Annotated in this window: 57 protein-coding genes and 3 pseudogenes (2 of these 60 running past the window's edge); 38 read left to right on the top strand and 22 right to left on the bottom strand. The window is 64.9% G+C overall.

The window, feature by feature from the left end:
• Positions 1-50, bottom strand: the beginning of a protein-coding gene (locus NY08_RS23665; RefSeq protein ID WP_442970766.1) for an ROK family protein. It extends 1,141 nt beyond the left edge of the window; 50 of the gene's 1,191 nt are visible here — the first part of the coding sequence; it begins with the start codon at positions 48-50; the stop codon falls past the left edge of the window.
• Between the two features lie 133 nt (positions 51-183).
• Here NY08_RS23665 and edd point away from each other — a divergent pair, with 133 nt between their 5' ends.
• The gene (gene edd, locus NY08_RS23670) at positions 184-2,007 is read left to right on the top strand and encodes a phosphogluconate dehydratase (protein ID WP_045199138.1); all 1,824 of its coding nucleotides are present in this window, start codon (positions 184-186) and stop codon (positions 2,005-2,007) included.
• Positions 2,008-2,039: 32 nt separating this feature from the next.
• Positions 2,040-2,669: a bifunctional 4-hydroxy-2-oxoglutarate aldolase/2-dehydro-3-deoxy-phosphogluconate aldolase gene (eda, locus tag NY08_RS23675; protein ID WP_045199140.1), complete on the top strand. Its 630-nt coding sequence runs from the start codon at positions 2,040-2,042 to the stop codon at positions 2,667-2,669.
• 19 nt (positions 2,670-2,688) lie between these two features.
• Here the strand turns inward: eda and NY08_RS23680 are convergent, their stop codons facing one another.
• Positions 2,689-3,459 (bottom strand): SDR family NAD(P)-dependent oxidoreductase, encoded by a 771-nt coding sequence (locus tag NY08_RS23680; protein WP_045199142.1) that lies wholly within the window; start codon positions 3,457-3,459, stop codon positions 2,689-2,691.
• Positions 3,460-3,561: 102 nt separating this feature from the next.
• Here NY08_RS23680 and NY08_RS23685 point away from each other — a divergent pair, with 102 nt between their 5' ends.
• The 5 genes from NY08_RS23685 (at position 3,562) to NY08_RS23705 (ending at position 7,769) form a co-directional block, all read left to right on the top strand.
• Positions 3,562-4,398 carry a helix-turn-helix domain-containing protein gene (locus NY08_RS23685; protein ID WP_032394217.1) on the top strand — a complete coding sequence of 279 codons (837 nt, stop codon included), beginning with the start codon at positions 3,562-3,564 and terminating at the stop codon, positions 4,396-4,398.
• 34 nt (positions 4,399-4,432) lie between these two features.
• On the top strand, positions 4,433-5,227 hold the full coding sequence (locus tag NY08_RS23690) for a TIGR03620 family F420-dependent LLM class oxidoreductase (RefSeq protein ID WP_045199144.1): 795 nt from the start codon (positions 4,433-4,435) through the stop codon (positions 5,225-5,227).
• 12 nt (positions 5,228-5,239) lie between these two features.
• The gene (gene ychF, locus NY08_RS23695; protein ID WP_032394046.1) at positions 5,240-6,319 is read left to right on the top strand and encodes a redox-regulated ATPase YchF; all 1,080 of its coding nucleotides are present in this window, start codon (positions 5,240-5,242) and stop codon (positions 6,317-6,319) included.
• 214 nt (positions 6,320-6,533) lie between these two features.
• Complete coding sequence (locus tag NY08_RS23700) at positions 6,534-6,887, top strand: DUF1801 domain-containing protein (protein WP_032394047.1); 354 nt, start codon at positions 6,534-6,536, stop codon at positions 6,885-6,887.
• A gap of 264 nt (positions 6,888-7,151) precedes the next feature.
• Positions 7,152-7,769 carry a class I SAM-dependent methyltransferase gene (locus tag NY08_RS23705; protein WP_045199150.1) on the top strand — a complete coding sequence of 206 codons (618 nt, stop codon included), beginning with the start codon at positions 7,152-7,154 and terminating at the stop codon, positions 7,767-7,769.
• A 28-nt stretch (positions 7,770-7,797) separates the two neighbouring features.
• Here the strand turns inward: NY08_RS23705 and NY08_RS23710 are convergent, their stop codons facing one another.
• The 5 genes and pseudogenes from NY08_RS23710 to NY08_RS26755 all read right to left on the bottom strand — a co-directional run.
• A complete protein-coding gene (locus tag NY08_RS23710) occupies positions 7,798-8,802 on the bottom strand; it encodes a polysaccharide pyruvyl transferase family protein (RefSeq protein ID WP_045199152.1) in 1,005 nt (334 codons plus the stop codon).
• A complete protein-coding gene (locus tag NY08_RS23715; RefSeq protein ID WP_045199154.1) occupies positions 8,799-9,701 on the bottom strand; it encodes a glycosyltransferase in 903 nt (300 codons plus the stop codon). Before NY08_RS23715 ends, NY08_RS23710 begins: the two co-directional genes overlap by 4 nt.
• A gap of 66 nt (positions 9,702-9,767) precedes the next feature.
• A complete protein-coding gene (locus NY08_RS23720) occupies positions 9,768-10,940 on the bottom strand; it encodes a winged helix DNA-binding domain-containing protein (RefSeq protein ID WP_045199156.1) in 1,173 nt (390 codons plus the stop codon).
• 4 nt (positions 10,941-10,944) lie between these two features.
• A pseudogene (locus NY08_RS23725) lies at positions 10,945-11,550 on the bottom strand (metallophosphoesterase family protein); the annotation flags it as partial.
• Positions 11,551-11,561: 11 nt separating this feature from the next.
• Positions 11,562-11,717: pseudogene (locus NY08_RS26755) on the bottom strand (metallophosphoesterase family protein); the annotation flags it as partial.
• A gap of 165 nt (positions 11,718-11,882) precedes the next feature.
• On the opposite strand from NY08_RS26755, the gene NY08_RS23730 reads away from it, so the two are divergent.
• Complete coding sequence (locus tag NY08_RS23730) at positions 11,883-13,226, top strand: MFS transporter (RefSeq protein ID WP_045199158.1); 1,344 nt, start codon at positions 11,883-11,885, stop codon at positions 13,224-13,226.
• A 433-nt stretch (positions 13,227-13,659) separates the two neighbouring features.
• Here NY08_RS23730 and NY08_RS23740 read toward each other — a convergent pair whose 3' ends face one another.
• Together NY08_RS23740 and NY08_RS23745 are read right to left on the bottom strand one after the other, a co-directional pair.
• Positions 13,660-14,220 carry a DUF2716 domain-containing protein gene (locus NY08_RS23740; RefSeq protein ID WP_045199162.1) on the bottom strand — a complete coding sequence of 187 codons (561 nt, stop codon included), beginning with the start codon at positions 14,218-14,220 and terminating at the stop codon, positions 13,660-13,662.
• Between the two features lie 413 nt (positions 14,221-14,633).
• Complete coding sequence (locus NY08_RS23745) at positions 14,634-16,007, bottom strand: FAD-binding oxidoreductase (protein WP_045199163.1); 1,374 nt, start codon at positions 16,005-16,007, stop codon at positions 14,634-14,636.
• A 50-nt stretch (positions 16,008-16,057) separates the two neighbouring features.
• Between NY08_RS23745 and NY08_RS23750 the strand changes: the two genes are divergently transcribed.
• A complete protein-coding gene (locus NY08_RS23750; RefSeq protein ID WP_235387024.1) occupies positions 16,058-17,827 on the top strand; it encodes a helix-turn-helix domain-containing protein in 1,770 nt (589 codons plus the stop codon).
• Here the strand turns inward: NY08_RS23750 and NY08_RS23755 are convergent.
• Positions 17,813-18,802: an SDR family NAD(P)-dependent oxidoreductase gene (locus NY08_RS23755; protein WP_045199167.1), complete on the bottom strand. Its 990-nt coding sequence runs from the start codon at positions 18,800-18,802 to the stop codon at positions 17,813-17,815. The two genes, NY08_RS23750 and NY08_RS23755, sit on opposite strands and share 15 nt — an antisense overlap.
• Before the next feature lie 71 nt (positions 18,803-18,873).
• On the opposite strand from NY08_RS23755, the gene NY08_RS23760 reads away from it, so the two are divergent.
• From NY08_RS23760 to NY08_RS23775, 4 genes are all read left to right on the top strand, one after another.
• Positions 18,874-20,787, top strand: a complete 1,914-nt coding sequence (locus NY08_RS23760) for an alpha-amylase family protein (RefSeq protein ID WP_045199169.1) — start codon at positions 18,874-18,876, stop codon at positions 20,785-20,787.
• Between the two features lie 74 nt (positions 20,788-20,861).
• Positions 20,862-21,818 (top strand): alpha/beta hydrolase, encoded by a 957-nt coding sequence (locus NY08_RS23765; RefSeq protein WP_032394221.1) that lies wholly within the window; start codon positions 20,862-20,864, stop codon positions 21,816-21,818.
• Positions 21,819-21,835: 17 nt separating this feature from the next.
• A complete protein-coding gene (locus NY08_RS23770) occupies positions 21,836-22,195 on the top strand; it encodes a VOC family protein (protein ID WP_045199172.1) in 360 nt (119 codons plus the stop codon).
• A gap of 6 nt (positions 22,196-22,201) precedes the next feature.
• Positions 22,202-22,675 (top strand): SRPBCC family protein, encoded by a 474-nt coding sequence (locus NY08_RS23775; protein ID WP_045199174.1) that lies wholly within the window; start codon positions 22,202-22,204, stop codon positions 22,673-22,675.
• Here the strand turns inward: NY08_RS23775 and NY08_RS23780 are convergent.
• Complete coding sequence (locus NY08_RS23780; RefSeq protein ID WP_045199176.1) at positions 22,641-23,522, bottom strand: PE-PPE domain-containing protein; 882 nt, start codon at positions 23,520-23,522, stop codon at positions 22,641-22,643. The genes NY08_RS23775 and NY08_RS23780 overlap by 35 nt on opposite strands.
• A gap of 75 nt (positions 23,523-23,597) precedes the next feature.
• Positions 23,598-24,965, bottom strand: coding sequence for a WS/DGAT domain-containing protein (locus tag NY08_RS23785; protein ID WP_144407422.1), 1,368 nt, complete (start codon positions 24,963-24,965; stop codon positions 23,598-23,600).
• 193 nt (positions 24,966-25,158) lie between these two features.
• Between NY08_RS23785 and NY08_RS23790 the strand changes: the two genes are divergently transcribed.
• Positions 25,159-26,511, top strand: coding sequence for a sialidase family protein (locus NY08_RS23790; protein ID WP_144407423.1), 1,353 nt, complete (start codon positions 25,159-25,161; stop codon positions 26,509-26,511).
• A gap of 57 nt (positions 26,512-26,568) precedes the next feature.
• Here the strand turns inward: NY08_RS23790 and NY08_RS23795 are convergent, their stop codons facing one another.
• Positions 26,569-27,390, bottom strand: coding sequence for a hypothetical protein (locus NY08_RS23795; RefSeq protein WP_045199181.1), 822 nt, complete (start codon positions 27,388-27,390; stop codon positions 26,569-26,571).
• Positions 27,391-27,522: 132 nt separating this feature from the next.
• Complete coding sequence (locus NY08_RS23800; RefSeq protein ID WP_032394223.1) at positions 27,523-28,101, bottom strand: TerD family protein; 579 nt, start codon at positions 28,099-28,101, stop codon at positions 27,523-27,525.
• A 226-nt stretch (positions 28,102-28,327) separates the two neighbouring features.
• Here NY08_RS23800 and NY08_RS23805 point away from each other — a divergent pair, with 226 nt between their 5' ends.
• Positions 28,328-29,077 (top strand): DUF1906 domain-containing protein, encoded by a 750-nt coding sequence (locus NY08_RS23805; protein ID WP_032394061.1) that lies wholly within the window; start codon positions 28,328-28,330, stop codon positions 29,075-29,077.
• Between the two features lie 136 nt (positions 29,078-29,213).
• Here the strand turns inward: NY08_RS23805 and NY08_RS23810 are convergent, their stop codons facing one another.
• The gene (locus tag NY08_RS23810) at positions 29,214-30,074 is read right to left on the bottom strand and encodes an Rv1157c family protein (RefSeq protein WP_045201056.1); all 861 of its coding nucleotides are present in this window, start codon (positions 30,072-30,074) and stop codon (positions 29,214-29,216) included.
• Between the two features lie 303 nt (positions 30,075-30,377).
• Here NY08_RS23810 and NY08_RS23815 point away from each other — a divergent pair, with 303 nt between their 5' ends.
• Complete coding sequence (locus NY08_RS23815; protein ID WP_045199183.1) at positions 30,378-31,598, top strand: mannosyltransferase; 1,221 nt, start codon at positions 30,378-30,380, stop codon at positions 31,596-31,598.
• Here the strand turns inward: NY08_RS23815 and NY08_RS23820 are convergent.
• Positions 31,540-31,824 (bottom strand): 4a-hydroxytetrahydrobiopterin dehydratase, encoded by a 285-nt coding sequence (locus NY08_RS23820; RefSeq protein WP_032394064.1) that lies wholly within the window; start codon positions 31,822-31,824, stop codon positions 31,540-31,542. The genes NY08_RS23815 and NY08_RS23820 overlap by 59 nt on opposite strands.
• 14 nt (positions 31,825-31,838) lie before the next feature.
• On the opposite strand from NY08_RS23820, the gene NY08_RS23825 reads away from it, so the two are divergent.
• Complete coding sequence (locus NY08_RS23825) at positions 31,839-32,252, top strand: (deoxy)nucleoside triphosphate pyrophosphohydrolase (protein WP_045199185.1); 414 nt, start codon at positions 31,839-31,841, stop codon at positions 32,250-32,252.
• On the opposite strand, the gene NY08_RS26325 is transcribed toward NY08_RS23825, so the two are convergent.
• Positions 32,230-32,406 carry a hypothetical protein gene (locus NY08_RS26325; RefSeq protein WP_094609726.1) on the bottom strand — a complete coding sequence of 59 codons (177 nt, stop codon included), beginning with the start codon at positions 32,404-32,406 and terminating at the stop codon, positions 32,230-32,232. The two genes, NY08_RS23825 and NY08_RS26325, sit on opposite strands and share 23 nt — an antisense overlap.
• Positions 32,407-32,581: 175 nt before the next feature.
• Between NY08_RS26325 and typA the strand changes: the two genes are divergently transcribed.
• The 5 genes from typA to NY08_RS23845 all read left to right on the top strand — a co-directional run bounded on the left by typA (position 32,582) and on the right by NY08_RS23845 (position 38,079).
• Positions 32,582-34,519, top strand: a complete 1,938-nt coding sequence (typA, locus tag NY08_RS23830; protein WP_032394066.1) for a translational GTPase TypA — start codon at positions 32,582-32,584, stop codon at positions 34,517-34,519.
• Between the two features lie 105 nt (positions 34,520-34,624).
• Positions 34,625-36,406, top strand: a complete 1,782-nt coding sequence (locus NY08_RS23835) for an ABC transporter family substrate-binding protein (RefSeq protein WP_045201058.1) — start codon at positions 34,625-34,627, stop codon at positions 36,404-36,406.
• Positions 36,407-36,453: 47 nt separating this feature from the next.
• Positions 36,454-37,395 carry an N-acetyl-1-D-myo-inositol-2-amino-2-deoxy-alpha-D-glucopyranoside deacetylase gene (gene mshB / locus NY08_RS23840; RefSeq protein WP_442970855.1) on the top strand — a complete coding sequence of 314 codons (942 nt, stop codon included), beginning with the start codon at positions 36,454-36,456 and terminating at the stop codon, positions 37,393-37,395.
• 27 nt (positions 37,396-37,422) lie between these two features.
• Positions 37,423-37,581 (top strand): hypothetical protein, encoded by a 159-nt coding sequence (locus tag NY08_RS26330; protein WP_008714214.1) that lies wholly within the window; start codon positions 37,423-37,425, stop codon positions 37,579-37,581.
• 45 nt (positions 37,582-37,626) lie between these two features.
• Entirely contained in the window at positions 37,627-38,079 is a 453-nt protein-coding gene (locus tag NY08_RS23845) for a hypothetical protein (RefSeq protein WP_045199187.1), read from the top strand.
• Here NY08_RS23845 and NY08_RS23850 read toward each other — a convergent pair.
• From NY08_RS23850 to NY08_RS23860, 3 genes are all read right to left on the bottom strand, one after another.
• Positions 38,006-38,701, bottom strand: a complete 696-nt coding sequence (locus NY08_RS23850) for a uracil-DNA glycosylase (protein ID WP_045199189.1) — start codon at positions 38,699-38,701, stop codon at positions 38,006-38,008. The genes NY08_RS23845 and NY08_RS23850 overlap by 74 nt on opposite strands.
• A gap of 1 nt (position 38,702) precedes the next feature.
• The gene (locus NY08_RS23855) at positions 38,703-40,151 is read right to left on the bottom strand and encodes a PH domain-containing protein (RefSeq protein ID WP_082074083.1); all 1,449 of its coding nucleotides are present in this window, start codon (positions 40,149-40,151) and stop codon (positions 38,703-38,705) included.
• Between the two features lie 77 nt (positions 40,152-40,228).
• Positions 40,229-40,708 carry a PH domain-containing protein gene (locus tag NY08_RS23860; RefSeq protein WP_032394070.1) on the bottom strand — a complete coding sequence of 160 codons (480 nt, stop codon included), beginning with the start codon at positions 40,706-40,708 and terminating at the stop codon, positions 40,229-40,231.
• A gap of 71 nt (positions 40,709-40,779) precedes the next feature.
• On the opposite strand from NY08_RS23860, the gene NY08_RS23865 reads away from it, so the two are divergent.
• From NY08_RS23865 to NY08_RS23885, 5 genes are all read left to right on the top strand, one after another.
• Complete coding sequence (locus tag NY08_RS23865) at positions 40,780-43,371, top strand: bifunctional FO biosynthesis protein CofGH (protein WP_373557284.1); 2,592 nt, start codon at positions 40,780-40,782, stop codon at positions 43,369-43,371.
• A gap of 38 nt (positions 43,372-43,409) precedes the next feature.
• Complete coding sequence (locus NY08_RS23870) at positions 43,410-44,168, top strand: hypothetical protein (RefSeq protein WP_032394071.1); 759 nt, start codon at positions 43,410-43,412, stop codon at positions 44,166-44,168.
• Positions 44,169-44,282: 114 nt separating this feature from the next.
• Positions 44,283-44,606, top strand: coding sequence for a ferredoxin (fdxA, locus tag NY08_RS23875; RefSeq protein ID WP_008714223.1), 324 nt, complete (start codon positions 44,283-44,285; stop codon positions 44,604-44,606).
• A 4-nt stretch (positions 44,607-44,610) separates the two neighbouring features.
• Complete coding sequence (dapC, locus tag NY08_RS23880; RefSeq protein WP_045199196.1) at positions 44,611-45,714, top strand: succinyldiaminopimelate transaminase; 1,104 nt, start codon at positions 44,611-44,613, stop codon at positions 45,712-45,714.
• A gap of 118 nt (positions 45,715-45,832) precedes the next feature.
• The gene (locus NY08_RS23885; RefSeq protein ID WP_032394073.1) at positions 45,833-46,450 is read left to right on the top strand and encodes a LysE family translocator; all 618 of its coding nucleotides are present in this window, start codon (positions 45,833-45,835) and stop codon (positions 46,448-46,450) included.
• Positions 46,451-46,616: 166 nt separating this feature from the next.
• On the opposite strand, the gene NY08_RS23890 is transcribed toward NY08_RS23885, so the two are convergent.
• Positions 46,617-47,042 (bottom strand): hypothetical protein, encoded by a 426-nt coding sequence (locus NY08_RS23890; RefSeq protein WP_045199197.1) that lies wholly within the window; start codon positions 47,040-47,042, stop codon positions 46,617-46,619.
• A 2-nt stretch (positions 47,043-47,044) separates the two neighbouring features.
• Between NY08_RS23890 and NY08_RS23895 the strand changes: the two genes are divergently transcribed.
• From NY08_RS23895 to NY08_RS23920, 7 genes are all read left to right on the top strand, one after another.
• On the top strand, positions 47,045-48,460 hold the full coding sequence (locus NY08_RS23895) for an acyl-CoA synthetase (RefSeq protein ID WP_045199199.1): 1,416 nt from the start codon (positions 47,045-47,047) through the stop codon (positions 48,458-48,460).
• A 43-nt stretch (positions 48,461-48,503) separates the two neighbouring features.
• Positions 48,504-49,550: an ABC transporter substrate-binding protein gene (locus NY08_RS23900; protein WP_045199201.1), complete on the top strand. Its 1,047-nt coding sequence runs from the start codon at positions 48,504-48,506 to the stop codon at positions 49,548-49,550.
• Positions 49,551-49,598: 48 nt separating this feature from the next.
• The gene (locus tag NY08_RS23905; protein ID WP_032394076.1) at positions 49,599-50,258 is read left to right on the top strand and encodes an SDR family NAD(P)-dependent oxidoreductase; all 660 of its coding nucleotides are present in this window, start codon (positions 49,599-49,601) and stop codon (positions 50,256-50,258) included.
• A 190-nt stretch (positions 50,259-50,448) separates the two neighbouring features.
• A complete protein-coding gene (locus tag NY08_RS23910) occupies positions 50,449-50,961 on the top strand; it encodes an OsmC family protein (protein ID WP_032394077.1) in 513 nt (170 codons plus the stop codon).
• 4 nt (positions 50,962-50,965) lie between these two features.
• Positions 50,966-51,631, top strand: a complete 666-nt coding sequence (locus NY08_RS26760) for an aminotransferase class V-fold PLP-dependent enzyme (RefSeq protein WP_442970767.1) — start codon at positions 50,966-50,968, stop codon at positions 51,629-51,631.
• Positions 51,632-51,675: 44 nt separating this feature from the next.
• Entirely contained in the window at positions 51,676-52,263 is a 588-nt protein-coding gene (locus tag NY08_RS26765; RefSeq protein WP_442970768.1) for a PLP-dependent transferase, read from the top strand.
• Positions 52,260-52,745, top strand: a complete 486-nt coding sequence (locus NY08_RS23920; RefSeq protein ID WP_045199203.1) for a CoA-binding protein — start codon at positions 52,260-52,262, stop codon at positions 52,743-52,745. Before NY08_RS26765 ends, NY08_RS23920 begins: the two co-directional genes overlap by 4 nt.
• A 6-nt stretch (positions 52,746-52,751) precedes the next feature.
• On the opposite strand, the pseudogene NY08_RS23925 reads toward NY08_RS23920, so the two are convergent.
• Positions 52,752-53,557 (bottom strand): annotated as a pseudogene (locus NY08_RS23925) (SDR family NAD(P)-dependent oxidoreductase).
• Positions 53,558-53,574: 17 nt separating this feature from the next.
• Here NY08_RS23925 and NY08_RS23930 point away from each other — a divergent pair.
• The 4 genes from NY08_RS23930 to NY08_RS23950 form a co-directional block, all read left to right on the top strand.
• Positions 53,575-54,159 carry a TetR/AcrR family transcriptional regulator gene (locus tag NY08_RS23930; RefSeq protein WP_045199205.1) on the top strand — a complete coding sequence of 195 codons (585 nt, stop codon included), beginning with the start codon at positions 53,575-53,577 and terminating at the stop codon, positions 54,157-54,159.
• Between the two features lie 10 nt (positions 54,160-54,169).
• Positions 54,170-54,601, top strand: a complete 432-nt coding sequence (locus NY08_RS23935; RefSeq protein WP_032394228.1) for a DUF1810 domain-containing protein — start codon at positions 54,170-54,172, stop codon at positions 54,599-54,601.
• 10 nt (positions 54,602-54,611) lie between these two features.
• The gene (locus NY08_RS23940) at positions 54,612-55,067 is read left to right on the top strand and encodes a 6,7-dimethyl-8-ribityllumazine synthase (RefSeq protein ID WP_045199207.1); all 456 of its coding nucleotides are present in this window, start codon (positions 54,612-54,614) and stop codon (positions 55,065-55,067) included.
• A gap of 391 nt (positions 55,068-55,458) precedes the next feature.
• Positions 55,459-55,922, top strand: partial view of an HNH endonuclease signature motif containing protein gene (locus NY08_RS23950; protein WP_045199209.1) — the 5' end (the start) only. Its footprint extends 946 nt past the window's final position; the window shows 464 of its 1,410 coding nt (coding positions 1-464); its start codon is at positions 55,459-55,461; the stop codon falls past the right edge of the window.

Genomic DNA, 55,922 nt, shown 5'->3' on the forward strand with positions numbered 1-55,922 from the left:
CCTGCCGTCGCAGGTGGAGCGCTCAGGCGCGGCATCGACATAGAAGCCATTCAACCAACTGGCAACTTCTACGGCAACAACCCAAGAAGTGCCACTTATAACTTCGAAAAGCATAAGTTGGGTTGTCGATCGACCTAAGCGGCCTTAAGGTGAGTGATGAGAGACCGAACATCGGAGATACTCATGGACACACTTCATCCGGTCCTGCGGCAGGTCACCGACCGCATCGCAGACCGTAGCCAGTCCGCTCGCGCCGCCTACCTCGCTCGAATCGACGCCGCAGGAGATCGAGGCCCCGCCCGTGGCCGCCTCGCCTGCGCCAACATCGCCCACGGTTTCGCCGCCTCCGGCAAGGCCGACAAACAAGCATTGCGCGGCATGGTCAAGCCCAACATCGCCATCGTCTCGGCGTACAACGACATGCTCTCGGCGCACAAGCCGTTCGAGAACTACCCCGCCGTGCTGAAGAAGTCCGTCATCGATGCCGGCGGCATCGCGCAGTTCGCCGGGGGAGTCCCCGCCATGTGCGACGGCATCACCCAGGGCCGCGACGGCATGCAGCTCTCGCTCTTCAGCCGAGACATCATCGCAATGTCGACGGCAATTGCGTTGTCCCACGACATGTTCGACGCCACCCTGATGCTCGGGGTGTGCGACAAGATCGTCCCCGGAATGCTCATCGGTGCACTGAGTTTCGGCCATCTTCCCGCGGTGTTCGTGCCCGCCGGTCCGATGACGTCCGGACTTCCCAACGGGGAGAAGGCAAAAGCGCGTCAGCTCTACGCCGAGGGCAAGGTGGGCCGTGAGGCTCTGCTCGACGCCGAGGCCGCGTCGTATCACGGCAGTGGTACCTGCACCTTCTTCGGAACGGCCAATTCCAATCAGCTGCTGATGGAGGTCATGGGTCTGCATCTGCCGGGATCGTCGTTCGTCAACCCCGGAACTGCGATGCGCGACGCATTGACCCGCGAGGCCGCGCACGTCGTCACCGGCCTGACGTCGCTCGGTGACAACTACACGCCGGTGGGTGAGGTCGTGGACGTCAAGTCGATCGTCAACGGCTGCGTCGCGTTGCTCGCCACCGGTGGTTCGACCAATCACACGATGCACCTCGTCGCCATCGCCAAGGCCGCCGGCATCACGCTGACCTGGCAGGACCTGTCCGATCTGTCGGCCGTCGTGCCGCTGATGGCCAGGATTTACCCGAACGGCAAGGCCGACGTCAATCACTTCCACGCAGCAGGCGGCCTCGGATTCGTCATCGGATCTCTGCTCGACGCCGGGTTGATGCACGAGGACGTGAAAACCGTTGCTGGGCAGGGCCTGCGACGCTACACACAGGAACCGAAGCTCGACGGCGACGGAGTGATGTGGCAGGACGGAACTCGAATCAGTCATGACGCCACCGTCTTACGCGGTGCAACCGAGCCGTTCAGTGCCGACGGAGGGCTGAAGATGTTGACCGGTCCGATCGGCAAAAGCGTCATCAAGACCTCTGCGGTGGCACCGGAACATCGTGTGGTCAGCGGTCCGGCTCGGGTGTTCGACGACCAAGCCGACTTCCTGGCAGCGTTCGATGCAGGATTGCTCGACACCGATTTCGTTGCGGTGCTGCGGTACCAGGGACCGCAGGCCAACGGCATGCCAGAACTCCACAAGCTCACCCCCGCGTTGGGTATCCTGCAGGACCGCGGCCGGTCCGTCGCGCTGATCACCGACGGCCGGATGTCCGGAGCTTCCGGAAAAGTGCCTGCGGCAATTCATCTCACACCCGAGGCGGCGAGCGGTGGACCGATAGCGAAGATCCTCGACGGTGACGTGATCACCGTGGATTCTCTCGGTGGCACATTGTCGATCGACGTTCCGCTCGACGAGTTCGAAGCCCGACCGGTCACCGGTCGAGTGTTGGACGCAGACGAGTGGTCGAGCACCGGCCGTGACCTGTTCTCCGGGATGCGTGCTCTCGTCGGTCCGGCAGACGAGGGTGCGATGTTCGTGATGCGTTGACCCGAGAACCCGATTCGAGAGAAAGTAAGACCGTGACTGCATCCTTGCTCGACCGTGTACCCGTCATTCCCGTCGTCGTCATCGACGATCTCGACCATGCCGTTCCGATCGCTCGCGCTCTGGTGGCGGGCGGAGTGCCCGTCATCGAGTTGACTCTGCGGACACCGGTGGCGCTCGATGCCATCGAGCGCATCGCCGCCGAGGTTCCCGACATCCTCATCGGTGCCGGCACGATCATCACTCCCGGCCAGGCCAAGCAGGCCGCCGACGCGGGCGCACAGTTCCTGGTCTCGCCCGGCTGTACGCCTTCCCTGACGAAGGCCATGCGAGACACCGGACTACCCCACTTGCCCGGTGCCGCAACGGTGTCCGAGGTGCTCACTCTGCTCGAGGCCGGTTACACCGAGCTCAAGTTCTTCCCGGCCGAAGCATCCGGTGGCGCGAATTTCTTGAAGTCGATCCACTCGCCGATCCCGGCCGCACGCTTCTGCCCGACGGGTGGCATCTCGACCTCCAATGCATCGAGCTACCTGGCGCTGCCGAACGTCGGCTGTGTGGGCGGATCGTGGCTCACTCCGGCTTCGGCCGTCGCGCAGGAGGATTGGGACGCCGTCACTCGGTTGGCCGAGGCCACCTCGACGCTGAAGATCGCCTCCCAGTAGCGGTCCGCGGTGCGCGTGTTCATCCGCGGGTGACCGAGATACCGCCGTCGACGTACAGCGTTGTGCCGTGGATCATCGCGGCTTTGTCCGATACCAGAAACAGAACGCCGTCGGCGATATCCTGCGGCTCGAGCACTGTGCCCGCGGGAGTTCCGGCCGTCATCGCGTCCAACACCTCTCGCGCGTCCTCGTTGCCCGGCGTGAGCGTCGCGCCGGGTGCGAGGGCGTTGACCCGCACGCCGCGTGGGCCGAACTCGGCAGCCCAACTGCGAGTGAGTTGCTCGTCGGCGGCCTTGGTAGCGGAGTACATCGCGGCGAACGGGCTCCCCATCGTGGCCATCCACGATCCGATGTTCACGATGACACCACTGCCGCGCTCGGCCATGGCCGGGGCCAGCGCGCCGACGAGTACGTGCGGAGCCCGGACGTTGACGGCGAGCATCGCGTCGAGCTGGTCGTCGGGCAGGTCTGCGGTGGCGGTGGCCGGATAGATGCCGGCGTTGTTGACGAGAATGTCGACACGGCCGCCGAGAGCGTCGGTGGCGCGGGCCGCGAATCCGCGGAGCTCCTGGTAGCTGCCCGAGAGATCGACGTCGACGAAGGCCGCAGTGCCGCCTGTCTCGGAAATGCTGTGCGCCAGGGCCTTGCCGCGCTCGGCGTCGCGGCCGCTGACGACCACCGATGCCCCCTGGGCGGCGAGGGTCAGCGCGATGGCAGCACCGATCCCACTGGTCGATCCGGTGACGACGGCTGTGCGTCCGAGGAGCTGCGGAGGAGTGGAAGAAGTCATGACGCCATGTCTACGGTCGGTCGAGGCAGGCAACCAGGCGTCGTTCTGCCTAGGTCTGTCATGACCAGGTTGCCGATCGCCCATGTCGCTACTGTGGGATTCGTGAACAAAGACAGGTCCGCCCTCAGCGCGTTTCTGCGTGATCGGCGTGACCGCATGACCCCGATCGAGGCCGGGATTCGTACGTATCCCGGTGCCCGACGGGTGCCGGGGCTGCGGCGCGAAGAGCTGGCGGCTCTGGCCGGAGTGAGTCCGGATTACTACAGCAAACTCGAACAGGGTCGGCAGGCCAACGTGTCGAACGAGGTGCTGCTGGCAATCGCCGGTGCGTTGAAGCTCGACGATGTCGAGTCCGCGCATCTACTCGATCTCGCGTCCCCGGCGACGCCCACCGAGGATGCTGCGCAGGTACCGAATCCAGGTCTGCTCCAGGTCATGAAGGCGCTCGACCATGTGCCGGTGATCCTGCTCGGGCGCAGCGGGGCCGTCCTGGCCAGCAACTCGCTGGTCCGATCGGTATTGAGTCTGCAACCGTCCGCTGACCAGTCGTTGTTCCACTATCTGTTTCGCAACCCCATCGCCCGCGAGCGAATCGTCAATTGGTCGCAGTTCGCGGCAGCATCGGTCGCGGGGTTGCGCCGTGACCTCGCTCGTCGACCGGGGGATCGCGCGCTCATCGCCTTGATCGCCGAATTACGTTCCGCAGAGCCATGTTTCGAGCAGTGGTGGAGCGATCACGAGGTTCGCGAATTCGAGCGCGCAACCAAGATCATCCAGCATCCGGCGGCGGGAACCCTCGAATTCGGTATCGAGTTTCTGACCTCGCCCAGCGAGCCGGATCAGAGTCTCATCGTCTACACGGTCGAGGACGGGTCGAGCACTGCCGAGATTCTGCCGATCTTGGCGAGTTGGGACCCGAGTTCGGCGATCCGCACTTGACCTCGAGATAACTCGAGGTTTTAGCGTCGCCTGCATGGACACACTCGGTCTCGGCAGACTCGGCATTTCCATCGACGTATCGCCGTCGTACCTCGACGACGCACGCGAGTTGGAATCACTCGGATTCACCTCGGTCTGGTTGCCGGGCGGGCAGCTCGATCGGCTCGGCAGGTTGGCCGATCTGGTCCACGCGACCGAGAAGGCGACCATCGTTCCGGGGATCGTGCCGGTCGATGTGTACTCACCTGCACAGACCGGTGAGCTGTTCGACGAGCTCTCGGGCACCGGTCGATTCGTTGTCGGCCTCGGTGGGCCGCAGAGTGCTCGGCCTTTGGCCGGGTTGAGGAAGTACCTCGACGAGCTCGAGGTGCCCGCCGATCACCTTCTGCTCGCGGCGCTCGGTCCGAAGAAGTTGGAGATGGCGCGGGACCGCGCTGCCGGCGCAATCGCGTTGCTGGTGACGCCGGAGTGGACGGCGCAGGCGCGCGGTGCACTCGGTGGGTCGACGTTGGTGGTCGACCAGTTCGTCGTGGTCGAGTCCGACCCGGATCGGGCGCGTGCTGCAGCTCGGCAGCCGCTGAGCTTTCTTGCCACTGTTCCCGGCTATCGGCAGAACTTCCTGCCGATGGGCTTCGCCGAGGCCGACGTCGACCAGCTCAGCGACCGATTGATCGACGGCCTGGTGATGTGGGGGAGTATCGAGACGATCGCTTCGCGGGTGGCGGAGCACCACGAGGCGGGAGCGGATCACGTCGTTCTTGCACCCCTCGGCGCTTCCAGTATCGACGCTGGCCGGGCACTGTCCGAGCTGGTGGTGTCGTCAAAGTAGACTCCATAGACCGTGAGCCTCACCCTCGGAATCGTCGGACTGCCCAACGTCGGCAAGTCCACCCTCTTCAATGCACTGACCAACAACGATGTGCTGGCCGCGAACTATCCGTTCGCCACCATCGAGCCCAACGTCGGAGTGGTCGCGCTGCCGGATCCCCGGCTCGAGAAGCTGGCCGAGGTGTTCGGTTCGGAGAAGCTCGTGCCCGCGCTGGTGTCGTTCGTCGACATCGCAGGCATCGTCAAGGGTGCGTCCGAGGGCGCAGGCCTGGGCAACAAGTTCCTCGCCAACATTCGTGAGGCCGACGCCATCTGCCAGGTCGTTCGTGTCTTCGCCGACGACGACGTGGTGCACGTCGACGGTCGCGTCGACCCGACCGCAGACATCGAGGTCATCGAAACCGAACTCGCGATCGCCGATCTGCAGACCCTCGAGAAGGCCATCCCGCGCCTCGAGAAAGAGGTGCGGATCAAGAAGGATCGCAAGCCTGCTCTAGACGCGGCGCTGGCAGCACAGGCCGTGCTGAACGACGGCAAGACGCTGTTCTCGGCCAAGGCGAAGCTGGACTTCGAGCTGCTCGGTGAATTCCAGCTGCTCACCACCAAGCCGTTCCTGTACGTCTTCAACGCCGACGAGTCGGTGCTCACCGACGATGCGAAGATCGGCGAACTGGCTCGCCTCGTTGCCCCCGCCGATGCGGTGTTCCTCGACGCGAAGATCGAATCCGAGTTGCTCGAACTCGACAAGGAATCGGCAGCCGAACTGCTCGAATCCGTCGGACAGACCGAGCCCGGTCTCGATGCGTTGGCACGTGCAGGCTTCCACACCCTCGGCCTGCAGACCTACCTGACCGCTGGCCCGAAAGAGGCTCGCGCGTGGACAATTCATCGGGGTGACACCGCACCCCAGGCTGCGGGCGTCATTCACACCGACTTCGAGCGCGGCTTCATCAAGGCCGAAATCGTCTCCTACGAGGACCTCATCGCCGCGGGTTCCATGGCCTCGGCCAAGGCCGCAGGCAAGGTACGCATCGAAGGCAAGGACTACGTCATGGCCGACGGCGATGTAGTGGAGTTCCGCTTCAACGTCTAGTCGCCGAATTGCAGAATCGGCGGCGCTTTACCGCCGAGTGTCAGATATTGTTACCGCGGTGGTACGCGCCACCGACTGCGCTTCCACGTGGCAACCACGTGAATCATCGAGGAGAGGCCTGACCAGCTCAGGACATGTCCGGATGGGGTGCGGCGCAGAAATGCGCCTCCTTCATTGTGCCGATGCCCGACATCGGTTGGCGAAAGGACATGACATGTCGTCGAAGGACGAAAAGAACCTCGCTCAGGTGATCGAGAAGATCTCGAAGATGGACGAACCGCGGCGTTCGGTCATGCAGCGTGTGCACGACATCATCGTGTCCGCGGCACCCACTTTGAAGCCGCGAATCTGGTACGGAATGCCCGCCTATGCGAAGTCGGCGAGCACACCGGCGCTGGTGACGCTGCGCAACGACGATCGACTGAATCTGGCCATCACCGAGAAGGCGGTGTTCCGCGCTGCCGGTGGCGCGGACGGAGAGTTGATGCCTGCGGCGTGGTTCTTCGAGACCGTGGACGAGGGCACGGCGCAGCGCATCGCCGAGATCGTCCGTTCGGTCGTCGACTGAGCTTGTTCGGTCGACCGCGGATCCGGTCGGGACGGCGGCGCTCGGAGGACTACCCGAGGCGGTCGCCGTTGCCCGACGTGAGTTCATCCGTGACCCCTCGTCCACCAAATCTACGACAACCGAGTTGTGGTGCGAGTGATAGCAATTGCTCATCGCAGGGACGCCTATCGGTGATCAATGCGGCACGTTCTGCGAGTGGGCGTCGTCGTCTGCGCCGCCCAATGATGTTGACTACGCTTCGAATCGGACGATAGGAGAACGTGAATGGGTCTGCAGGAACTCGAAGCCTTGGTGCACCGAACGGCCACTGCTGGGGAACCTTTCGAGCGTGGAGCCGATGAGGCGGAGCAGGCATACTTGTCTTCGCTTGCGACACGGGAGAGTACGAAGCTGATCTGTGAGGTCGGGTTCAATGCCGGCTTCTCGAGTTGGGCGTTCCTCGACGCATCGCCCGATACGACCGTCGTGTCCTTCGACCTGGCCGCCTATGCCTACAGCGACGCCGCGAAAGCACATATCGACGAACACTTTCCGGGCCGGCACACCCTGATCCGGGGCGACTCGCACACCACCATCGCGGCCTATGCGAAGGAACATCCGGACGTACGGTTCGACGTCATCTTCATCGACGGCGACCATTCGGTGGAAGGTGCTCGCGCAGACCTCGACGATCTCCGTCCACTCGCCACCGCGGACTCGATCGTGATCATGGACGACATCACCCCGTGGCTCTGGTTCGGCGAAGGTCCCACTCAGGCATGGCAGGAAGCCGTCGATGCGGGCCGGATTCTGCACACGCAGTACTTCCGCGACGGCGAACCGGTCGATGCGGTGACACCTCCGGCTGCCCGCGCCTGGGCCGAGGGGCGCTACCCCTTCTGAACCTCCGCGCGGGGTCGAGCAGCGTTTCTCACCGACAGTCGGACACGGCCTGCCGTACCAACTCGGCGGCCTCGTCGGTGGTCGACGCGAAGTGGACGTTGTCGAAGCGGTGCAGGTAGGCGTCGTAGATACCGGACACCTTCCTGTTCGCGTTGTCCATCGCCACGACACGCTTGCCCATCATCGCCGCCAGTACCGCGGCGTGCAGTCGATCGGTGAGGACGACGGGTGCGAGGTTCAGAATGCGTTGGGCTACACGAAGGTTGAGCTTCGCCGTTTGCTCGTACGAGCGGAGAAGGGCGGGGTAGAGCAGACGATTCGTTCTGGGGAAACGTTGCGCAATCAGAGTCGGCAGCATCACCGCCGTCGAGATCGCCAGATCCGTTCCGTGCAGGCCCCAATCGTATTGGACGGATGACGCGTCGATGTTCACCGATGCATGACCGAGGCTTTCCGAGTCGGCGCGCAGGAGCTTCACGACATCCACTGCAGAGCCTCCGGTGCTGCGCGCGATCTCGGCACCGAAAGCCATGTCCGGACAGTATTCGACGCGATTGCTCGGGAAATACGCGAGCGCCAATTTGTACGAACGTTGTTCACGGAGCATGAGGGTGAGATCCGGGTGCTGCGCGTACAGGGCTGCGGTCCTCGTAAGGGCTTCGGCATCGGCAAAGTCGATGCTCTGGGGGAGGCACACTATTTTGTTGCGAGGAAACCGCGCAACGATTGCTTCACGAAACCTCTGGTCGATCGGCCACCGGTCGCCGAAATTTCCCCCGCCTTGCAAGAACAGGGTCCCGTCGCCGATTCGTTCTTCGAGTAGAGCATCGTTGTGGGTGAACGGATCGGACACGTAGTCGACGTGCACGTTCAACCGCTTCAGGTACTCGACCTCACCGGCGTGGATGAGCGAGTCACCGGCATTGTAGTGATTCGGAAAGTCCAGGTGCGCCACACGATCTCCCGGTTCCGCGTGAGGCCGCAGGACGCCGAGAGTCTCCTCGCGTAGCTCATCGACGGTCTCGTGCGTCATCGGACGCTCGGTCTCTGTCGTCGGCCGAGCGAGGTCACTCGTGTTCGCAGAGCGCCGTAGTGAATCCCGATGTAGTGAGCCCACAAACCACTCGGCAGCGGTCTCAGTATCTTCGGCAGCCACGGATTACGAACTGTCGCAAGATAAAGTATCGACACCGCGTGTACGGGAATCCTGACCAAGGACGAGGGGTGTGGGCAGCCCGATACGCGGTGCTTCGTCGACAGTTGATACGACGTCCGGCCGTACGCCCGACCTTGCTCGAACGATCGACGGACAGTCGTTCTGACGCGGTAGGCGACCACTGCATCCGCGGCATGTCCGAGTGTCGATCCCGCCTGCTGAATTCTCCACGAGTAGTCGACGTCCTCGGCACCGCCGACGAAGTCTTCGTCGAAGTCTCCGACCTTCTCGAACACCCTCCGCCACATGGCGAAATTGCTCCCCGGTGCGTACGGCAGGTAGGCGGAGCGGAACAGAGCGCCGGGCGGCGGGACGGTTCGCCACGACGCCACCTCCGGGGAATTGAGGGATTCGACTTCGAGTGCGCCGCCCACCGCGTCGAAACTGTCGAGTGCGTGTACCAGAGCAGTCAGCCAGGTCTTATGAGCGACGTCGTCGTGGTCGACGAAGGCAACTATGTCACCGCGCGCAGCTTTCACGCCGACGTTTCTGGCGTACGAGACTCCACGCTTGGCGGAGGCGTCGACCATGCGGATCGTCATAGGCAGAGAAAGATTCTCGAGGTGTGCGCGCAGGCCGTCGGTCGAGCCGTTGTCGCTGACTATCAGCTCGACGTCGCCCGTGTAGTCCTGTGCGGCGACGGCCTTGAGCTGCTCATCCAGATCGGGCAACCCGTTGTACACGGGGAGGACGATGGAAACGAGACTGATCGGCACGGTCCGACCCTATCGCGAATTCGTGCACCGTTCGGCCGCGTGCCCCGCTGCCCCGGCAGATATCGGCTACTTCTTTCCCCGCAACTTCTTCTCCAGCGGCGTCGGGAAGGACGGGACCACCGGGGTGCCGTCGAGCAGGGTGGTTATTCTTTCTGCCTCGGCTGCAACGGCTTTCGACACCGGAGCCCCGACGTCCTCCAGGAATTCCGTCACCACTGCTCCGGAACCGGTGACCGCCCAACCGCCGACGATACGACCACCGGACCAGATGGTCGGGCCGATGTTGCCGAAGGTGTCGAACAGCGGGGCCTTGTGCTCACCCAGATACCAGGCTCGGTGCTTCCACCCCATCGGTGTGGGATCGAGCGCAGGTAGCAGCATGACGCTCGTGCCGGAAGGCTTATCGAAAACAGTGCTGGACAACATGATTCCGTCGCCCTCGGTCAGTTCGACCGCAACGGCGTTCAGTCCGGACACCGCCTGACGAGTCTGTGTCTTGTTCCAGCCCGTCCACCACTGCAGATCTTCGAGGGTCGCAGGGCCGAACACCTCGAGCCAACGTCGGGCAAGGTCGGCACGTGCCTCGGTCTCGTCGAGATCGGGAATCCCGTCCGGCCACCAGTGATCGATCGGTGCCCACGCGTGGCGTCGCGATGTCCACGCGCCCCGCGGTTCGACGCGCACCAGCCTTCCCTCGGCGGCCATCATCACCAGTACCTCCGAGGTGACGTACCGCTTGACGTCGTACACCTTGTCGGTGGTCGGCAGCAGCGCGGTCTTGAGGCCGGGAACGGCGGCGGACAGCTCGGCTCCGGTCGCGGTCCCCATCGATCGCAACGCCGACTCGGTCTCGGCTTCGGTTGCGGCGAGCCATGATTCGACATCGGCGATCACGGGGTCGGTGGGCAACGTGGAGACCTGCTTGATCAGGCGTGCCCGCATGGTGCGCGCAACTCCCAGGCTCGCCGCAGCGTGAATCATCGGAACGTCGTCGTGAGCGACGACGAACATCGTGCGCCGCATCGCCATCAACCGCACCAGGCTCCGGCGCTCGTACATCGCATCACGAACATCCGAGAGTCCCAGTGTTCGAGCGCGGGCGAGCACCGACAGATACACCGTCGCCGGATCGGTGGCATGCAACGCGAGGAGTGACGACACCACAGCTTCGGTGGTCGATGCACGGGCGAAGTGCTGCGCGACGAGCCGGTGTCGGCGCTGAGCGTCGGTGATCTTCACGCGATCAGTGTGACGGCATTTGCGGCGCAGGGCCGACGAATCCGGTGAGAAGAGCGTCGGCGATGTCGCTCATCCCGTGCGCGCGGGCGTCGGCGGCTGCACCGACGTGGTCGTACCCGACCAACTCGAACGAGACTGTCCAGCTGCCACGGTCGTGGTCGTCGAGTACCGCGTAGCGCGCATGCGGAGAGCCGGATTCCATGACGTGCGGGTAGGGCTGATCGTCGTCGTAGGCGGGCACGCCGACGCTCCCTGGATTGACCACGAGTGTGCCGCTGGGGAGAGTCCACTGTCGCTGCAGGTGGGTGTGGCCGCAGGCGATGACGGAGTGGTTCGTGAAACTTGCTGCCCTGTCCAGGATCTCGGCCCCGGTTGCCTCGCGAGAGCCGCTGTCGTCCACCGAGTGCAGGAAATATTGCTCATCATCGGTGGGTGTTCCGTGCACTGCGAGGATTCCGCCATCGAACTCCAACGAGAACGGCAGCGAGGCCAGCCACTGTCGATGCTCGTCGTCGAGTCGATCATGGGCGTGCCGATCCCAACTGCCCATGGACTCCCGGTCCTGCTCGAGCAGATAGCGGTCGTGATTTCCCGCGACAGTGGGAAACCGAGTGCCATCAGCCGGTCCGCAGTTCGACGCGGATGCAGGCCGCCGGACAACAGATCGCCGAGATTGATCACCGAGTCGACGCGTTGCCGCGCGATGTCTTCGAGGACGGCGTCGAGCGCCGCGATGTTGCCGTGAATATCGGCAATGAGAGCTACCCGCACAACCACAGGATCGCAGCGTGGGTACAGGACTGCAACACGGCAGACCGGAGGCGAGTGCTGGAGACTTCACCCTCACGCACCCGCCGTCGATGGGTGGTTTCTCCATAGACCTTCGCTCGAGTCGCCCATAACGTGGTCCAGGTCACTTTCGATCTAGGGAAGGCCGAGCCCATGCCTGCAGTCACGTCGAAGCCCGAGATCGAATCGAGGGTGGTCAAGAAGGTCGCTCAACGCATCATCCCGTTCCTCGGATTGGCTTACTTCGTCAACTATCTCGATCGCACCAACATCGGCCTCGCCAAGCTGACCATGAGCGACGAATTGGGCCTCACCGAGACGATGTTCGGCCTGGCGTCGGGACTGTTCTTCATCGGGTACCTGTTGTTCGAAGTGCCCAGCAATCTGGCGCTGCACAAATTCGGTGCCCGACGGTGGATCGCCCGCATCATGGTGTCGTGGGGAATCGTGGCCGCCGCCATGGCTTTCGTGCCGACGGCAGGGTGGCTGTACGGTCTACGCATCCTTCTCGGAATCGCCGAGGCCGGCTTCTTTCCCGGCGTACTGCTGTACATGACGATGTGGTTTCCGCGCGCCTACCGAGTGCGGTTGATGGGCCTGTTCTTGCTGGCACTGCCTGTGTCATCGGCGCTCGGTGCGCCCCTGTCGAGTGCGATCATTCAGTACCTGGACGGACTGTTCGGACTGTCGGGTTGGCGGGTTATGTTCCTCCTCGAAGGCATTCCGGCGATTCTGCTCGGCGTGATCACCTGGTTCTATCTCACGGATCGACCGTCTCAGGCGAAGTGGCTCACCGTTGACGAGAAGAAATGGCTCACTGCGGAATTGGAGTCCGAGGACGCAGTGAAAGGCGGGCACGTCAGCGGCTCGGTCAAGCGTGCGCTCGGTGATGTACGAGTATGGATGCTCGGCCTGATCTACTTCGGCATCACCTACGGCCTCTACTCCCTGAGTTTCTTTCTGCCCAGCATCGTCGCGGGATTCAAGCAGACGTTCGATACCGACTTCTCGCTCGTGACCACGGGACTCATCGTGGCGGTGCCGTTCGCAGTGGGCGCGGTGGCGATGGTGCTGTGGAGTCGGCATTCGGACCGGACCGGCGAGCGAACGTGGCATGTAGCGATACCGACTCTGATCGGTGCGATCTCCATTCCGTTTGCGCTGTACATGGATTCACCGTTCACCACCATGATTGCGGTGACCGTCAACGCCGTCGGCGTGTTCTGCGCTCTACCTGTTTTCTGGTACCTGCCCAGCACCTTCCTCACCGGAGCCGGCGCAGCGGCTGGAATCGCGATCATCAACTCGGTCGGCAACACCTCGGGCTTCGGTGCCCCATACGTGACGGGGTGGCTGCTCGACGCCACTGGCAACGCCAAGGCGGGCCTGTGGGTGGTCGGCGGTGTCATGCTCATGGCGGTGGTGTTGGTGATCGCTCTGCGCAGCCGAATGGGAGTCCGCTCCGAGAGCAATACGGATGTGCCGGTGGCGCACTGACGAACGGCTGCGCACGAAGCCGAGTATCTGCACGGAACCGGATTCGGCTCTTGCGGCGAACACCGGACATACTCGACGAATGACGAGTCGCGGGCGAGTCCGGAGCTGGGAGATTCTCGGCATGGAGGGCGTCATCGATTCCGAGGACACTCCGGGCGAAGCTGGTCATTCTTCAGCGCGCTGCATCCCGATGAGGTCATCGACTCTCGATCGGGAACAGGGTTCGACATCGGTGGAGGTGTCTCCGAGCTCGCAGTAGGCGAGCAGGTCGACTTCGAGTGGGAGCCTGCTGTCGATCAGGACGGTTATCGGTTTCGCGCGATCAGGGTCCGACCGCGTCGCGAGACTCCGCCCTGGCGGATCCAGCGATTCGATGGCTGACGCATTCGAATCGAAATCCACAGTGCTCTGACCTCCCGGCGGCCTCCGACGGTTATCGAGCCGCCGCTCGCAGGCCGTCGACGCGGATCGTGGGAAGCCATGTTGCCAAGGTGTGACCGAGCGTGGCGACCATACGCGGTCCGAAGACACACAAGGTGCGTTCCCACGGATGGCCGAAGGTCCCTTCGGTGAATCCGTCTCGGGCGAAGATGTAGTAGTCGCCGTTCGGGTGGACGGGGACGCGCCACTCACCGTTCTCGGCCGCGTCGGCGTGCGCTTCCGCGTCGAAGCTGTAGCCGGGGTGTTGCCAGTCCAGGACGACGAAGGTGGGGTTGTCCGAAAACTCGGTGACGAAGCAGCGCAACGCTTCCGCGTTGATCGCGTCGGCTCGGGCAGACCACGACGCTGTCGTGCGGACGGAATGGGCGGCGAGGTCGAATGTCATCGAGGGGGCAGGCTCGGAAATGGCCGGCCACGAGTCAGGCTTTGTCCCGGGTCGAAACCCGAACTTACTTGTGAACACCGACCAGTGCTCCGCTTCCGCATTGCGGTCGAGTTCGGTCCACCCGATGGGAAGCGCAGATCCGAAGTTCATCGTCAGCTTGGTCGTCATCGGCCTATCGTCTCAGAGGATGAGAAACTAGGCTGACAGGAACTGATCGGGAAGCGGGTGACAGTCACATGGTGCTTGCGTTGTGTGCCATAACGTTTGCTGTACTGCTTCACGTCGTGGCAGCTCGAATCGCAGCCCGTGAGAACTATGGCCGCACGTTGCCCACAGTGAACGGCTCGTATCCGGTCAGACCTGCCCAGCGTGCCCGACGTGCCCAGGCTGCTGGATGGATACTGAGTATCGTCGGTGCGCTACAGCTCGGCAATCATTTCTGGCTGACTGAGCCGTGGCTGGCCGTGGGTCTAGTAATTGCGGTTCTCGTCCTGATCAACGGCCTCCCGAGTCTGCTGGTTACCTTGCTGCACAACGGCAGTCTGCGAACACAACCATAGGACCGTGTGAACCAAGCGCCGTCAGGGTGTGAACACTTTGCCCGGGTTCAGGATTCCGCGCGGATCCAGTGCCTTCTTCACAGCTCGGTGCATCTCGAGTACCACCGGGTCGAGTTCCTGCACCAGGCCGTCCATCTTGAGCAGTCCGACTCCGTGTTCGCCGGTCACGGTGCCGCCGAGTTGCAGTGCAGCGTCGATGATCTCGGCGAAGGCGGCCTGAGCGCGTTCGCGAGCCGGAAGGTCGTCGTGCGGAGTGATAAGCAGCGGGTGGAGGTTTCCGTCACCGGCGTGTGCGATGTTGGCGATGGTCGTCTCGTAGCGAAGGCCGATCTGCTCGATGCGCGAAAGCATCTCGGGTACATGCTTCTTCGGCACACACACGTCCTCGGTCAACACCGGACCCAGACGTTCCATCGCGGGATACGCCAACCGTCGGGCCGCAAACAGAGCGTCGGCCTCTTCCTGATCGGTCGAGACCGCAGACCAGGTCGCTCCGGCCTCGTCGAAGCACGAGAGCATCTTCTCGGCTTCCTGGTCTCCGATGAGACCCGGATCGTCGATACGTCCGAGCAACACCACATTCGCCTCGACCGACAGGCCCATGTTCTTCCACGCGTCGACGGCAATGAGGCACTGCCTGTCGATCAATTCCAGTGCGGACGGCGTCAAGCCGGCGGCGGCCACCGCGGCGACGGCACGCCCGGCGTCGACGATCGAATCGAAGTAGCCGGCGACGGTCCGCTGCGAATCCTGGAGCGGGCGTAGTTTCAGGGTCACCTCGGTGATGATGCCGAGGGTGCCCTCCGATCCGACCATCAAGCCTGCAAGGTCGTAACCGGCAACGCCTTTGGCGGTCTTGCGGCCGAGTCGAACCAGTTCTCCGGTTCCGGTGACGACCTGCATGCCCATCACGTAGTCGCGCGTGACGCCGTACTTGACGCAGCACAATCCGCCGGCATTGGTGGCGACGTTGCCGCCGATGGTCGACCACGGCGCACTGGCCGGATCCGGGGGATACCACAGACCCTGCTCGGCAACGGTTGCGCGCAGGTGATCGTTGACGACTCCAGGCTCGACGACGGCGTAGCGCTCGAGTGGGTCGATCTCTTTGATCGTGTCCATGCCGTCGAGCGCGAGAACGACGCATCCCTCGGTGGCGTTCGCGCCGCCGGACAGTCCGGTGCCCGCCCCACGGGTGACGATGGGTGCGCCATGGGCCAGGCATGCACGAACGACAGCTTGGACTTCTTCGGCGCTGCGGGGTCGCACGACGGCGACCGGCGTCGAATACGGTGCCCACTCGGCCTCGTCGTGCTGGTAGGAGGCGACGACGTCCGGGTCAACCACGATCCGATCCGCGGGCAGGACTTCGGACAACTGTTCCACGAGCGACATGTGTTCGACTTTAGCTGTGACGCGGGTCTCGGCCAATGTAGGTTTTCTCCATGTCGCCCGCGAAGTCATGGATGGAAATGCTGCTCGACGACGCGTCCGTCGATGAATTGGAAGCCCATCGACGGGATCTTCCCGGAGCCGAGGCGCATGCGGCACTCCGGCTGCGCACTCTGCTCGATCAACGCAAACAACGCAGCACCGAACTCTCGGCGCTCAACGACATCGCGGTGCGCCTGACGACTGTGCGTGACAATCGCATTCTGCTGCAGGAAGTGGTGGACCAGGCGCGCAGGCTGCTCGGCGTGGACCTGGCCTACATGGGTTCGGTGTACGGCGACGAGTTCGTCATCGAGGTCACCAGTGGTGCCCTTACCCCGCAACTGGTGGGCATCAGGCTCACGCTGGACGAGGGGCTCGTCGGGCTGATCGTGCGCGGTGCCTCGCCGTCGTGGACACCCGACTATCAGAGCGAACCTGCATTTCGGCACATCACGGGAGCCGACAGTGCTGCGCGGTCGGAGAACATGCGCGGTCTGCTGGGCGTACCGCTTCGGGTCGGCGACCGCGTGATCGGCGCACTGTTCGCGTGCAAGCGGCAGGAGCGGGATTTCGCAGACAGTGAGATCGCTCTGCTGTCCGCACTGGCCGCGCACGCGGCCATCGCCATCGAGAACGTGCGAGCGATCGACACGCTCGAAACCCTCAACGCCGAATTATCGCTCCGTACAACGGAATTGGAGCAGACTCTGCAATGGGACCGCACGTTGACACAGGTCGTGCTCCGAGGAGGTGGTGTGCGGAGTCTGGTTCGGGAGGTGGCGTCGGCCACCGAACGTCCGGCGTATTTCGTGGGCGATGCCGCGTCCGTACCGGTTGCCCTGGAGGACAGAGCGGTCCAGATCGAAGCCCTGGTCGAACGTTGCAGGGCGGGTGCCGATACTGCCGTCGGCGACGAGATCACTGCGCGCCGGGTGGTGGCTGCCGGTCGCTTCTTGGGGGTGTTGATCTCCGTCGGATTGGACGACGACCAGACCCGCCTACTTCTCGATCGAGCTGTGCCGGCCATCGCGCTGTCGCTGGCCGAGGAGCGCGCGGCCGCGGAATCCGCCCGCCGGGCGCAGGACGCATTCCTGCTCGATCTACTCCTCCATCCGACGTCGACGCCCGAGGACGAACGCAGGCAGTTCCACCGTGCCGGACTGACTCCGGACGTGACGTATTGTGTGGCGGTCGCGCAGGGTAACGCGTCGAGAGCCGAGTTGGAAGCTCTCGCACTGCCCCCGGGATCGGTTGTAGCGGAGCAGGGTTCGAGAATCCTGTTGGTCGTTCCCGCTCGCGAGTCCGCTGCCGTTCGTCGCATGATCGTCACCCGGGCCACCGTGGGAATCTCCGAACCCGCGCGGGGAGCCGACGCGCTGGCGACGGCGTTCCGAGAAGCGCAACAGACCGCTGACGTGCTGACGACTCTCGGCAGAGACGGAGAAGTGTCCTCGGCGCGCGGCCTGGGGATCTATCGAATCCTGCTGAGCCACATGGCCCGTGAGCACCTGGACGAACTCACCGAGGACAAGCTCGGGCCGTTGCTCGCCGAGCAGGACAAGCGCGGGGTCCCGCTGATGGAGACCCTGTCGACGTATCTGGCTCACGGTCGCCACCATTCGGCCACCGCGTCGAGCTTGGGAGTGCACGTCAACACGCTCTACCAACGGCTCGACGCCATCGACCGGCTGATCGGTACGCAGTGGCGTGACCCCGACGATGCGCTCGACCTTCAGGTGTTGATGCGCCTGCGCAGATCGGCCGATCTACTCGGTCTGTGAGCCACCGGCCGCGGGTTCGGTCTCGATCCCCGTCGCCTCGACCACGCTCGCCCACAGTGCATCTCGCACGCGAGGTGAATCTCCGCGCCACGAGGGGTAATGAGTCGGACGCGGGGCCCGGTCGTGCCAGAACGTGCCGGTGCTGGTCAAGGCCTGATCGGACCCGACGAGCCACACGATCGTGTCGGCCCCGTCGTGTGCGTTGCGCAGAATCGGCTTCATCACCGAACCGAACATCGGCATCGATCCGGTGACGCCGGGAGTGGCCGCCCAGCCCGGGTGCATGCTGTGCACCACCGGGTCGTCTTCGAGCGAAAAACGTTCCGCCAGTTGCTCCGTCACCACCACCTGCATGCGCTTGGTGCGGGCGTATGCGGTCATACCGGAGTACTTACCGTTCTCGTACTCGAAGTCCGAGTTCTGCAGCGGCACCGCATACATGCCGCCGCTCGAGACGAACACGACCCGCGATCCGGCGTCGAACAGCTCTCGCAGTCCCACGGTCAATGCGACCGGCCCGAGAACGTGGGTGGCGAAAGCGGATTCGTGCCCCTGCGCCGAGAGTTGCCGCTCGTCCGGCATGACCCCGGCGCAGTGCACCAATGCGTGCACCGACGTGAGCTCGGATGCGAGAGCCGCGCTCAAGGCCGCCACGGAATCGAGATCGCTGATGTCACACTCGCGGACCACGAGGGAGGCGTCGGGCACCTCGGCTCGAATGGCCGCGGCCGCGGACTCCAGCCGATCGGCCGACCTGCCGACCAGGTGCACCCGTGCCCCCAACCTGGCCAGTTCCTTCGCGGTGGCTGCGCCCAATCCGGACGACGCGCCGGTCACCACCATGTCGATGGGGGCGGGGAACGGCGTCGGATCCGCGGCCCAGAATCGTCGACGCACCGTGGCACCGATGCGGGAGTATCCGGGAACGACTGCTCTGTCGAGGATCGTGTCCAATGTGCGGGTCAGCAATGACATGGCGCTGTGATACCCCGCGGTAACCGGATGTATGCGCGTCCCCACGCCGGGGTCGATGCCAGAATGAGCCCATGGTTCACCCCGCCGTCTCCGACGTCACCCGAGAGATCCTCGCCGAGCTTCCCGCCCACCGACGTGAGACCTTCGAGTTGCGTCTCGAGCAGTGGTTTCCCGATCTGCACGACGCGGTCACGGCCGTCTATCCCGATCCCGACGCGGTGGCGGCCACCCTGGTGGAGATCGCTGCGAGCGCCTACGCGGCCCGCCCCGAGGATCTGCACCGGCTCGATCAGCGTCGGCTGCTCGAACCGGATTGGTTCCAGCAGCCGGACATGTTCGGCTACGCCTGTTATGTCGATCGGTACGGACAGACGCTGCGTGGGGTGGGCGAGCGGCTCGACCATCTGACCGATCTGGGTGTCACCTACCTGCATCTGATGCCGCTGCTGCAGCCGCGGCCCGGTGACAACGACGGCGGATACGCGGTGATGGACTACCGCGCGGTTCGCGAGGACCTCGGCACCAACGAGGACCTGCGGGCGCTCGCGGAAACGCTGCGCGGACGCGGCATCAGTCTCGTTGTCGATCTGGTGCTCAATCACGTTGCCCGCGAGCACGAATGGGCCGAGAGGGCGCGCTCGGGCGATCCGAAGTATCGAGACTACTTTCTGATCTATCCCGATCGCACCACCCCGAACTCGTACGAGCGCACACTCCCCGAGGTGTTCCCGGACTTCGCGCCGGGCAGCTTCACCTTCGACGACACACTCGGCGAGTGGGTGTGGACGACGTTCAACGAATGGCAGTGGGATCTGAACTGGGCCAATCCCGCTGTGCTGCAGGAGTTCGCAAGCATCGTGCTGCACCTGGCCAATCTCGGGGTCGAAGTGCTGCGCCTCGACGCGATCGCATTTCTGTGGAAGCGACTCGGCACCAACTGCCAGAACCAGCCCGAGGTGCATGCGGTCACTCAGGCCCTGCGAGCCACCGCCCGACTGGCGGCTCCGGCCACGCTGTTCAAGGCCGAGGCCATTGTCGGTCCCCGCGATCTGCTGCCGTACCTGGGTCAGGGCCGGCACACCGGACGGGTCTCGGACATCGCGTACCACAACTCGCTGATGGTCCAGGTGTGGTCGATGTTGGCAACGGGCAGTACATCATTGGCGCGGCATGCCCTTGCATCGTTGCCGCCCACGCCACCCAGCGGCACCTGGGTGACGTACGTTCGCTGCCACGACGACATCGGTTGGGCCGTCGACGACGGCGACGCGGCGTCCCTGGGACTCTCGGGCGCAGGGCATCGCCACTTTCTGGCCGACTGGTACTCGGGCGAATTCGACGGCTCCTGGGCCGAAGGCCTGGTGTTCCAGTACAACCCGGACACCGGTGACCGTCGGATCAGCGGCACCGCAGCCGCGCTGACCGGACTGGGGGAGTCCCGCCTGGATCCCGACGGCGCGTTCGGTCGAATCTTTCTCGCACACGCCATCATTGCCGGATGGGGCGGAATCCCGGTCGTGTGGAGCGGCGACGAGCTCGGCTCCCCGGGAGATCCGAACTGGGCCGACGAACCGGCCCATGCCGAGGACAACAGGTGGGTGCATCGGCCGCGCGTGACCGATGCCGATCGGGCCGGCCGATTCGAGCGGGGGAGTGACGCACAACGGGTGTTCGACGGAATCGCTCGCATCGCGAAGGTGCGCGCCGGCCTGCCGATGTTGCACGCCGAAGCGCCGGTGGACGTGCAGAGCGAGTCGGACGACGGTCTGCTCGTGGTGCGCAGGCGGCATCCGAGCGGCACCCTCGTCGCCCTCTACAACGTCACCGCCGAACACCGCTCGTTTCCGCACGCGCAGCTGATCGAACTCGGAATTCCGGCGCCGGTCGAGGTTCTCTCGCAGCACGATCTGCAGGTCGACGACACCGGCTCGGTGTGGTTGCCGCCCTATGCGGCGTGGTGGATCGTCGACAACCCGCTGCGTTAGAGGAGGCGGTGCCGTGACCGGCCTGTTACCCTGCCCCGGGACGGTCGGTAGATACGAACAAGGGGACAATGTCGATGCTGCATGCTCGGATACGAAGTCTGGTGCTCGCTGTGGTGGCCGTGTTGGTGGCCACGATGGCAACGGTGCTGATGGGGACCGGTGTGGCGAAGGCCGATTCCGAGCTCGTCTACGTCTATTCGCCGTCGATGGACAAGAACATTCCGATCAAGGTGCTCAAAGCCGCCGGTGGGGGACCCGCGCCGACGCTCTATCTGCTCGACGGGCTGCGCGCACCCGAGGACAACAGCGGCTGGCTCATCGAGACCGACGTCGAGAGCTTCTTCGCCGACAAGCACGTCAATGTGGTCATCCCGTTCGGCGGCGGCGGCACCTTCTACTCCGACTGGCAGCGCGACGATCCCAAGCTCGGGCGGGTGAAGTGGGAAACCTTCCTCACCCAGGAGCTGCCGCCGTTCATGGCGGACCGGTTCGGTAGCGACAACGTGAACAACGCCGTGGCCGGACTGTCGATGAGCGGAACCTCGGCGCTGAACCTGGCCGCGCACCACCCCGACTTCTACAAGGCGGTCGCGTCGTTCAGCGGCTACCCGACCGCCAGCAGTCCCGGATTCGCCCAGGGCATCGCCGTCGCCGTCGGCGAGATGGGCGGCAACGCGCGCAACATGTGGGGCACCTGGCCGTCCGCGGAGTGGATCCGCAACGACCCGTCCCTCAACGTCGGTGCTCTGCGCAACACGGCGGTCTTCGTCTCCTCGGGTAGTGGTTCGCCGGCCACGGACCCGGTCTTCAACCCGGCCAGCAGCAGCTTCGACCCCGTCAGGTTCGCGCAGATGGTGCCGCTCGAAACGGCTGCAGGGATGAGCAGCCGGGCATTCGTTCCGTTGTTGCAGGCCGCGGGCGGGCGACCAAACGTCAAGATCACCGGTACCGGTGTGCACTGGTGGAACCATTGGGAGCAGCATCTGCACGAGGCGTGGTTCGAGACGATCGCCCCTGCCGTCGGCGGCTGAGCGTTAGTCTGTTCGCCATGACACCACCGAGGATCACCGTCGACTACACGGTGCTCGACTGCCCGGACCCGGCTGCGCTCGGCCGCTTCTACAGCACCATCCTCGGCTGGGAACAGTCTCGTGACGACGGCGATTGGGTGGTGATCGACGGTCCGGGTGATCTGCGGTTGGCATTTCAGAAGGCATCGGACTTCGTCCCCATCGACTGGCCCAGCGAGGGCATCAAGATTCACCTCGATCTGGTGGTGGACGACATGGAGCAGGCCAGGGACTTCGTCGTCGACTCCGGGGCCGAACTCATCGACCACGCGCAACCCTCGTTCTGGGTGTTCCGCGATCCGGCCGGGCACATCTTCTGCCTGTGCAAGAGGGACTGACCCGCAATGACCGGTGAAGCCGTACCCGTCCTGGTCGAACGCTCCGCCGTGGTTCGGGCCGACGCCGCAACCGTCCACGCACTGATCGACGACTTTCATCAGTGGGTGAAATGGTCGCCCTACGAGGGAGTCGATCCGGACCTGAAGCGCACCTACAGCGGTCCCGACGCCGGAGTGGGTGCTTCGTACTCGTGGTCGGGTAACCGCAAGGCAGGCGTGGGGACGATGACCATCACCGAGTCGATTCCCGAAGAACGAATCGTGCTCGACCTCGCGTTCACCAAGCCGTTCAAAAATCGGAACGTCACGGCATTCCTGCTCGAGCCCGTCGCCGACGGGACCCGAGTGACCTGGCGAATGTCAGGGAAGCAGAGCAAGCTGTTCGCTCTGATCGGAAAAGTGTTCTCGATGGACAAGCTGGTCGGGCCGGACTTCGACAAGGGTCTCAGGCAGCTCGCTGCTGTGGCAGAGAAGTCCTGAGCAGCTCCTCGCGCCGATCCGCTTGCCCGCCCAACCAGCGCGCGAGAACCTGACATCCTGTCGAGTCGCCCTCGTACGGCTCGCGTGCGTACGCGATGTGTCGCCCGCCGCCGGGATTGGCCCATTCGAATCGGTGCCAGCGCAACGACTGCGGTAGATAACCGGACACCTCGACGGCCGCGGTGCGGAGGCGTCGAACATCCTTCGCCCACTGCGAGGGTCGAAGGCGGGTTCGGGTCGCGTTCTGAAAGCTGTTGCTGCGCAACAGACTCCACAGCTCGCGTAGCCAGATTTTCGGGGTCCGGAACGACATCCATCGGGTGAGGTCCGCTATGTCACGGATCAGACTGTCGTCGCTGGCGTTGCAGATCATGTCGGACTTCAGACCGATCCACTCGACCGGAATCGATTCGGGCAGAGCCGGACCCGCACCGGCAACGCCACGTCCGGTGCATCCGTCGACGGCACCTACCGGCTGCTGAGGATCCGATATCAGACCAGCGGCAACGATGCGGCTGCCGTCGATCGTTCCAGCGTGGACCAGGCCGAGCACCTCGCGTACGACGGTCGCGCCCTGGGAGTACCCGATCAGGGCGATCGGTCCGCTGGTGCCCTCGATGGCGCGGCGCAGGCGTCTGACGCCGATGTCTGCGCTGTGTCGAAAACACAGTCCGCCGAATGCGACCGGACCGTACGACGCCGGATAGCCGACCCACCGGCCGACGAACCGGTCGTCGAGCTCACCGACGACGCAGGCCAGCAGGCCCGTCACCCGCGTTCGGTGGTCGGACGGATGTGATTCTCCGGTACCTCCGACGGCGAGTACGGTGACCTTCTGCTGGCTCATGACTGTCAGTCTGGTGGGAGAACCTGAGCCCGACGCCCGACAAATGCTGAGAACTGTCTGGCAGTTCGGTCCCGGTCAGGCCAGAGCCGCGCGTACGTCCGCGAGAGCGTCGCGAAGGAGTGCCTCGTAGAGATCCGGGTCGGGTACGGCCGCGCTGTTGGAGGTGATGCCGACGGTGACGGTATCGCCGATGCCGTGCACTCCGTGGGTCAGGCTCATGGCGGGGGACAGGGCCGGGAAACCGGCGGTGAATCGGACGGAGCCGCCGCCGAACGTGAGGTCTGCGGCACCGCGCGAGACGCTGGAGACGACGGTGTTCCCGGTGACGGACGGAGGGACTGCGGTCGGATCGAACTGCGCGACGCCCCATTCGGCCAGAAATGCAGGCACGTGTGCTTCGACGGCGTCCTGTGACGCGCGGGCGGCCTCCGACAATGGATGGTTCGCGCGAGCACGACGCGCGGCCAGATCGGCCGATACGAGTCGACTGCGAGTGCGGATGTCGGGCTCGTCGGTGAACAGTCCGACACCGACGTTGCCGAAATTGTTTCGCGCGTCGGCTCGTGTGTCTCTCGCCAGCGTGACCTCGGCGGCCAGGTCTTGTCCGTCGCCGAGAAGCCCTTGCAGTGCAATCGACACTGCGGTCAATACGAAAGTGGTGACGGTGGTGCCGGCGGACTGCAGGTCGGATTTCGGAAGCACGATGGTGCGTACCGACGTCCGGCCGGCGGGCGGCACGTCCAGGACGGTCGGCGCGCGCGAGTGTGCGGGCGGAGGGATCTCACCCGAGTCGGTGCCTCGTCCGAGGCTCAGCGCGTCGCGTCGGGCACGGACGCCGCCGCGAACCATCTGTGCCAGTCGAAGCGGGACGGTCGCAGCGGCAACGATGGTGGATGCCTGCTCGAACACCGCGGGATGCTCCGCCCGCGCGGAGGCCGGTGGAAGTGGGTGCGTACCGAACAGGTCGCGGGCAGTGCGAGCGGCCAGTGTTCCGTCGGCTGCCGCGTGCGAAAGCTGGAGCACGGCAACGACGGCCGCGCCGCCGGGAGCGTCGGCGATGTTCGGATACAGGTGCAGGTTCCACACGGACACTCGGGGATCGACCTGACGGGCGAACGATGCCGCGATCGCGTCGAGGCACTCCGGCCAGGTGCGCGGCGCTCGGTGGACGGAGATGGTGTCGGGGCGCGGGCCCGCCTCGGTCCAGCGGGGATAGTCGAGACCGAATGCGACGTCGGTGATGCGTCGACGCAGAACCTCGATGCGCCCGCTGCGCTCGTGCAGTCGTGGCACTTCGGCGTCGAGGCCCTCGGATCCGTTGTCGAAGCAGTACAGCAGAAACTGGTCGCTCGGAATTTTCGACGCCATCCAGTACGCGCGCGCATCGGCCGGATGCAGGCGCGTCGATCGGGGGCGGCGGTTGTCGGCTCGAGCGCGGGGCACACGATGAGCCTATGCGGCACACTGCGAACCGAGATTTTACGTACTGATCGGTCCCGTTCTGTGATCTGTCACCAGGACGGGCCGAGGACTTCTTCGGTTGCCTGGAGGTCTACCGGGGCCATCGGCGCTAGCCTGGTCCAATGCATCGACCAGCACTGTGGCCGCGACACCGTGGCACCCCATGGCGGGTGTCGTGACGCCCAGAGTTGCCTCGGGTTATCGGGCAGGACTGCGTTCCTCGACCAACGCCGCCGCATCGGCCGACTTCGTCACCGACATCTCCTACACCGAGTACGGCTCTGCGGCCTGCACCCTCGGGGTGGCGGCGGACAACACCGTCTTCGTCGCGCCGGCGTTCACCGTCGACGGTGTCGGTGTACTGCGCTCGTCCGACTTCGGAAAGTCGTGGCGCGCATCGGTTCCCGAGGGGGTGCAGCAGAGTCGGAATCGACCCTATCTGTACTTCGACGACGTCGACGAGCGGCTGTTTCTGCACGCCGGCCGTTTCGACGCGGTGCCGCCCCACCCGCTGCGAACGGGCTTCACCCTCGGAGTCAGTGACGACCGGGGCGAAACCTGGCGCACCCGGAAAGTGGCATCGAAAGCGAGGATGGACGCCAAAGTATTTGCCGGACCGAGTAATTCACGGTCGGGGAGAGTTACGTATCTCTCCGCGCCCACGCCGTTCGCAGTACGGGTGCGGCCACTGATCAACGTCACCCGTCAGGTCATCTGGCGGTCCTTCGACGGCGGGGTGAAGTGGGAGGTGGCCGGTGGTTTCGACATCGATTCGAAGAACATCCCCGGGTTGCCGAGTCGGGAGTACGTCGCGTTCGGCAAGGGCGTCGTCGCCCCGGACGGCACGGTCTACATCGGCGGCCGTTACGGCCGACGGTTCGCGGTGGCGGTCAGTCGCGACGAGGGCCTGACGTGGGACGTTCGGATGGTCCCCGGTTCGGCGCTGGCGAAATACCACAACGCAGTGCATTTTCTGCTGCTCGGATCGCGTTATCTGCTGCCGGAGTCGATGGCCGTCGACGACGACGGAAACGTGTACGCGGTGTGGCCGGACCGCGACGGGTTGCTGCATGCGGCCTGGTCCTCGGACGGTGCGGTGACGTGGTCGAGGCCGGTGGTGGTGTCGGCACCAGGGGTGCGCGACGCCCGCTTCGGCGCGATCACCGCCACCGGGTCCGGGCGAGTGGGCATCGCCTACTGCGGACGTGAGAGGGGTCGTGCGTTCCACGGCTTCATCGCGCAGTGCCGCGACTTCCGTACCAGCGGCCCGGTGTTCGTCGGAGGAAAGTACAACGAACCCGACGCGCCGCTCTTTCCCTACGGGTTCTGCAGTGTCGTACCGGGTTTCGGGTCCAGGCGCTCACTCAACGAGATCGTTCGTGTGCATTTCGCCCCCAACGGTGACCTCGTGACCGGGGCGGCGATGCAGATGCGGGGAAGGAACAGACAACGGCCGTGGGCGGCGCGATCGGAACACACCGAGATGCAGGCCGTCCTGGGCCGGCTGGGCCGAATCGTCAGCGCGTAGCAGTCGAAAGGCCCTGCAGCAGTGCGCTGCAGGGCCTTTCCTGATCGTGCGGAACCTCTAGGCGACGTTGATCATGCCGACGGTGGGGAAGAAGAAGCAGCTCTTGTCCGAACCGTCGAGGGCCTTGTGGTTCACGGTGCCGAACACCGCGGCGAGAACGGTTCCCGATCCGGTTTCGACGGGTACGGCGCGGGCACCGGCGGCAGGCAGCGAGTCGATCGCGCCGATGACGAACGGCCGAACGATGTCCTTCGCGGCGTCGGGCACGCCGGAGTTGGCGAGGATCGAGTCGGCGAGAGTGGTTGCCAAGCCGCCGAAGTCGGCGAATCCGCCCTTCAGGGTGTTGACGTTGAACCAGGCGACCTGCATCCCGGTCTTGTCTGCGGAATCGTTCACGATTCCGGCCGGGACGAACGCGAACATCGTCTCGCCCTTGTCGACGGCATTGAGCTCGGGAATCTCGATGGACGGCAGGAACGGCAAGGTGGGGATGGCCGGCGCGGTCAGCTGAGGCCACGGTCCGGCCGCTCCGCCTGCGACACCCGGAACGATGCCGAGAGGCGAGCCCGCCGTAGCGGCGCAGTTGATCGCTGCCGTGGGGTAGAAGAACGGCGTGATGCCGAAGTCGGTGAGGGCCTTGTTGGCCGCGTTCAGTGCGGCGAACGGATCGACGCTCGCATCCTCGGCGACCGGGGTACGTGAGTCTGCGATCGCGGTCGCGGCGTCGAGTGAGGCACCACCCTGTCCCTGCAGTGCGGCGATCGCCTGCGCCAGCGGATCGGCCGGTGCCGGCTCCGCTGCAGCAGTGGCGGGGACAGCGAGCAATGCCGCGCAGGAGAGCGCGAGCGCGCCGGCCAAACGGCTGAGGCGACGAGACATGTGTGACTCCTGTGACTGATGAGGCTTATGTTGCGTGTGCGCTGATACCACCACACATCATCTGGACGTCACAAGCTCAGCCGGAATCCGTTGTTCAATCGAGACGGTCCGAGCGACACAGTGCGCGGACAGCTAGCCCACGTCGATGCCGAAGTCGCGCACGATCCCCTCGAGGCCCGAGGCGTAGCCCTGGCCGATGGCACGGAACTTCCATTCGGCCCCGCGGCGGTACAGCTCGCCGAACACCATTGCCGTCTCGGTCGAGGCGTCTTCGGTGAGGTCGAAGCGGGCGAGTTCGCGCCCGTCGGACTTGTCCACCACGCGGATGAACGCGTTGACGACCTGGCCGAAGTTCTGGCCAAGAGCATCGGCGTTGTGAATGGACACCGGGAAGACGATGGAGTCGACGTCCGGGGTCAGGGCCGCCAGGTCGACATCGATGCTCTCGTCGTCGCCCTCACCTTCGCCGGTCCGGTTGTCTCCGGTGTGCTCGATGGCACCGTCGGGGGAGCGGAGGTTGTTGTAGAAGACGAAGTAGCTGTCGCTCAGCGCCTTCTTCGTCGTGCCGAGTCCGATAGCACTGGCGTCCAGGTCGAAGTCGCCGCCGGTGGTGGCACGGACATCCCAGCCGAGACCCACGCTGACAGCGGTCAGGTTCGGTGCTTCTTTGGTCAGCGAGACATTTCCACCCTTGGCAAGCGTTACGCCCATGTCCATCCACTCCTCAGCGCGTTCGTCCGTGCATCGTCCACTCCACCATATTCATGTTCGAGATCTCGGTGCTCGAGGTGCACGTGTGAAGCCGGAGGGGAACGTGGTGGGTGTGAGCAGTGGGGCTGGCGGTACCGATGGGATTGTGGTGGGATACGACAAACGGTGAAAGATAGCAGTGGTTGTGCGATTTCTCGGGTAGGCGCGCCGCAGCGATCGAACGACGATGGAGATTTCTGTGCAGGTTTCGCGACGTGAGTTGTTCAAGTACGCCGCCGCGGGGTCCGCGGCCGCCGTCGGATTGGTTGCGTTGGGAACGGCGACCGCGCACGCCGACGCCGGGCTCGGCACCCTCGTCGACTACTCGGGTGGGGTGCCGTCGGCAGCGGCCATCAAGGCGGCCGGTCACCTCGGGGCCGTTCGGTACGTCTCCGATCGGCGACCGGATGCGAACTGGATGATCGGCAAGCCGATGCGCAAGTCCGAGGCCGACTCGCTGACGTCCGCAGGGCTGGAAGTGGTCTCGAACTATCAGTTCGGCAAGGGGGCCACGTCCGATTGGCGTGGCGGGTATGCGGCGGGTGTCAAGCATGCAGAGCGGGGACTCGAACTCCACCTCGCCGCCGGTGGTCCGACGGACCGCCCGATCTACGCGTCGATCGACGACAACCCCACCGCCGTGGAGTTCGCAACTCTGATCGCGCCGTACATCCTGGGCTGGCAATCGGTGATCGGAGCCGAGAACACGGGGATCTACGCCAACTCACCGACCATCGAATTGGCCTCGGTCGCCGGACTCGGCCAGTGGTATTGGCAGCACAATTGGGGAACACCCAAGGGCTTCGTTCACCCCGACGCACACATTCATCAGATTCGGATCGACAAGGATTTCGTGGGCGGCGTCAAGGTCGACATCAACAACATTCTGAAAGCCGACTACGGGCAGTGGTCGAAATCCGAGGCGAACATTCTCTGAAATAACATCTATGTAATTCATTGCGACCATTCTCGAATGCAACGCATCGTTGTTTTCGGAATTCGCCTGAATCGACAATTTCGCCCCCGGCTTCCGATGAAGCCGGGGGCGAAACTGTCGGTGGAGCAGATACGAGCTACGGAACGAAGACCGTACCGATGGTGGGCAGGAAGGTGCAGCTGCGCGGAGCTGCGGCCGGATCTTCCTTCGATTGCGTGGTGATCGAACCGGAGATCACCGAGAGGACGCGTCCGGGGCCGGTGTCGGCGATCGCGGACAGCGTTGCCGGACCGTCGGTGTTGATCATGGCCGCGCCGGTCAGGTCCTGCGTTCCCGAGCGACGGTTGTCGATGTTGAGCCACGTCACCGTCAGGGGAGCTGCCTGCTGCGCAGCGACGGGCGCAGTGCCGAGGGCGGTGAAGACGAAGCCGGCCTGTCCTGCACCGGGTCCGGGAGGCGGCAGGGTGGCCGGTCCCGGTACGGCGAGGGCGGTTCCGACGGAATCGGCGGTGTCGGAAATGCATCCCTTGCCGAGCGTCGGGTAGAGGAACTGGGCGATGACGGGTCCGTCCGACGGCAGTTCGGGTCCGCCGCCGCCGGAGCCGTCCAGGAAGGTGATGACCCGTTCGAGCAGTGCCTTGACCTGGTCCGGGAGCTGTGCGGTTTCCAGCAGGGTGCGGGCCTGACCGAGCAGGTCCGCCGCCGGAGCAGCTCCCACGTCGGCAGGTCCGGCTGCGGCACCGAGAATGGCCGGTGCGAACGAGGCGAGTGCTTCGACGTCGGCCAGGTTCGGCATCGGCTCACCGGGGGCGGGGAGGAACTGAGCGATCAGAGCAGCGGGATCGGCCGGTGCTGCGGGCAGATCTGCCGGTGCCATCGGCACCAACGGCTGTGCGGATGCGCTGGTCGGCACGACGAGTGCGGCGGCTGCGGCTACGGCCAAGGCTGTAACTACGCGACGCGTTCCGCGGGTACGAAGCACGGTGATATTCCCCATTCTGATCATGACGCGGGCCCACGGCGACAGCCGGTGCTCGAGGGGTCACTCTATGTAGCGCAATCCCCGATGTACAGCTGTTGTCGGTGGAGCCCTCCCCCGTCGTATCTTTGCCAGGGCAGTCTATTGGTCACACGCTGCGAATTCTCCGCAGACGCACACGATAACCTGTTACTGAAGTTATCAGTGTGAAAGGTGATGCAAATGTTACTCCGGTGCGCAGGCGGTTGGGGCGCATGAGCGGAGCCCTATAAGCTCGACGACCGATACACCGCATCGATACCGAACGGAACCGCACGCACAGTGAACCGACTTGTTCGGCTGGCCCCCGTTCTGCTCGCGGTCTCGGTGCTGAGCCGCTTCGTCTGGGCCTTCGCGACGCCCAACGGAATGAACCTCGTGGACCTCCACGTCTACGTCGACGGCTCCGCGGCACTGCTCGGCGGCAATCTGTACGACTACACGTATTCGGTACAAACCCCGGACTTCCCGCTCCCGTTCACGTACCCGCCGTTCGCCGCGCTGGTGTTCTTCCCGCTGCACTATCTGCCGTTCACGGTGATCGGCGTCCTGTGGCAAGCCGCGACCATGATCGCGCTGTTCGCCGTGGCGAGGCTGACGCTGTCGATGGTCCTCGGCGACGAGCGCGCCGCCGAGGCGCGCTGGGTGCGTATCGCCATGCTGTGGACCGCGCTGGGGCTGTGGTCCGAACCCGTACGGACGACACTCGACTACGGCCAGGTCAACGTATTCCTGGTGCTGCTGGCGATTCTCGCGGTACGCAGCAGCAGGTGGTGGGTGGCAGGCGGACTGGTCGGCTTCGCCGCCGGAATCAAGCTGACCCCGGCCATCACCGGTCTGTACTTCCTGGCCACCCGGCGATGGAAGGCCGCAGCGTTCTCGGCTGTGGCCTTCGCCCTCTCCGTCGCGGTCAGTTACGCGGCACTCGGACATCAGGCGGCCACGTACTTCACCACGCTTCTCGGCGATGCCGACCGCATCGGCCCCGTCGGCTCGGTCTGGAATCAGTCTCTGCGTGGTGCGCTCAGTCGGATCGCGGGGGAGGACGTCGGGCAGGGACCACTGTGGATCGTGGCCGCCGTCGTCGCGACGGGGCTCGCGATCGCGGCATGGCGTGCGATCGGACGCGAAGACCATTTGGGCACGCTGGTGATCGTGCAACTGTTCGGCCTGCTGATCTCACCGATCTCGTGGTCGCATCACTGGATCTGGGTGATCCCGATGGTGATCTGGCTGGTGCACGGCCCCCTGCGTGACATCGCCGGGGCGAAGATCGTCGCGGGCTACTGGTTGGTGACGGTGACCGTTGGGGTGCCGTGGCTGCTCAGCTTCTTCCAGGAATCGATCTGGACCATCCCTCGTCCCGCACTGGAGGCGTGGGCAGGCGCCGTGGACGTCTTTGGAGCAGCGCTGTTCCTCGGCTGGGTGGTCTACGTTGGACGAGTCAGGAAGGCGCGGTCAGTGCATCGATCCGACGCGCCAGATCCACATCCTTCTGTGTGAGCCCGCCGGCACTGTGCGTCGAGAGCGTGAACGTGAGCGTCCGCCATCTGATGTCGATGTCCGGGTGATGGTCCGCCTCTTCCGCGGCCTCGGCCACGCGGTTCACCGCCTCGATGGCAGCCGGAAACGACGCCAGTTCGACGGTGCGCGTCAGGGATTTCCCGACCACGGTCCATTCGTCGAGCCGAGCGTCCTCGATGTCGCGATCGGTCAGCAGTTCGGTCATAGAAAGATGGTGGCATGTCCGGTACCCCCACCGCTGTGGTTGTCGCAGCCGCGTTGACGCACGACGGCGGGCTGCTGCTCGCGCAACGAACCCGTCCGCCCGAGCTGGCGGGTCTGTGGGAACTGCCCGGCGGCAAGGTCGAGCCCGGCGAGTCCGAGGACGCGGCCCTGGTGCGCGAGTTGCGGGAGGAACTGGGAGTCGAGTGCTCGGTCGGAGCGGCGCTGAGCGGCGACGTCGATCTTGCGGGCGGGCTGGTGCTGCGCGCCTACCGGGCCTCGCTCGTCTCGGGAATGCCTGCAGCGCTGGAACATTCGGCCCTGCGGTGGGTGGATGCGCAGACGCTGCCGACGATGGATCTCGTCGATGCGGACCGGCTCTGGCTGCCCGAACTGCTGGAGATCCTGCTCACTTCGCCCGGGCGGTCTTGAGGCCCTTCTTCAGGTCCTTCTTGGTTGCGCCCGCCGATTCGAGTTTCTTCATTCGCATGATGACCACGGGGCATTTGATGCACCGAACCTTCTTGCGACAGCATTTTTTCTTGGGCTTCATCCCCGAGACATCTGCTGCCTTTATCTTGCCCATGAGCACCAAGACTAATGGGTGGCGCAGGTCACAGACCTGAGGGTGGCGCGGGGTACCGTCGGACTACGGGTAAACTCGATCAGTCGCGAGAACCTCGCGGTGCAGCGCGCTTCTCTAGCGACATAAGCCCGCTAGCGAACAAGAGCCCGCATTCGACTCCAGGAGAATTTTTCGCGTGAGCGCCCCAAGCAGTGCAGACAACATCGACAGCACCACCACTTTTCGCAACGTAGCCATCGTTGCACACGTCGACCACGGCAAGACCACCCTGGTCGACGCCATGCTCCGGCAGTCAGGCGCGTTCGAGGAACGTGCCGAAGCGATCGACCGCGTCATGGACTCGGGTGACCTCGAAAAAGAAAAAGGCATCACGATCCTGGCCAAGAACACGGCCGTTCACAAGCGCAACGCCGACGGCACGATCACCGTCATCAACGTGATCGACACCCCCGGCCACGCCGACTTCGGCGGCGAGGTCGAACGAGGCCTGTCCATGGTCGACGGCGTCGTCCTTCTCGTCGACGCTTCCGAGGGCCCGCTCCCGCAGACCCGCTTCGTCCTGCGCAAGGCGCTCGCCGCCTCGCTCCCGGTGATCCTGGTCGTGAACAAGACCGACCGTCCCGACGCGCGCATCGAAGAGGTCGTCTCGGAGAGCCACGATCTGCTCCTCGACCTCGCGTCCGACCTCGACGACGAAGCGTCCGAGGCCGCCGAGCTCGCACTCGATCTCCCCGTTCTGTACGCCTCCGGCCGTGAGGGCAAGGCGTCGCGTGTTCAGCCCGAGAACGGCCACGCGCCCGACGCAGAGAACCTCGACGAGCTGTTCGAGGTACTCCTCAACTACGTCCCCGCGCCCAAGGGCAACGTCGACGCACCGCTGCAGGCCCACGTCACCAACCTCGACGCGTCGGCCTTCCTCGGCCGCCTCGCCCTGGTGCGTATCCACAACGGCCAGCTCTCCAAGGGCCAGACCGTGAGCTGGATGCGCGAGGTCGACGGCGAACCCGTCGTCCAGAAGGCCAAGATCACCGAGCTGCTCAACACCATCGGCGTCGAGCGCGTCCCCGGTGAGCGCGGCGTCGCAGGCGACATCGTCGCCGTCGCGGGCTTCCCGGACATCATGATCGGCGACACCCTCGCAGATCTGGAGGATCCGGTCGCGCTGCCTCGCATCACCGTCGACCAGCCGGCCATCTCCGTCACCATCGGCACCAACACGAGCCCGCTCGTCGGTCGCGTCAGCGGCCACAAGCTCACCTCGCGCATGGTCAAGAGCCGTCTGGACCAGGAGCTCATCGGTAACGTCTCGCTCAAGGTTCTCGACATCGGTCGCCCCGATGCCTGGGAGGTCCAGGGTCGTGGCGAGCTGGCGCTGGCCATCCTCGTCGAGCAGATGCGTCGCGAAGGCTTCGAGCTCACCGTCGGCAAGCCCCAGGTGGTCACCAAGCAGGTCGACGGCAAGCTGCACGAGCCCTTCGAAGAGCTCACCGTCGACACACCGGAGGAGTACCTCGGCGCGGTCACTCAGTTGCTCGCAGCTCGCAAGGGCAAGATGGTGCAGATGACGAACCACGGCGCAGGCTGGGTTCGCATGGAGTTCATCGTTCCCTCGCGTGGCCTGATCGGTTTCCGCACCGATTTCCTCACCGAGACTCGCGGTACCGGTATCGCCAACGCCGTCTTCCACGGATACGCACCGTGGGCAGGCGAGATCCGCGCCCGCCACACCGGCTCGCTCGTCTCGGACCGTAACGGCACCGTCACCCCGTTCGCGATGATCCAGCTGGCCGACCGCGGCACGTTCTTCGTCGAGCCGGGTGCGGACACCTACGAGGGCATGGTCGTGGGCATCAATCCGCGTCAGGAAGACCTCGACATCAACGTCACCCGCGAGAAGAAGCTGACCAACATGCGTCAGTCCTCCGCAGACGTCATGGAGACCCTGGCCAAGCCCAAGAAGCTCGACCTGGAAATGGCGATGGAGTTCTGTGCAGGCGACGAGTGCGTCGAGGTGACCCCCGAGGTCGTCCGCGTCCGCAAGGTGCACCTCGATTCCAACGAGCGCGCCCGCGAGCGTTCGCGTAGCAAGACTCGCGACAAGGCTGCTCTGTAAGACTCACTTCGTGCGGCAGAAGCGACGTGTCACCTTCGTGGGGCGCGTCGCTTCTGTCGCAGAAGTAGCCGACTACCAAGGAGATCCTCGTTGCGCAAGGTGCTGATGCCGACGGTTCTGGTTTCTGCCATCGCTCTGGCTCTCACCGCGTGCACTGCGGATCCGCCGCCCCCCATAGAGAGTGTCGAGACTCCGGTCAGCACGACGATGGTTCCGGCCGAGACCGGTGATCCGGTCGTCGTCGCCATCGACGACGTCGGTATCGGGTTCAATCCACATCTTCTGGCGGATCAGTCGCCCGCGACGGCCGCGGTGAGTTCACTGGTTCTGCCCAGCCCGTTCCGCCCGGTCAGGAACCCCGACACCGGGGTGACCACCTGGGAGCCGGACCTGTCCTTGCTGCTCTCGGCCGAGGTGACGTCGCAATCGCCGTTCACCATCCGCTACCAGCTGCGCAACGAGGCCCAGTGGTCCGACAGCGCGCCGATCGCCGCCGAGGATTTCCGCTATCTGTGGCAGCAGATGATCACCCAGCCCGGTGTCGTCGATCCGGCGGGGTACGCCCTGATCAGCGACGTTGCGTCCTCGGGCGGTGGCAAAACGGTCGACGTGACGCTCTCGTCGCCATATCCGGCCTGGCAGCGACTGTTTGCCGATCTGGTGCCCTCGCACCTGCTCAAGGACTCACCGGGCGGTTTCCAGGGGGGCCTGACGGACAACGTGCCGGTCTCGGGTTCGCGGTTCAACATCAAGACCGTCGACCGGGGGAGGGACGAGATTCTGCTCGAACGCAACGATCGATTCTGGGACCGACCCGCATCACCGGACCAGATCCTCATCCGCCGCGGAGGAACCTCTGCGCAGCTGGCCGATTCGCTGCGGTCCAGTGACGCTCAGATCGCTCAGGTTCGCGGGGGCTCGGCGCTGCGGGCGCAGCTCTCCGCAATTCCCGGAGTGCGAACCGACACCGTCAGGCAGTCACGTGTGCTGTCGATGACGATCAACGGTCGAGCTCCGAACATGTCCGATTCTGTTGTGCGGCAAGGGATATTCGGTCTGCTCGATCCGAACCTGCTGGCCACGGTCGGAGCAGGCGGCGGCGCGACCGATCGCCGGGCGGCTGCGCAGCTGTCCTCGCCGTCCGACCCCGGCTACTCGGCGACCGCGCCCGCCCCCATCGGCAAGACTGCTGCCCTCGATCTACTCGGTCGGGCCGGGTTCGTGCCGACACCTGATGCCGTGGTGACCTCGACACCGAATCCGAGCGCACCGACCACCGCAGCTCCGACGACGAGTCCCGCCCCGAGTGCGACGGACGCTCCTCGGTCGCCCGTCACCCGCCTTGCCGACGCGACCGGCACCGCGTTGCGGTTCGTGATCGGTGCGGTCGAGAACGACGACATCGCGCTAGCGGTCGCCGGCACCGCCGCCGACGAACTCGTCGGCGCGGGCATCGACGCCACCGTCACCCCACTGCCTGCCGACGAACTGTATTCGACGGCGTTGACCGACGGGACCGTCGACGCGGTCGTGGGATGGACCAGCGCCGGGGTCGACCCCGCCACGGCCCTCGCCTCACGGTTCGGCTGCGCCGACGCAGCGGCCGACGGCAGTGGCGACGGCGTCGAGGTGTTGCGCAACCTGTCCGGCCTGTGCGTTCCGGAACTGCAATCGACGATCGAAAGGGCACTGGTGAGCGGTCTCGACCCCACCGTGGCCAGGAACGAGGTCGAGCCCGAACTGTGGTCGCTGGCGTCGACCCTGCCGATCATGCAGGACTCGTCCGTGGTGGCCGCCGTTCCCGGCATCACCGGCGTCTCGTTGACCGGCCCGGTGGAGGTCGGGATCTTCGCCGATGCGTCGCAGTGGATACGGACACCCCGATGACCGAACCCGGCGAGACCGACGACAACGACACAGCGAGCGACACAGCGATGACGAACGATTCGACGATGCCGGAGCCTTCCACGACGGAGCCTTCCATGACGGAGCCGCAGCGGTTGCTCCTGGTGCATGCACACCCGGACGACGAGACGATCACCACCGGCGGCACCATCGCTCACTACGTCCGTGCCGGTGCGGACGTCACGGTGCTCACCTGCTCGCTCGGCGAGGAGGGGGAAGTGATCGGCGAGACGTGGGCAGATCTGGTCGTCGACCGTGCGGATCAGCTCGGCGGCTATCGGATTCTGGAACTGCACCGCGCTCTCGCGGCACTGGGGTGCAACCCACCTCGATTTCTCGGCGGTGCCGGACGGTGGCGAGATTCGGGAATGGCCGGGACGTCGGCGGCCCGCAAACCGCGCGCGTTCGTCAACGCCGATCGCACCGAGGCTCTCGGAGCGCTCGTCGCGGTGATGCGCGAGCTCCGACCGCAGGTGGTCGTCGGGTACGACCCCGAGGGCGGATACGGCCACCCCGACCATCAGCAGGTGCACTCGCTGGTGACCGAGGCCGTCGAGGTCTCCGGTACGGAGTCGTTCCCCGGCGTCGGATCGCCCTGGGAGGTGGCGAAGTTCTACTGGACGGTCACCGGACACGATCAGTTGCAGGCGGGACTGGCCGCCATCGAGGAGATTCCCGCGCACTGGCGAATGCCGGAGACCGGCGAGCTGCCGAGTGTTCCCGAGAGCGTCATCACTACGAGTGTCGACATTCGCGGCGTGCTCGATGCCAAGAGAGATGCGCTCCGGGCTCACGCAACTCAGGTGACCGTCGCACCGTCCGGCAGCGAGTACGCACTGTCCAACGACATCGCCCAACCGATTCTGCTCGACGAGCAGTACGTGCTCGTCCGCGGTGAACTCGACCCCGATGAGACGGGCAGGGAGAACGACCTGTTCGCCGGCGTACTAGGCTGTGGCTCGAATCACTGATCTCGATACAGCAGGGGCGGAACACACATGTACAACTGGGTAGTGCAGGACGCGATCGTCGCGTTCGTCGATTCTCTCAAGCCGCAGTTCGGCGCGCAGGCAGATCTGTACCAGTACGTATTGGGACAGATCGCCATGGGTGCGAGCAACTTGCTGACCTCACTGGGATACCCGCCGGTTTCCTGAGTGCCGGTGCACTGAATCGACCCGGGTCAAGGCAGTATTGGGCGCATGATCTCGAAGGCCGCATCCAATACTGTCGCCCTGGTGTCGTGGGCGACTGTCGCAGTACTGGTGTTCGACGGCTTCCTGTCCGGATTTCTGTCGGTCTTCTTCCTACCGACCTACCTCGGTTCGGTGCAGTTCCCCATCAGCGCTGTGCTCGGCGGGATCGCGAACGTCGCGCTGATTCTCGCCGCACGCAAAGTCGCAGATCGACCGATCTGGGTGGCGTCGCCCCTGTTCGGTTGGTTTGCCGCGGTGGTGCTGTGCATGCTCGGCGGTCCGGGAGGCGACGTTCTCCTACTTGCCGATTGGCGCACCATGCTGCTCATCGTGGCCGGTGCGGGCCCCGCCGGAGTGCTGCTGTTCATGTTCCGGATGAAGGCGATCACAGCAAGCGTGCATGCCGACCCGCATTCCGCAGCACGTCCTCGATCATCGTCGGAGTCAACAGTCCGGTGAAGGTGTTTCGCTGGCTCACGTGATAGCTGGCGAACACGGTGATCGAGCCCAGGTCTAGCCGAGCCCCATGGCCGAATTTCGGTGCGGGCCTCGGCACATCCCACCCGTTCGCGGCCAGTGTCGGCAGCAGAGACTGCCAGCCGAACGCTCCGAGAACGAGGACGGACCTCAGGGTCGGACGCAGCAACCGCAATTCGTCGTCGAGCCAGGGTCTGCACCGGTCACGTTCGGCGGGAGTCGGTTTGTTCTGCGGCGGAGCGCAGTGCACCGGAGCAGCGATGCGAACCCCGTTGAGCGTCAATCCGTCTCCGATATGGGTGGCGGTGGGTTGGCTGGCCAGGCCGACCGCATGCATCGCTCGATAGAGAACGTCACCGCTTCGATCACCGGTGAACATCCGACCGGTGCGGTTCGCGCCGTGTGCCGCGGGTGCCAGACCCACGATCAGCATCGATGCATCGGCCGGGCCGAAACTGGGAACGGCTTTGCCCCAATACGTTTCGTTCGCGAACGCGGCCCGCTTCTCGGTAGCGACCTGCTCACGCCACTGCACCAAGCGTGGACAGGCGCGGCATTCGGCCACCGCGAAGTCGAGCTCGTCGATGCTCTGCGGCCGCGTCATGTCAGGTCCGGTGCAGCCAGACGTCCCCGGCTCCAGGGGTGACGGCGTCGATCATCGCCCACGCGTTCTCGATAGGGATGTCGACCACCTCGTAGTGTCCGACGCCTGCGGGAGTTGCGGCGACGACGGTCGCGACCCCGGCGCGACGCTGAAAGAACGTCTGCCGCACCGTCCAGCCGATGATGCCTGCCGCTTCGAGGCTGTGTCGAGTCCTGTCGAGCGAACCGTGCTGGGTGATGAGCCAACCGGGCAGCACCGTGTGGCCGAGGCCGCGGAAGCGATCGTGAGCGAGTCCGAATGCAGCAACGAACAACACCCCGACCGCGATCCACGCCAGCACCGGGATCGGTGCGCCGACGTACTGTGCGATGCCGAGCGCTGCACCGAGAACCAGCACGGGCAGCACAGCGCGGGTGTAGCGGCGTCGACGCGCTGCGGGTCCGTGTTGCAGCAGAGGCCGGTCCGAACTTCCGTGCAGACCGGCCTCGCCGAGCACCGTGGTCATCATCCGCAGCGCCTCGGCGCGTGGGGCCTGGGGCAGCAGCAGAGACGATTCCTTCTTCTCGGCGCTGACGCCCGTCATGATGGCGTCCAGCCTTGCTCCGCCGGCCGCACGAAGCAGCAGCGGTTCGGACAACGAGGTGCCACGAAGTCGCTTGCGATCGAGCGTCGACTGACGGGTGCGCAGCAGTCCGTGGCTGACGTGCATGGTGCGTCCCTGGTCCGTCACGGTCAGGTTGGCGTAGGCCAGCAGGTAGCGGACGCATGCGAAGATGCTCGACACGACGAGCAGCGCCATCAGCGCCACGACGACGAACACCGCGATGCCCAATCGCTCGGCGGAGTCGATGCTGTTGGAGACCACCGACGATTCGGCCAGTGTCTGCCCGAGCCCGTATTGGAACAGCACGCCGACGGCCGCAGCGATGGTGACGATGCCGGTGATGGAGAACGGCGCGAACCGCACCCACGAGAACTGCCAGTGCGCAATCTCCACGCCGGAATCCTCTGCTGCGGTGGGTGTTCCGTCGGTCGCCGGGACCTGCCCCGACACTCGCTGCAACAGATCTCCGCGGAGTGCCGGTACCAGCGAGGTGTCGAGGGCATTGAGCTCGAAGGCCTCACCCTTGCCTGCCTGTTGCCCGGTGCCGATGCGCAGGATGGACAGGCCGAGTACGCGGTGCAGGACGTTCGCCTCCACGTCGACCGACCGAATCCTGTTGCGCGGGATGGACAGGACCTTCTTCTGCAACACTCCGGTGCGCAGTTGCACGTGTACCGGACCGATTCGGTAGCTGGTGGTGAACCACCGCAGAATTGCGAACACCACCACGACTGCGAGGATGCCGAGACTCCAATAGTGGTTACCGCTCTGACTGCCGACGAAGAACGAGATCAACAGCACCGGCAGAATCTTGATGCCCTCGTTCACCGGATGTACCAACAGCATTCGCTTGTCCAGGCGCAGCCAGGGCTGTTCCTCCTCGACGGCGAGGAGTTCCGCCTGATCCTGCGGGCTGCCGGCGGTCACGTGGCATCTCCGACGGTACGGCCGGCGATGTCGGTCAGGCGCGCGACCGTCTTGTCCGCGACGTCCTGATCGAGCGCTGTGATCTTCACCGCGCCCGCGGACGACGCCGTGGTGACGGTGACGGTGGCCAAGCCCAACAGACGATCGAGCGGTCCGCGCTCGGTGTCGACGGTCTGTACTCGCGAGATCGGTGCGATCCGCCGCTCCTGGCTCAACCAGCCGGTGCGGGTGTAGACCGCGGTGTCGCTGATCTCCCAGCGATGCACGCGATATCGCCACTGTGGCACGACCGCGACGTGCAGGGCCGCGAGGACGATCGAGGCGACGAGGACGGTGACGTGTGGCCAGGTGGTCCAGTTCGAGTCGACGACGGCCCAGACGATCTGGGCGACGAAGATCGGTACCCACAGCAGACCGGCACTCAGCGCCCAGAGCAGACGCGCACGCGGAGAGGGTTGCCACTGCGGATCGGTCATCGTTGTCACGGCTACAAACCTAGGGGTGTCGTTCGGTAACCACCACCCCCGGAGCCTGCGGAACGACCCGAATGGGGGAGGGGTGGGTGGCACGTGCGTACCAGGAAGCGCATGATCGACTGGTGACTTCGCTGCCTGATACCGCTCCAGCCGCTTCTGCCATGCGCCGCGTTCTGCGTCGCGCCCGGGACGGAGTCTCGTTGAACGTCGACGAGGCGACGGTTCTGCTGCATGCGCGCGGGGACGATCTGGTGGATCTGATGGCGTCGGCCGCGCGAGTTCGTGATGCGGGTCTGGAGTCGGCCGGGCGTCCGAAGACGGTCTCCTATTCGCGAAAGGTCTTCGTACCCATCACGCGGTTGTGCCGCGACAAGTGCCATTACTGCACGTTCGTCACGGTGCCCGGCAAGCTCAATGCCGCCGGGCACGGGATGTTCATGGATCCCGACGAGATCATCGACGTCGCTCGCAAGGGTGCCGCGCTCGGGTGCAAAGAAGCGCTGTTCACCCTCGGTGACCGACCGGAGGAGCGGTGGCCCGAGGCCAAGGCGTGGCTCGATTCTCGCGGCTACGATTCGACCCTGGATTACGTGCGCGCCATGTCGATCCGGGTGCTCGAGGAGACCGGCTTGCTCCCGCACCTCAATCCGGGAGTGATGTCGTGGCAGGAGCTGTCGCGACTCAAGCCGGTCGCCCCGTCGATGGGGATGATGCTCGAGACCACCTCGCGTCGGTTGTTCGAGGAGAAGGGGCAGGCGCACTACGGCAGCCCCGACAAGGATCCCGAGGTTCGGCTGCGGACGTTGACCGACGCGGGTCGCCTGAACATCCCGTTCACGACCGGAATTCTGGTGGGAATCGGCGAGACACTGCGCGATCGCGCCGAGTCGATCATGGCAATTCGTAAGGTGCACAAGTCTTTCGGACACGTTCAGGAAATCATAGTGCAGAACTTCCTGGCGAAGTCCGACACCGCGATGCGGTCCGTTCCCGATGCGGGGCTCGAAGAATTCCTGGCGACCATCGCGGTGACGCGCATCGTGGTCGGCCCGTCGATGCGGATTCAGGCTCCGCCGAATCTGGTCGAGCCGGAGGAGACCGCAGCGCTGCTCGGTGCAGGCGTCGACGATTGGGGCGGGGTCTCGCCGCTGACTCCCGATCACGTCAACCCGGAGCGGCCGTGGCCGAACCTCGACACCCTCGCCGAGCTGTCCGACAAGGCGGGCTACCGCTTGGTGGAACGTGTTGCAGCGCAACCGCAGTACGTTCTGGCCGGCGCTCCGTGGATCGATCCGCGGATCTCGGCGCACGTGCGGGCGCTCGCCGATCCCGAGACCGGCATGGCGCGTGAGAACGTCAACCCGACGGGTCTGCCGTGGCAGGAGCCGGACGAGGAGTGGGAGTCCTCGGGACGCGTCGACCTGAACACCGAGATCGACACTCAGGGACGCAATACCGAGACGCGCTCGGATCTGGCGAATGCGTTCGGCGACTGGGACTCCATTCGCGAGCAGGTGCGCGATCTCGCCGGGCTCGAGCGGGTCGACCGCGACTTGGTGTCGGCATTGACGGCAGCGGAGAAGGATCCGGCCGGGCTGACCGACGAGCAGTACCTCGCACTCGCCACGGCCGAGGGTCCGGGCATGGACGCCGTCGCGGCCCTCGCGGACGATCTGCGCAAGCAGGTCAACGGAGACACCGTCACCTACGTGGTGAACCGGAACATCAACTTCACCAACATCTGCTACACCGGGTGCCGCTTCTGTGCGTTCGCGCAGCGCAAGGGTGACGCCGATGCGTTCACCCTGTCCACCGCCGAGGTCGCCGATCGTGCGTGGGAAGCGCACGTCGTCGGTGCCACCGAGGTCTGCATGCAGGGTGGAATCGACCCCGAACTACCGGTGACGGGCTACGCCGACCTGGTGCGTGCGGTCAAGGCTCGGGTTCCGTCCATGCACGTGCACGCGTTCTCACCGATGGAGATCGTCAACGGGGCCTCCCGCGGCGGTCAGTCGATTCGCGAGTGGCTCACCGAACTCCGGGCCGCCGGGCTGGACTCGATACCGGGTACGGCCGCGGAGATCCTCGACGACGAGGTCCGCTGGGTGCTCACCAAGGGCAAGCTGCCCGCTGCCGAGTGGATCGAAGTGATCACCACCGCGCACGAGGTGGGCCTGCGGTCGAGCTCGACGATGATGTACGGGCACGTCGACAATCCGTCGCACTGGGTCGGTCACCTGAACGTGCTCAAGAAGATCCAGGACAAGACCGGTGGGTTCACCGAATTCGTGCCGCTGCCGTTCGTGCACCAGTCCTCGCCGCTGTATCTGGCCGGAGCGTCCCGACCCGGGCCGACCAACCGCGACAACCGTGCGGTGCACGCCCTGGCTCGCATCATGCTGCACGGCCGAATCGACAACATCCAGACATCGTGGGTGAAATTGGGAATCACGGGTACACAGGCGATGCTGAACGGAGGCGCGAACGATCTGGGAGGGACCCTGATGGAGGAGACGATCTCGCGTATGGCGGGTTCGCAGAACGGTTCGGAGAAGACCGTCGCGGAACTGCACGAGATCGCCGACGGCATCGGACGACCGGTTCGTCAGCGCACCACCACGTACGGCCCGGCTCCGGCGGTATCGGTTGCCGGCTTGATCTGACCCTCGGGTCCCCTTTTTCGAAATGGAGCTTGTCTGACATGGACGACCGTCGAGTCGCCGCGGTTCTGAGCAGTGCCGTCGCCATCATTCATCCCGTGCTCGACATCCTGGCGACACGGGATCCGATCGGGCTCAAGGGGCGCACGTTCCGTGAGTCCTCCGCGGATGACTCGACGCTCGACAACGTCATCGATTTCCTCGCGAAGGCCTTCGACACCACCGATTTTCCCGGTACCGCGGGCTGGGAGAAGCTCGACAGCGACGCTCGTTCGCAGTGGTGGGTCAATCGGATCGGCGCACTCAACACCGTGGCCGTGGCGTTCCCCGGTGTGTTCGGCATTCTGGTCAACCGCCTGCCGATCCAGGATCTGCTCGGGTTCGCCAACCAGGCGATGGTGCTCGTGGCCGTGGCGCGCGAGTCGGGGGTCACCGACCGCGAGACGCACGTCGCGCTGCTCGGATCGGTGCTGTGCAAGCGCGATCTGACGTCCCTGGCCGACAGTGCTCCGGCGCAGAAGGAGCAGTCACCCAAGTCGGGTCCGTTCGCACTGCTGCGCGGAATGTGGCAGATCGCGAACGTACTGCGGGACGTGGCAGGTGAACTGGAGAAGCGTCCGCACCCCCGCGGCTTCTACCGCGTGCTCGGCGCCATCCCGCTCGTCGGTGGCGTCGCCGGATATCTCGGTGAGCGCGGCGCTCTCTCGCGTGCCGCCAAGCAGGGGCGCAAGTGGCTCGCGGCCCACAAGAAGGCATCGGCACTCGGTGCCGACTCGCCCGCGAAGCAGTTGCGTCGATAGCCGAGCGGGGCAGGTGAGGCGACCCTGAGTCGGTCGCCCTCGAGTTCGGACGGCGATACTAGGATGCTCAGGGCGCGCGAGCGCCCACGATCGATACAGGAGGGGAGAGCAGTAGTGACCTACTCGATTGCAGAACCGTGCGTAGATGTACTGGACAAAGCGTGCATCGAAGAGTGCCCGGTGGATTGCATCTACGAGGGTAACCGAATGCTGTACATCCACCCCGACGAATGCGTCGACTGCGGAGCCTGCGAGCCCGTGTGCCCCGTCGAGGCCATTTTCTACGAGGACGACGTGCCCGAGCAGTGGAGCGCATACGTCGGTGCCAACGTCGACTTCTTCGACGACCTGGGATCTCCCGGTGGCGCAGCCAAGCTCGGCAAGACGGACTACGACCCGCCGTTCATCAAGGCTCTGCCTCCCATGGGCGAGAACTGACGCCTTGGCACGCAGAGCGGTGGCAGCGACGCTGCCCGATTTCCCATGGGACTCGTTGACCGCTGCCAAGGAGACGGCGTCGGCGCACCCGGACGGCATCGTCAATCTGTCGGTCGGGACGCCGGTGGATCCGGTTGCCGAGGTCATCCGCACCGCACTGAATTCGGTTGCGGACGAACCCGGATACCCGACGACCGTCGGTACCGTTGCGCTGCGGGAGGCCGCGGTGGCTGCGCTCGAGCGCCGCTACTCGATCACCGGCATCGGGGTCGACGCGGTGCTACCTGCCATCGGCACCAAGGAAATGATCGCGTGGTTGCCGACATTGCTGGGCCTCGGAGCCGAGGACCTGGTCGTCATCCCCGAATTGGCCTATCCCACTTACGAAGTGGGTGCTCTGCTTGCCGGCGCTCGTATTCTGCGGGCAGATGGTCTCGCGCGGCTCGGACCGGAGCGGGCGTCATTGATATTCGTCAATTCGCCGTCCAACCCGACGGGCAAGGTGCTCGGTGTCGAGCACCTGCGCAAGGTCGTCGACTGGGCCCGCGAACGTGACGCGATCGTCGTCTCCGACGAGTGCTACCTGGGTCTGACCTGGGATGCCGAGGCCGTGTCGGTTCTCGACCCCCGCGTATGCGACGGAGATCACACCAATCTCCTTGCGGTGCACTCACTCTCGAAGACCTCGAACCTGGCCAGCTATCGCGCCGGCTTCGTCACCGGAGATGCCTCCCTCGTCGCCGAGTTGCTCGAGGTGCGCAAGCATGCCGGCATGATGGTGCCGTTGCCGATCCAAGCTGCCATGACCGCAGCACTGGCCGACGACGAGCACGAGAACATCCAGCGCGAGCGATACCGAGCCCGGCGAACGACTCTCAAATCCGCCGTCGAGGCAGCGGGCTTCACCGTCGACCACTCCGAAGCCGGGCTCTACCTCTGGGCCACGCGGGGTGAGAAGTGCCGCGATACCGTCGACTGGCTCGCCCAGCGCGGCATCCTCGCCGCACCGGGGGAGTTCTACGGTCCCGACGGTGCCCATCACGTGCGGATCGCGTTGACGGCCACGGACGAACGCATCGAGGCTGCGGCGACACGCCTGCGCGGATAGTGCGTGGTGCACTGACTGTCCACAGTTCGGCCCGGCGAACGGAATTCCGCTTCTCGATGCGAATTGTGGGCAGAAAAGTCGGTTGGCTTCGGCTCGGCCCGGGTGTTCTCATGTACCCATGACTCTCAGCCTGCTGCTCAGCTTCGCCGGTGTGTGTTTTCTGCTGGCGATCCTGCCCGGGCCCGATTCGTTTCTGGTCCTCCGCTACAGCATCGGCGGCCTCAAGCCGGGCATCGCAGCGGCGATGGGCGTCGCGATCGGCGGACTGTTCTGGGCCGTGCTGGTGGCCGTCGGGCTGGCGGCGATCGTCGAACAGTCCGCGACGGCGTATCGCGTCGTGAAGATCCTCGGTGGGCTGTACCTGCTGTATCTGGGCGTGAAGGCTTTCCGGGCTCGACGCAAGAACAAGGTGGCAGGCGAGCCGCTCGTGCCCGTCGCCGCGTCGGCGTGGTCGGCGTTCGGTGCCGGAGTTCTCTCGTGCGCGCTCAATCCCAAGGTCGGACTGTTCTATCTCGCGGTGGTGCCGCAGTTCCTCACCGTGGTCACGTTCGCCGGTGCCATGACGCTCGGGCTGGTCGAGGTGGTGGTCGCGGCGCTGGTGATGGGAGTGTTCTCCGTTCTCGCCTCACGTGCGGTCGCGCTGCTGCGCAGGCCGGCGGTCACCGACTGGATCGACCGCATCAGCGCCGGAATCCTGGTCGCGCTCGGCGTCGGCACCGTCGCATCCTCGGCCTGAGTCAGGGAATCGGCAGCATCACGTTTCACGACTGATGGGCACTGGGGCGCGGCCTGGATCTCGCACACGCGCGCGCACTTGCCATAGGCACGCAGATTCGTGACGCCAAACCACTCGCGTTCAGCAAACGCGCGCGGGTTTGCGAGGACCAGAGGGTCCCAGTCGATCACGGCTCGAGGTCCGGCTCGCCCACATCCCAGCCGCCGCGTCGGATGCGCAGGATGTAGACCAGTTCGTTGCTTCCGAACGCCTCGACTGTGGTGAACCGTTTCGGCTCGGTGTTGACCTCGGGATTGCGTGCGTGAGCTTCCTCGTAGAGTTGAGTGGCTCGTAGATCGGCCAATTCGACGCGGGTCCAGAAGTCGTCGGACTGCACCGAGTACACCAGCCTCGGCGCGCCGTCGGTGACGTGTGCGACGTCGATGTCGTCATCGTCGGAATCGGAGTCCTCGAGGTCCAGATCGAGGTCGTCCTCGGAATCGGTGTCCTGCTCTGCGTCGGTTCCGATCAGATAGACACCCGCCTGCAGGTCACCAGCGGCGACCGTCATGTACTCGGCGTAGTCGCCGGTGTCGATTCCGTCCACGTCCATGTATGTACGGTAGCCATGTGCTGCTTCGTTCACTGAACCCACTCGCCGTTGCGCGGGGAGACGATATTCCCGACGCCATCACGATCGACGGAGTCTCCCTCTCTCGTGCCGATATCCTGGGCGCGGCGACGTCCGTGGCCGAGCGCATCTCACGAGCCGACCGCCTCGCGATCTACGCGACGCCGTCGGTGAAGACGGTGCTCGCCGTCGTGGGTGCACTCATCGCCGGTGTCACCGTGGTACCCGTTCCGCCCGATGCAGGGGTGGCCGAACGTGAGCACATCCTCCGCGACTCGGGCGCGCAGGCGTGGCTCGGTGAAGCACCGCCCGATACCTCCGGCCTCGATGTTCTGCCGGTGCGTCAGCATGCACGGTCGTGGCACAGCTACCCCGAACCGCTACCGTCCTCGGTTGCGTTCGTGCTCTACACCTCCGGTACCACCGGCCCGCCGAAAGGCGTCCTGATCGCTCGCAGCGCCATCGCGGCCGGGCTCGACGCGTTGGCGCAGGCCTGGGCATGGACGTCGAAAGACACTGTGGTGCAGGGACTTCCGTTGTTCCACGTGCACGGCCTCATTCTCGGTGTCCTCGGCCCGCTTCGGGTGGGCAGCCCGCTGATCCACACCGGTAAGCCGACGCCGGAGCTGTACGCGGCCGCACGCGGATCCCTGTACTTCGGGGTGCCGACCGTATGGTCGCGCATCGCCGCGGACGAGGACTCGGCCCGCGCTCTTGCCGGTGCCCGTCTGCTGGTTTCCGGCAGTGCCCCGCTTCCGGTCCCGGTGTTCGAAAAGCTGCGTGAACTCACCGGCCAGGCTCCGATCGAGCGATACGGCATGAGCGAAACCCTCATCACCATCAGCACCCGCGCCGACGGGGAGCGTCGCGCAGGCTCGGTCGGACTGCCGGTCGCGGGCGTCGAGACACGGTTGCGCGGAGAGAAGGGCGAAATCCTGCCGCACGACGGCGAATCCATCGGAGCGTTGCAGATCCGCTGCCCGATGCTGTTCGACGGCTACCTGAACAACCCCGAGGCGACGGCGAAAACCTTCACCGAGGACGGGTGGTTCGACACCGGGGACGTCGCTCTCATCGAGCCCGACGGCTTCCATCGAATCGTGGGACGAGCCTCGACCGATCTGATCAAGTCCGGCGGATATCGCGTCGGCGCAGGGGAGATCGAGACGGTGTTGCTGGGGCATCCGAGCGTCGACGAGGTGGCCGTGGTCGGTGTGCCCGACGACGATCTGGGTCAGCGCATCGTCGCGTTCGTCGTCGGAACCGATGTGCAGGATCGGGTGCTGATCGATCTGGTGGCCACCGAGCTGTCGATTCACAAGCGGCCCCGTGAGATTCGCGTCGTCGACTCCCTCCCGCGTAATGCGATGGGGAAGGTGCAGAAGAAGCTGCTCGGCTGACGCTGTTGACGTTATAGGTTAGGCATGCCTATCGTTCTGAGCCATGACCGCACCTGCGCCCGCAATCGCCATCGGGGCAACCCAGCTCGAGACCGGCACGATCGAGGCCGCGACGCGTCGTGAGTTCCTCATCGGCAGCGTCGCGATCGCGGCCCTGCTCGCCGGATGCGGTACCGGTGAGGACCAGGCCCCGGGCGACGGGACGGCCGCGGACGGCTATCCCCGCACGATCGTCGACGATGCCGGTGAGTCCGTCGTGATCGACCGTCGGCCCCAGCGGGTGGCGTGTGTGGCCAACCTGTGGGATCTGGACACGGTGCTCGCGCTCGGTGTCGTCCCCGTGCAGTTCGGGGTGCGTGAGGGCTTCGCCGAGATGACCGGCGCACCGAACCGGTCGTGGGAATGGCACGAGAACGCCCTCACCGAACTCGGCGGGTCGAGTGAGCGGATCTCCCTCGGCGAGTCGATCGACACCGAGCGCATCGCCGCGGCCGAACCGGACCTCATCATCGGAGACGACGGGGTGGCCGAGTCTCGTTCCCAGCTCGAATCGCTCGCCCCGGTGCTTCAGATCGCGTACTTCGATTGGCGACGCAACCTGCAGATCATCGGCGACGCACTCGATCGGCGAGATCGCGCGGACGAGCTCATCTCGGACACCGAGGCGAGGATGTCCGCCGCGCTCGAAGGCCTCGACGTCGCAGGTGCGACGGTCGGTCTGATTGCCGCCTACGACACGTCGACGTTCTACGGACTCGGTCACGAGTCGATCCCTGCCGTGGATCTGTTCCGGCGGGCCGGGTTCACGACGGTCGCCGCCCTGTCCGACGGAGCGACCGCCGACGCCCCGCGCCCCGAGTTCTCCGCCGAGAACGCCGACATCCTCGCCGGTGCCGACGTGCTCGTCGTGTTCGACTTCGGCTCGACCGGGATCGTCGATACCGGACTGTTCACCTCGTTGCCGAGCGTCGCAGCGGGCCGGGTGGTGGTGCTCGAACAAGGTGAAGTGGCTCAGGGCTTCTCGACGTTGAGCCCGCTCAATCTCGACATCTGCATCGATGTGGTCCGCCGCGCAGCCGAACTGCTCTGATGAACGCCGTCGTCAGCAGGAGTGCGAGGCGGCGGTTAAATTCGAGAGATGACCACTATCGATGGTGCGCGCATTCTCGTATTCGGTGCCAGTGGCGGTCTCGGCGGTCCGATCGTCGAGCAGCTCGCGAAGGCCGGTGCTCGGCTGACCGTGAGCGGCCGGAGCATCGAGTCTGACCACCACACGGTGAATGCCGATCTGACGCTGCCTGATTCGGCTCGCTCGGTGGTCGCGGAGGCCGTCGAACACCACGGCGGACTGGACGGGATCGTCATCGCCGCAGGTGTCGTGGCGTTCGGGCCGGTCACCGACGTGGACGACGACACCGTCGACGAACTGTTGCTGCTCAACTATCTCGCACCACTGCGGGTACTTCGAGAAGCGCTGACCACCCTGGACCAGGGCGGGTTCGTGCTCAACATCAGTGCCGTCGTGGCCGACAAGCCGATGCCGAACATGGGTGCCTACTCGGCGAGCAAGGCCGCAGTGACGGCGCTGCTGAAAAGCGTTCGTACAGAGGCACGTAAGTCGAAGATCAGGATCGTCGACGTGCGTCCGCCGCACACCGAGACGGGTCTTGCGACGCGGCCGATCGCCGGGCAGGCACCGAAACTGCCCCAGGGTCTGACGCCGGAGGCGGTGGCGGAACGTATCGTCGCGGCGATCACCGACGACGAAACCGACGTCGGCGCAGACCAGTTCTCTTAGGCTATTGTCGGCACCGTGACCGAGACACATGTGACCGACGCGGGCAGAAGGCTCGTGCGTCGTCGCACCATCGATCTGTGCCTGGTCTGCACGTCTTCCTGTTCGTAACTGTCGATCGAACCCAGCCCCGACGAGCTCTACGTGCTCCTCGGGTTCTTCCGGCAACCTTTTTCGACGAACAGGATCACTCATGACCACATCTGTGTCCCACCTCGGCGGCATCATCGCCGCCACCGACGAGGCCGTGCAGGCCGACGCCAAGAACGCCCAGGCGGTCTTCCGGGCCTCGGTCACCGCGCACGATGCCGTCGCCAGCACCGTCACCCTGGGCAAGTACAGCGTCGAGGTCGACGAGCCGCCCGCCCTCGGTGGTGAGAACAAGGCGGCCAACCCGGTCGAGTACTACCTGGCGTCTCTGCTGTCCTGCCAGGTGGTCACGTACCGCGTCTGGGCGGAGAAGCTCGGTATCGTCGTCGACGACATCAAGGCCAAGGCCGAGGGTGACCTCGACGTTCGCGGATTCTTCGGTTTCGACGACGACGTTCGTCCCGGTTTCGGTGAGGTGCGGGTCGTGGTGACCGTTACCGGTCCCGAGTCGCGGGAGCGGTACGAGGAGCTGCAGAAGGCCGTCGACGATCACTGCCCCGTGCTGGATCTGACGCGCAATCCCACCCCGATCCACACCGTTCTCGAAACGGCCTGACGTCATGAGCGAACGGACATTCGGTCTGCGTACCAGAGCAATTCACGCCGGAGCGAGACCTGACCCTTCCACCGGTTCGCGTGCGGTGCCGATCTACCAGACGGCGAGCTACGTGTTCGAGAATTCGGCGGACGCGGGCGATCTGTTCGCTCTGCAGAAGTACGGCAACGTCTACAGCCGCATCGGGAACCCCACCGTCGCCGCCTTCGAGGAGCGCATTGCGAGCCTCGAAGGCGGTATCGGGGCGGTCGCGTTCGCCAGTGGGTTGTCGGCCGAGTTCGCGGTGTTCGCTGCGCTTGCCGGTAGCGGAGACCATATCGTTGCCGCGGCCGGGCTCTACGGCGGCACGGTGACCCAGCTCGATGTGACCCTGCGCCGCTTCGGCGTCGAGACCACGTTCGTTCCCGGCACCGATCCGGCGGATTACGCAGCGGCGGTGACGGATTCGACCAAACTGATCTACGCCGAGATCATCGGTAACCCGTCGGGCGAGATCGCCGACCTCGAGGGTCTCGCCGCTGTCGCGCACGATCACGGAATTCCGTTGGTGATCGACGCGACCATGGCGACTCCCTGGCTCAGTCGGCCCATCGAATTCGGTGCCGACATCGTGATCCACTCGGCCACCAAGTTCCTCGGCGGACATGGTTCCACCCTCGGGGAGTGGTGATCGAATCCGGTCGATTCGATTGGGGCTCTGGCAAATTCCCGCAGATGACCGAACCGGTTGCGTCGTACGGCGGGCTGTCGTGGTGGGGGAACTTCGGCGAGTACGGCTTTCTGACGAAGCTGCGCAGCGAGCAGTTGCGCGACATCGGGGGCGCCTTGGCACCGCAATCGGCATTCACGTTGATCCAGGGAGTGGAAACGCTGCCGCAACGGATGGATGCGCACGTCGGCAATACCCGAGTGGTCGCCGAGTGGCTCGATCACGATTCGCGTGTCGACTACGTGAGATGGGCTGGCCTTGAGGGCCATCCGCATCACGACCGGGCAGCGAAGTACCTTCCCGCCGGTCCCGGTGCGGTGTTCGCCTTCGGAATCGACGGTGGCCGCGAGGCCGGGCAGAGGTTCGTCGAGAGCGTTCAGGTCGCCAGCCACGTCGCCAATATCGGCGACGTGCGGACGCTGGTGATCCACCCGGGCAGCACCACACACCGACAACTGAGCGACGAGCAACTTCGCGGAGCAGGTGTCGGACCCGAGTTGATTCGTATCAGCGTCGGACTCGAAGATGCCGAGGACATTCTGTGGGACCTGGATCAGGCCCTGACGCTGGCAACAGGAAAGGCGCGGTCATGAGCGAGCGCACCTGGCAGGGCCCGTCCGCCCAAGAGCGTCAGCGCATTCTGCGGGAGACCAAGACGGTCGCGATCGTCGGGGCGTCGAAGAATACCTCGCGGGCAAGTTACTTCGTCAACCGGTACCTGTCCTCGACGAGCAACTACGAGATATTTCTCGTGAATCCCACGGTCACCGATATCGAGGGGACGACGGTATATCCGACGCTCGCGGATCTGCCGAAGCCGCCGGACCTGGTGGACGTGTTCCGCAAGTACGACGACTTGCCCGAGGTCCTGTCCGAAACGATTGCAGTGCAGGCGAAGACGATCTGGCTGCAACTGGGACTGTGGCACGAGCAGGTGGCCCGCGACGGGCAGGCCGCGGGACTGAACGTTGTCATGGATCGGTGCCTCAAGATCGAGCACGCCCGATTCCACGGAGGACTGCATCTGGCCGGATTCGATACGGGAGTGATCGATTCGCGTCGTATCCGCGGTTGACAGGCCTCAGGCTTTCAGCAGACGACCGCTGATCTTGGCGGCCAATGACCGCGGAGCCAAACGCACACCGCCGGCGCTGATCTTGTTGGACAGGCCGGAGACCACACTCGCGGGGTGCGGCGAGAATCCAACGCGCGCATGGCTGTCGAGACCACCTGTTCGGAGGTCTGGAAATTGCCCACCGCGGCGTCTTCGGACCCCACGACGTCGAAGAACTCGGTGCGGGTGGGGCCGGGGGAGAGCGCGAGAATCTTCAGCGGCGAGCTACGGTGCTCGAAGGCCAAGGCCTCGGTGAAGTTGAGGACGAAGGCCTTCGTGGCACCGTAGACAGCCATGTTGGGGGTGGGTTGGTACGCAGCGGTACTCGCGATGTTGATCAGCGCGCCGGTGAGGTTGGGCAGAAACGCATGCGTCAGGTCGACCAGCGCGCTCACGTTCAGCGCGATCTCTGCGGCGATGCGCTCGGGATCCTCGTCGGCAAATTTCCCGTGAGTTCCGAAACCTGCGTTGTTGACGAGTGTGGTGGGGATGATTCCTTTGTCGGCCAATGTGGTCCGGAGGGTCTCGCCGACGCCGGGAACCCCCAGATCCATCGCGACAACGGTTGCGGTGACGCCGTGGTCGGCTTCGATTCGTCGTGCCAGGGTGTCCAGTCGGTCGGCACGCCGTGCCACCAGGACGACGTTCTCGCCCCGTGCCGCGAATCGAGTGGCGAACTCCTCGCCGAGGCCCGAACTTGCTCCGGTGATCAGTGCTGTGGAAGTCATGTCCGCCAATGTAGGCAGTGTCAGCATTGTTGTCAACGCCAACATCGCCTAGGGTGGAACCCATGGCAACGCAGCGGTACCACCACGGTGACCTGCGCGCGGTACTGCTCGACGAGGCCGAACGGAGCATCGCGCACCGCGGAGTCGACGCATTGTCACTTCGACAGCTGGCCAGAGATGTCGGGGTCAGTCACGGTGCTCCCGCGCGCCACTTCCGCGACAAGCAAGCCCTGTTGGATGCGCTGGCCCTGCACGGTTTCGAGGAACTGAACCGCCGGATGGTCGCCGCGGCAACTGGACCCGGTGAGCTGATGGCTCGGTTTCGTGCAGTCGCTCGCGCCTACCTCGGATTCGCCGTCGAACATCCGGAGTTGCTGGACGTCATGTACAGCACCAAGCATCATCCCGACGCCAGCGAGAAGCTGAAAACTGTTGCGCACGAGAGCATGACCGCCACCGAGGCATTGCTCAGCGAAGCCATCGCCGCAGGTGTGATCACCGAGGCTCCACCCGAGATCCTCGCGCGGGTTGCTTTCGCCAGCGTGCACGGACTTGCGATGCTGGCCACCGGGGACCTGCTCGACGGCGTCGCGATCGAGGATCTTCTCGACGCGACCGTCGACACGCTGCTGCGTGGGTTCACCTAGGTTGAACGGCATGACCGAATACGACCTGCAACGCTTCGTCGACGCCCAGGACCCCGTCTGGACCGCAGTGACGAAGGAACTGAAGGCGGGACGCAAGCAGACACACTGGATGTGGTTCGTGTTCCCACAGTTGGCGGGACTGGGGCGTAGCGCGACCGCTCAACACTTCGGCATCGCCGATCTGACCGAGGCGGAGCTCTACCTCTCGCACGAAGTGTTGGGCCCTCGCCTGAAGAAGGCAGCAAGGCTTGTGGCAGCTGTCGAGGGGCGGACGGTCGACGAGATCTTCGGTTATCCCGACAACCTGAAGTTGCATTCGTCCATGACGCTTTTCGCCGAAGCTACCAAGGGTCCGTCCGTATTCGGCGAAGTGTTGCAGAAGTATTTCGCCGGTGAATTCGATAGCCCGACACTCGACTTGCTCGACGAGCGATACCGCTAGCATCGCATCCATGACCACTCCACTCGCGGGATCCATTGCCTTCGTCCACGCCAGCTGGCACCTGGACATCGTCGATCGCGCGCGAGTGGGATTCGCCGCCGAACTGAAAAATCTCGGAGAAGCCGAGACGGCTATCGACGTGTTCGAGGTGCCTGGGGCCTTCGAGATCCCACTGCACGCACAGCGGCTCGCCAAGACGGGCACGTACTCCGCGATCGTCGCCGCTGCACTGGTGGTGGACGGTGGAATCTACCGACACGACTTCGTCGAAACGGCGGTCATCGACGGCCTGATGCGAGTGCAGCTGGACACCGACGTGCCGGTGTTCTCCGTGGTGCTGACGCCACACCACTTCCACGAACACGCCGACCACAACGCCTTCTTCACCGCCCACCTCGAAACCAAAGGCGCAGAAGCCGCACGGGCTGTGGTGAAAACCCTGGCGTCACTGGGGACCATCGGCTGACGCTCGGCGGGCAATCCTGTGTTCGCCGAACATGGGGTGCTCCGGGAGCTCGACGACGCGAGCACGTGGGCCGTTCTCGAAAAGCGATACGCATCCGACCCCACCGGGCAACTCGATGTCGACTGGACAGCCAGTGAATTCGAGCTCCGCGAAATTGCCTCGAATACGTACTTGCTGACCTACATTCTCGAGCAGGGCGGCCGATCCACCCGCAGGATGACGTTGTGGCAACGCCGCGCGGGTGACTGGAAAATCCTCTATCACCAAGGCACGCCCGTATCCGATACCACACCCCACCGACAGGTTTGGAATACTGAATAGTCAAGCAGCACAATAGTTTTCGATTCAACAATAATTGCAAGTCGAACGCACGTTCGATACACTTCATGGCATGACCACAGCGATCTGGCAACTGAGCGAGGCCGAACTCCTCGCCGACGCCGCCGCGGTCTCCCACCAGATCCAACTGCTCGAGGCCCGGCGCATCGCTCTCGTCGCCGACATCGACACCCGCGTCTCACGGGAGAAACTCGGATTCCCCGGCCCCGCCGGCTGGCTCACCTCCACCACCCTGCTCTCGGCGGGTAAAGCAAACAAGATCGTCGCTCTCGCCCGCGGACTGAAGAACTTCCCCGACATCGCCGACGCCATCGACACCGGCGTCATGTCCGTCGACCACGCCGCGTTGATCCTCACCTTCGCGGAAACCCCACCGAAGAATCTGCCGCAAGAAGGCCAGGACATCGCGCGGAAAGCGATGATCACCGCTGCGACCGGGCCCGGAGCCCGCACCGGCCGCATCCGCGAAGCGATCACCAAACTCCACGACACCTACGGCGGCAAGACACCACCCGC

The organism is Rhodococcus sp. B7740 (assembly GCF_000954115.1).
GTDB lineage: Bacteria > Actinomycetota > Actinomycetes > Mycobacteriales > Mycobacteriaceae > Rhodococcoides.

What these genes read in the sequence shown, in the direction of transcription:
- NY08_RS23920 (WP_045199203.1), top strand. Translation starts at nt 52,260, where the DNA reads ATGAGCGAGCGCACCTGGCAGGGCCCGTCCGCCCAAGAGCGTCAGCGC.
- NY08_RS23855 (WP_082074083.1), bottom strand. Translation starts at nt 40,151, where the DNA reads ATGCTGTTGGTACATCCGGTGAACGAGGGCATCAAGATTCTGCCGGTG.
- NY08_RS23935 (WP_032394228.1), top strand. Translation starts at nt 54,170, where the DNA reads ATGACCGAATACGACCTGCAACGCTTCGTCGACGCCCAGGACCCCGTC.
- NY08_RS23860 (WP_032394070.1), bottom strand. Translation starts at nt 40,708, where the DNA reads ATGACCGATCCGCAGTGGCAACCCTCTCCGCGTGCGCGTCTGCTCTGG.
- NY08_RS23690 (WP_045199144.1), top strand. Translation starts at nt 4,433, where the DNA reads ATGGACACACTCGGTCTCGGCAGACTCGGCATTTCCATCGACGTATCG.
- NY08_RS23865 (WP_373557284.1), top strand. Translation starts at nt 40,780, where the DNA reads ATGGGGGAGGGGTGGGTGGCACGTGCGTACCAGGAAGCGCATGATCGA.
- NY08_RS23805 (WP_032394061.1), top strand. Translation starts at nt 28,328, where the DNA reads ATGGAGATTTCTGTGCAGGTTTCGCGACGTGAGTTGTTCAAGTACGCC.
- NY08_RS23940 (WP_045199207.1), top strand. Translation starts at nt 54,612, where the DNA reads ATGACCACTCCACTCGCGGGATCCATTGCCTTCGTCCACGCCAGCTGG.
- NY08_RS23775 (WP_045199174.1), top strand. Translation starts at nt 22,202, where the DNA reads ATGACCGGTGAAGCCGTACCCGTCCTGGTCGAACGCTCCGCCGTGGTT.
- NY08_RS23885 (WP_032394073.1), top strand. Translation starts at nt 45,833, where the DNA reads ATGACTCTCAGCCTGCTGCTCAGCTTCGCCGGTGTGTGTTTTCTGCTG.
- NY08_RS23710 (WP_045199152.1), bottom strand. Translation starts at nt 8,802, where the DNA reads ATGACGCACGAGACCGTCGATGAGCTACGCGAGGAGACTCTCGGCGTC.
- NY08_RS23905 (WP_032394076.1), top strand. Translation starts at nt 49,599, where the DNA reads ATGACCACTATCGATGGTGCGCGCATTCTCGTATTCGGTGCCAGTGGC.
- NY08_RS23730 (WP_045199158.1), top strand. Translation starts at nt 11,883, where the DNA reads ATGCCTGCAGTCACGTCGAAGCCCGAGATCGAATCGAGGGTGGTCAAG.
- NY08_RS23680 (WP_045199142.1), bottom strand. Translation starts at nt 3,459, where the DNA reads ATGACTTCTTCCACTCCTCCGCAGCTCCTCGGACGCACAGCCGTCGTC.
- NY08_RS23705 (WP_045199150.1), top strand. Translation starts at nt 7,152, where the DNA reads ATGGGTCTGCAGGAACTCGAAGCCTTGGTGCACCGAACGGCCACTGCT.
- NY08_RS23850 (WP_045199189.1), bottom strand. Translation starts at nt 38,701, where the DNA reads ATGACGCGGCCGCAGAGCATCGACGAGCTCGACTTCGCGGTGGCCGAA.
- NY08_RS23870 (WP_032394071.1), top strand. Translation starts at nt 43,410, where the DNA reads ATGGACGACCGTCGAGTCGCCGCGGTTCTGAGCAGTGCCGTCGCCATC.
- NY08_RS23930 (WP_045199205.1), top strand. Translation starts at nt 53,575, where the DNA reads ATGGCAACGCAGCGGTACCACCACGGTGACCTGCGCGCGGTACTGCTC.
- NY08_RS23795 (WP_045199181.1), bottom strand. Translation starts at nt 27,390, where the DNA reads ATGTCTCGTCGCCTCAGCCGTTTGGCCGGCGCGCTCGCGCTCTCCTGC.
- NY08_RS23910 (WP_032394077.1), top strand. Translation starts at nt 50,449, where the DNA reads ATGACCACATCTGTGTCCCACCTCGGCGGCATCATCGCCGCCACCGAC.
- NY08_RS23770 (WP_045199172.1), top strand. Translation starts at nt 21,836, where the DNA reads ATGACACCACCGAGGATCACCGTCGACTACACGGTGCTCGACTGCCCG.
- NY08_RS23745 (WP_045199163.1), bottom strand. Translation starts at nt 16,007, where the DNA reads ATGTCGCTCGTGGAACAGTTGTCCGAAGTCCTGCCCGCGGATCGGATC.
- NY08_RS23765 (WP_032394221.1), top strand. Translation starts at nt 20,862, where the DNA reads ATGCTGCATGCTCGGATACGAAGTCTGGTGCTCGCTGTGGTGGCCGTG.
- NY08_RS26330 (WP_008714214.1), top strand. Translation starts at nt 37,423, where the DNA reads ATGTACAACTGGGTAGTGCAGGACGCGATCGTCGCGTTCGTCGATTCT.
- NY08_RS23820 (WP_032394064.1), bottom strand. Translation starts at nt 31,824, where the DNA reads ATGACCGAACTGCTGACCGATCGCGACATCGAGGACGCTCGGCTCGAC.
- NY08_RS23835 (WP_045201058.1), top strand. Translation starts at nt 34,625, where the DNA reads ATGCCGACGGTTCTGGTTTCTGCCATCGCTCTGGCTCTCACCGCGTGC.
- NY08_RS23800 (WP_032394223.1), bottom strand. Translation starts at nt 28,101, where the DNA reads ATGGGCGTAACGCTTGCCAAGGGTGGAAATGTCTCGCTGACCAAAGAA.
- NY08_RS26765 (WP_442970768.1), top strand. Translation starts at nt 51,676, where the DNA reads ATGACCGAACCGGTTGCGTCGTACGGCGGGCTGTCGTGGTGGGGGAAC.
- NY08_RS23740 (WP_045199162.1), bottom strand. Translation starts at nt 14,220, where the DNA reads ATGACGACCAAGCTGACGATGAACTTCGGATCTGCGCTTCCCATCGGG.
- NY08_RS23845 (WP_045199187.1), top strand. Translation starts at nt 37,627, where the DNA reads ATGATCTCGAAGGCCGCATCCAATACTGTCGCCCTGGTGTCGTGGGCG.
- NY08_RS26760 (WP_442970767.1), top strand. Translation starts at nt 50,966, where the DNA reads ATGAGCGAACGGACATTCGGTCTGCGTACCAGAGCAATTCACGCCGGA.
- NY08_RS23755 (WP_045199167.1), bottom strand. Translation starts at nt 18,802, where the DNA reads ATGTCATTGCTGACCCGCACATTGGACACGATCCTCGACAGAGCAGTC.
- mshB (WP_442970855.1), top strand. Translation starts at nt 36,454, where the DNA reads ATGACGAACGATTCGACGATGCCGGAGCCTTCCACGACGGAGCCTTCC.
- NY08_RS23890 (WP_045199197.1), bottom strand. Translation starts at nt 47,042, where the DNA reads ATGGACGTGGACGGAATCGACACCGGCGACTACGCCGAGTACATGACG.
- NY08_RS23700 (WP_032394047.1), top strand. Translation starts at nt 6,534, where the DNA reads ATGTCGTCGAAGGACGAAAAGAACCTCGCTCAGGTGATCGAGAAGATC.
- NY08_RS23900 (WP_045199201.1), top strand. Translation starts at nt 48,504, where the DNA reads ATGACCGCACCTGCGCCCGCAATCGCCATCGGGGCAACCCAGCTCGAG.
- edd (WP_045199138.1), top strand. Translation starts at nt 184, where the DNA reads ATGGACACACTTCATCCGGTCCTGCGGCAGGTCACCGACCGCATCGCA.
- NY08_RS26325 (WP_094609726.1), bottom strand. Translation starts at nt 32,406, where the DNA reads ATGGGCAAGATAAAGGCAGCAGATGTCTCGGGGATGAAGCCCAAGAAA.
- NY08_RS23760 (WP_045199169.1), top strand. Translation starts at nt 18,874, where the DNA reads ATGGTTCACCCCGCCGTCTCCGACGTCACCCGAGAGATCCTCGCCGAG.
- NY08_RS23750 (WP_235387024.1), top strand. Translation starts at nt 16,058, where the DNA reads ATGTCGCCCGCGAAGTCATGGATGGAAATGCTGCTCGACGACGCGTCC.
- NY08_RS23825 (WP_045199185.1), top strand. Translation starts at nt 31,839, where the DNA reads ATGTCCGGTACCCCCACCGCTGTGGTTGTCGCAGCCGCGTTGACGCAC.
- NY08_RS23810 (WP_045201056.1), bottom strand. Translation starts at nt 30,074, where the DNA reads ATGGGGAATATCACCGTGCTTCGTACCCGCGGAACGCGTCGCGTAGTT.
- NY08_RS23780 (WP_045199176.1), bottom strand. Translation starts at nt 23,522, where the DNA reads ATGAGCCAGCAGAAGGTCACCGTACTCGCCGTCGGAGGTACCGGAGAA.
- NY08_RS23895 (WP_045199199.1), top strand. Translation starts at nt 47,045, where the DNA reads ATGTACGGTAGCCATGTGCTGCTTCGTTCACTGAACCCACTCGCCGTT.